General features: G+C 60.0%; 54 protein-coding genes and 1 tRNA gene (1 of these 55 cut by a window edge). 42 read left to right on the top strand and 13 right to left on the bottom strand.

Translation table 11 applies throughout. The features are described from left to right. Positions 1-378: 378 nt before the first annotated feature. From BGIM_RS0145880 to BGIM_RS0145890, 3 genes are all read right to left on the bottom strand, one after another. Positions 379-1,782, bottom strand: coding sequence for a DUF1501 domain-containing protein (locus BGIM_RS0145880; RefSeq protein WP_020476291.1), 1,404 nt, complete (start codon positions 1,780-1,782; stop codon positions 379-381). A gap of 516 nt (positions 1,783-2,298) precedes the next feature. Then, a complete protein-coding gene (locus BGIM_RS0145885; protein ID WP_020476293.1) occupies positions 2,299-2,568 on the bottom strand; it encodes a hypothetical protein in 270 nt (89 codons plus the stop codon). Positions 2,569-2,675: 107 nt separating this feature from the next. Beyond that, entirely contained in the window at positions 2,676-3,374 is a 699-nt protein-coding gene (locus BGIM_RS0145890) for a hypothetical protein (protein ID WP_157369968.1), read from the bottom strand. A 74-nt stretch (positions 3,375-3,448) separates the two neighbouring features. Between BGIM_RS0145890 and BGIM_RS0145900 the strand changes: the two genes are divergently transcribed. Beyond that, positions 3,449-4,024 carry a hypothetical protein gene (locus tag BGIM_RS0145900; RefSeq protein WP_020476296.1) on the top strand — a complete coding sequence of 192 codons (576 nt, stop codon included), beginning with the start codon at positions 3,449-3,451 and terminating at the stop codon, positions 4,022-4,024. Positions 4,025-4,039: 15 nt separating this feature from the next. On the opposite strand, the gene BGIM_RS0145905 is transcribed toward BGIM_RS0145900, so the two are convergent. Next, positions 4,040-5,317 carry a purple acid phosphatase family protein gene (locus BGIM_RS0145905; protein WP_020476297.1) on the bottom strand — a complete coding sequence of 426 codons (1,278 nt, stop codon included), beginning with the start codon at positions 5,315-5,317 and terminating at the stop codon, positions 4,040-4,042. A gap of 486 nt (positions 5,318-5,803) precedes the next feature. On the opposite strand from BGIM_RS0145905, the gene rpsJ reads away from it, so the two are divergent. The 21 genes from rpsJ to map all read left to right on the top strand — a co-directional run bounded on the left by rpsJ (position 5,804) and on the right by map (position 18,300). Continuing rightward, positions 5,804-6,130 (top strand): 30S ribosomal protein S10, encoded by a 327-nt coding sequence (rpsJ, locus tag BGIM_RS0145915; protein WP_020476299.1) that lies wholly within the window; start codon positions 5,804-5,806, stop codon positions 6,128-6,130. A 116-nt stretch (positions 6,131-6,246) separates the two neighbouring features. Further along, positions 6,247-6,987 (top strand): 50S ribosomal protein L4, encoded by a 741-nt coding sequence (rplD, locus tag BGIM_RS0145920; protein ID WP_020476300.1) that lies wholly within the window; start codon positions 6,247-6,249, stop codon positions 6,985-6,987. 63 nt (positions 6,988-7,050) lie between these two features. After that, positions 7,051-7,413 carry a 50S ribosomal protein L23 gene (gene rplW / locus BGIM_RS0145925; RefSeq protein WP_020476301.1) on the top strand — a complete coding sequence of 121 codons (363 nt, stop codon included), beginning with the start codon at positions 7,051-7,053 and terminating at the stop codon, positions 7,411-7,413. A 59-nt stretch (positions 7,414-7,472) separates the two neighbouring features. After that, positions 7,473-8,333 carry a 50S ribosomal protein L2 gene (rplB, locus tag BGIM_RS0145930; RefSeq protein WP_020476302.1) on the top strand — a complete coding sequence of 287 codons (861 nt, stop codon included), beginning with the start codon at positions 7,473-7,475 and terminating at the stop codon, positions 8,331-8,333. Positions 8,334-8,528: 195 nt separating this feature from the next. Beyond that, entirely contained in the window at positions 8,529-8,819 is a 291-nt protein-coding gene (rpsS, locus tag BGIM_RS0145935) for a 30S ribosomal protein S19 (RefSeq protein WP_020476303.1), read from the top strand. A 59-nt stretch (positions 8,820-8,878) separates the two neighbouring features. Beyond that, positions 8,879-9,301, top strand: a complete 423-nt coding sequence (rplV, locus tag BGIM_RS56260; protein WP_020476304.1) for a 50S ribosomal protein L22 — start codon at positions 8,879-8,881, stop codon at positions 9,299-9,301. A gap of 39 nt (positions 9,302-9,340) precedes the next feature. After that, entirely contained in the window at positions 9,341-10,078 is a 738-nt protein-coding gene (rpsC, locus tag BGIM_RS0145945) for a 30S ribosomal protein S3 (RefSeq protein WP_020476305.1), read from the top strand. Between the two features lie 42 nt (positions 10,079-10,120). Next, positions 10,121-10,537 (top strand): 50S ribosomal protein L16, encoded by a 417-nt coding sequence (rplP, locus tag BGIM_RS0145950; RefSeq protein WP_020476306.1) that lies wholly within the window; start codon positions 10,121-10,123, stop codon positions 10,535-10,537. Between the two features lie 81 nt (positions 10,538-10,618). Next, a complete protein-coding gene (gene rpmC, locus BGIM_RS0145955; RefSeq protein ID WP_020476307.1) occupies positions 10,619-10,849 on the top strand; it encodes a 50S ribosomal protein L29 in 231 nt (76 codons plus the stop codon). Positions 10,850-10,852: 3 nt separating this feature from the next. After that, a complete protein-coding gene (rpsQ, locus tag BGIM_RS0145960; protein ID WP_020476308.1) occupies positions 10,853-11,176 on the top strand; it encodes a 30S ribosomal protein S17 in 324 nt (107 codons plus the stop codon). A 52-nt stretch (positions 11,177-11,228) separates the two neighbouring features. Continuing rightward, positions 11,229-11,594 carry a 50S ribosomal protein L14 gene (gene rplN / locus BGIM_RS0145965; protein WP_020476309.1) on the top strand — a complete coding sequence of 122 codons (366 nt, stop codon included), beginning with the start codon at positions 11,229-11,231 and terminating at the stop codon, positions 11,592-11,594. Positions 11,595-11,689: 95 nt separating this feature from the next. Then, entirely contained in the window at positions 11,690-12,232 is a 543-nt protein-coding gene (gene rplE / locus BGIM_RS0145970; RefSeq protein WP_020476310.1) for a 50S ribosomal protein L5, read from the top strand. Between the two features lie 161 nt (positions 12,233-12,393). Further along, entirely contained in the window at positions 12,394-12,549 is a 156-nt protein-coding gene (locus BGIM_RS67700; RefSeq protein ID WP_072022335.1) for a type Z 30S ribosomal protein S14, read from the top strand. A gap of 86 nt (positions 12,550-12,635) precedes the next feature. Continuing rightward, positions 12,636-13,067 (top strand): 30S ribosomal protein S8, encoded by a 432-nt coding sequence (gene rpsH / locus BGIM_RS0145980; protein WP_020476312.1) that lies wholly within the window; start codon positions 12,636-12,638, stop codon positions 13,065-13,067. A 58-nt stretch (positions 13,068-13,125) separates the two neighbouring features. Then, positions 13,126-13,683, top strand: a complete 558-nt coding sequence (rplF, locus tag BGIM_RS0145985; protein ID WP_020476313.1) for a 50S ribosomal protein L6 — start codon at positions 13,126-13,128, stop codon at positions 13,681-13,683. Positions 13,684-13,737: 54 nt separating this feature from the next. Beyond that, positions 13,738-14,106 carry a 50S ribosomal protein L18 gene (gene rplR, locus BGIM_RS0145990; RefSeq protein WP_020476314.1) on the top strand — a complete coding sequence of 123 codons (369 nt, stop codon included), beginning with the start codon at positions 13,738-13,740 and terminating at the stop codon, positions 14,104-14,106. Positions 14,107-14,149: 43 nt separating this feature from the next. Then, positions 14,150-14,650 (top strand): 30S ribosomal protein S5, encoded by a 501-nt coding sequence (rpsE, locus tag BGIM_RS0145995; RefSeq protein WP_020476315.1) that lies wholly within the window; start codon positions 14,150-14,152, stop codon positions 14,648-14,650. Then, on the top strand, positions 14,650-15,156 hold the full coding sequence (gene rplO, locus BGIM_RS0146000; RefSeq protein WP_020476316.1) for a 50S ribosomal protein L15: 507 nt from the start codon (positions 14,650-14,652) through the stop codon (positions 15,154-15,156). The genes rpsE and rplO overlap by 1 nt, the downstream gene beginning before the upstream one ends. Before the next feature lie 110 nt (positions 15,157-15,266). Next, complete coding sequence (gene secY, locus BGIM_RS0146005; protein ID WP_020476317.1) at positions 15,267-16,643, top strand: preprotein translocase subunit SecY; 1,377 nt, start codon at positions 15,267-15,269, stop codon at positions 16,641-16,643. Positions 16,644-16,787: 144 nt separating this feature from the next. Next, positions 16,788-17,438, top strand: a complete 651-nt coding sequence (locus BGIM_RS0146010; protein ID WP_020476318.1) for an adenylate kinase family protein — start codon at positions 16,788-16,790, stop codon at positions 17,436-17,438. 4 nt (positions 17,439-17,442) lie between these two features. After that, positions 17,443-18,300: a type I methionyl aminopeptidase gene (map, locus tag BGIM_RS0146015; protein ID WP_020476319.1), complete on the top strand. Its 858-nt coding sequence runs from the start codon at positions 17,443-17,445 to the stop codon at positions 18,298-18,300. 125 nt (positions 18,301-18,425) lie between these two features. Here the strand turns inward: map and BGIM_RS56270 are convergent, their stop codons facing one another. Further along, positions 18,426-20,660: a CehA/McbA family metallohydrolase gene (locus tag BGIM_RS56270; protein ID WP_020476320.1), complete on the bottom strand. Its 2,235-nt coding sequence runs from the start codon at positions 20,658-20,660 to the stop codon at positions 18,426-18,428. A 77-nt stretch (positions 20,661-20,737) separates the two neighbouring features. Here BGIM_RS56270 and BGIM_RS0146025 point away from each other — a divergent pair, with 77 nt between their 5' ends. Together BGIM_RS0146025 and BGIM_RS0146030 are read left to right on the top strand one after the other, a co-directional pair. After that, the gene (locus tag BGIM_RS0146025; RefSeq protein ID WP_020476321.1) at positions 20,738-21,328 is read left to right on the top strand and encodes a hypothetical protein; all 591 of its coding nucleotides are present in this window, start codon (positions 20,738-20,740) and stop codon (positions 21,326-21,328) included. A 49-nt stretch (positions 21,329-21,377) separates the two neighbouring features. Next, positions 21,378-21,779, top strand: a complete 402-nt coding sequence (locus BGIM_RS0146030) for a hypothetical protein (protein ID WP_157369969.1) — start codon at positions 21,378-21,380, stop codon at positions 21,777-21,779. A gap of 9 nt (positions 21,780-21,788) precedes the next feature. Here the strand turns inward: BGIM_RS0146030 and BGIM_RS59585 are convergent, their stop codons facing one another. From BGIM_RS59585 to BGIM_RS0146050, 4 genes are all read right to left on the bottom strand, one after another. Beyond that, positions 21,789-23,483 carry a serine/threonine-protein kinase gene (locus tag BGIM_RS59585; protein WP_052640283.1) on the bottom strand — a complete coding sequence of 565 codons (1,695 nt, stop codon included), beginning with the start codon at positions 23,481-23,483 and terminating at the stop codon, positions 21,789-21,791. Positions 23,484-23,559: 76 nt separating this feature from the next. Then, entirely contained in the window at positions 23,560-26,292 is a 2,733-nt protein-coding gene (locus tag BGIM_RS59590) for an McrB family protein (RefSeq protein ID WP_020476323.1), read from the bottom strand. Positions 26,293-26,301: 9 nt separating this feature from the next. Further along, positions 26,302-27,801 (bottom strand): glycosyltransferase family 87 protein, encoded by a 1,500-nt coding sequence (locus BGIM_RS0146045; RefSeq protein ID WP_020476324.1) that lies wholly within the window; start codon positions 27,799-27,801, stop codon positions 26,302-26,304. A 79-nt stretch (positions 27,802-27,880) separates the two neighbouring features. After that, positions 27,881-28,906: a formylglycine-generating enzyme family protein gene (locus BGIM_RS0146050; RefSeq protein ID WP_029632109.1), complete on the bottom strand. Its 1,026-nt coding sequence runs from the start codon at positions 28,904-28,906 to the stop codon at positions 27,881-27,883. 135 nt (positions 28,907-29,041) lie between these two features. On the opposite strand from BGIM_RS0146050, the gene BGIM_RS59595 reads away from it, so the two are divergent. Next, the gene (locus BGIM_RS59595) at positions 29,042-30,964 is read left to right on the top strand and encodes an ATP-binding response regulator (protein WP_029632111.1); all 1,923 of its coding nucleotides are present in this window, start codon (positions 29,042-29,044) and stop codon (positions 30,962-30,964) included. Positions 30,965-31,010: 46 nt separating this feature from the next. Here the strand turns inward: BGIM_RS59595 and BGIM_RS56290 are convergent, their stop codons facing one another. Together BGIM_RS56290 and BGIM_RS0146070 are read right to left on the bottom strand one after the other, a co-directional pair. After that, positions 31,011-32,048 carry an extracellular solute-binding protein gene (locus tag BGIM_RS56290; protein ID WP_020476327.1) on the bottom strand — a complete coding sequence of 346 codons (1,038 nt, stop codon included), beginning with the start codon at positions 32,046-32,048 and terminating at the stop codon, positions 31,011-31,013. Continuing rightward, on the bottom strand, positions 32,029-35,727 hold the full coding sequence (locus tag BGIM_RS0146070) for a YhdP family protein (protein ID WP_040892356.1): 3,699 nt from the start codon (positions 35,725-35,727) through the stop codon (positions 32,029-32,031). The genes BGIM_RS56290 and BGIM_RS0146070 overlap by 20 nt, the downstream gene beginning before the upstream one ends. Positions 35,728-36,034: 307 nt before the next feature. Here BGIM_RS0146070 and BGIM_RS0146080 point away from each other — a divergent pair, with 307 nt between their 5' ends. Then, a complete protein-coding gene (locus tag BGIM_RS0146080) occupies positions 36,035-37,177 on the top strand; it encodes a PDZ domain-containing protein (protein WP_020476330.1) in 1,143 nt (380 codons plus the stop codon). 256 nt (positions 37,178-37,433) lie between these two features. Next, on the top strand, positions 37,434-38,615 hold the full coding sequence (locus BGIM_RS56295) for a serine/threonine-protein kinase (protein WP_157369971.1): 1,182 nt from the start codon (positions 37,434-37,436) through the stop codon (positions 38,613-38,615). A 58-nt stretch (positions 38,616-38,673) separates the two neighbouring features. Here the strand turns inward: BGIM_RS56295 and BGIM_RS0146090 are convergent, their stop codons facing one another. Then, positions 38,674-40,269 (bottom strand): M20/M25/M40 family metallo-hydrolase, encoded by a 1,596-nt coding sequence (locus BGIM_RS0146090; RefSeq protein WP_020476332.1) that lies wholly within the window; start codon positions 40,267-40,269, stop codon positions 38,674-38,676. 60 nt (positions 40,270-40,329) lie between these two features. After that, a complete protein-coding gene (locus BGIM_RS0146095) occupies positions 40,330-40,752 on the bottom strand; it encodes an NIPSNAP family protein (RefSeq protein ID WP_020476333.1) in 423 nt (140 codons plus the stop codon). 375 nt (positions 40,753-41,127) lie between these two features. On the opposite strand from BGIM_RS0146095, the gene hisD reads away from it, so the two are divergent. The 15 genes from hisD to BGIM_RS0146190 form a co-directional block, all read left to right on the top strand. Beyond that, complete coding sequence (gene hisD / locus BGIM_RS56300) at positions 41,128-42,555, top strand: histidinol dehydrogenase (protein WP_020476335.1); 1,428 nt, start codon at positions 41,128-41,130, stop codon at positions 42,553-42,555. A 1-nt stretch (position 42,556) separates the two neighbouring features. Beyond that, on the top strand, positions 42,557-43,591 hold the full coding sequence (hisC, locus tag BGIM_RS0146105) for a histidinol-phosphate transaminase (protein ID WP_020476336.1): 1,035 nt from the start codon (positions 42,557-42,559) through the stop codon (positions 43,589-43,591). A 14-nt stretch (positions 43,592-43,605) separates the two neighbouring features. After that, entirely contained in the window at positions 43,606-44,193 is a 588-nt protein-coding gene (gene hisB / locus BGIM_RS0146110) for an imidazoleglycerol-phosphate dehydratase HisB (protein ID WP_020476337.1), read from the top strand. A 44-nt stretch (positions 44,194-44,237) separates the two neighbouring features. Continuing rightward, positions 44,238-44,444, top strand: a complete 207-nt coding sequence (locus BGIM_RS0146115) for a hypothetical protein (RefSeq protein WP_020476338.1) — start codon at positions 44,238-44,240, stop codon at positions 44,442-44,444. Positions 44,445-44,869: 425 nt separating this feature from the next. After that, on the top strand, positions 44,870-45,550 hold the full coding sequence (locus tag BGIM_RS0146125) for a sugar phosphate isomerase/epimerase family protein (protein WP_020476340.1): 681 nt from the start codon (positions 44,870-44,872) through the stop codon (positions 45,548-45,550). A 75-nt stretch (positions 45,551-45,625) separates the two neighbouring features. Next, positions 45,626-47,503, top strand: coding sequence for a DUF1592 domain-containing protein (locus tag BGIM_RS56305; RefSeq protein ID WP_020476341.1), 1,878 nt, complete (start codon positions 45,626-45,628; stop codon positions 47,501-47,503). Continuing rightward, positions 47,503-48,384: a leucine-rich repeat domain-containing protein gene (locus tag BGIM_RS0146135; RefSeq protein WP_020476342.1), complete on the top strand. Its 882-nt coding sequence runs from the start codon at positions 47,503-47,505 to the stop codon at positions 48,382-48,384. Before BGIM_RS56305 ends, BGIM_RS0146135 begins: the two co-directional genes overlap by 1 nt. Positions 48,385-48,392: 8 nt before the next feature. Beyond that, on the top strand, positions 48,393-49,832 hold the full coding sequence (locus tag BGIM_RS0146140; RefSeq protein WP_020476343.1) for a DUF1552 domain-containing protein: 1,440 nt from the start codon (positions 48,393-48,395) through the stop codon (positions 49,830-49,832). Between the two features lie 163 nt (positions 49,833-49,995). Continuing rightward, on the top strand, positions 49,996-50,820 hold the full coding sequence (locus tag BGIM_RS59600) for an SMI1/KNR4 family protein (RefSeq protein ID WP_157369972.1): 825 nt from the start codon (positions 49,996-49,998) through the stop codon (positions 50,818-50,820). A 225-nt stretch (positions 50,821-51,045) separates the two neighbouring features. Continuing rightward, on the top strand, positions 51,046-51,393 hold the full coding sequence (locus BGIM_RS0146155; RefSeq protein WP_020476346.1) for a hypothetical protein: 348 nt from the start codon (positions 51,046-51,048) through the stop codon (positions 51,391-51,393). Positions 51,394-51,697: 304 nt separating this feature from the next. Then, a complete protein-coding gene (locus BGIM_RS59605; protein WP_020476347.1) occupies positions 51,698-52,258 on the top strand; it encodes a Uma2 family endonuclease in 561 nt (186 codons plus the stop codon). Between the two features lie 4 nt (positions 52,259-52,262). Continuing rightward, the gene (locus BGIM_RS0146165) at positions 52,263-53,105 is read left to right on the top strand and encodes a hypothetical protein (protein ID WP_020476348.1); all 843 of its coding nucleotides are present in this window, start codon (positions 52,263-52,265) and stop codon (positions 53,103-53,105) included. Between the two features lie 96 nt (positions 53,106-53,201). Next, positions 53,202-54,542: an ATP-dependent protease ATPase subunit HslU gene (gene hslU, locus BGIM_RS0146170; RefSeq protein ID WP_029632115.1), complete on the top strand. Its 1,341-nt coding sequence runs from the start codon at positions 53,202-53,204 to the stop codon at positions 54,540-54,542. Positions 54,543-54,705: 163 nt separating this feature from the next. Then, positions 54,706-55,680 (top strand): methionyl-tRNA formyltransferase, encoded by a 975-nt coding sequence (gene fmt, locus BGIM_RS0146175; RefSeq protein ID WP_029632117.1) that lies wholly within the window; start codon positions 54,706-54,708, stop codon positions 55,678-55,680. Positions 55,681-56,290: 610 nt separating this feature from the next. Further along, positions 56,291-56,308 (top strand) — tRNA-Pro (locus BGIM_RS0146190); it runs 56 nt beyond the window's last position.

A 56,308-nucleotide genomic window follows, 5' to 3' on the forward strand; every position in this document is an offset into this window, starting at 1 on the left:
CACGGCCGAATGGGTGAACGCCCGGGTTCGGAACCGGAACTTTTACCGGCTGACGGTGCGCGGCCGGGACAAGGCGCTGACGATGGCCCTGTGGCACGCGGTGGCCCACAATTTCGGGAGAATCATGACCTATCGCTCCGCCTTTTCAGGGGAGGGTGCGCGCCCGACGACGTAAAACAAGTTGAAATCGGGCGGCGAGGGCTTCCGGAGTCACCGGAAGCCCGGTCGGGCGTTCGCGAGAACGCCGGCAAGACCCGCTCGGGAAGATGCTTTGGCCACGAAGCAAACCGGTGCGACGATTTTTTCACAGGCTCGGAGCGTGCGGAGTACCTTGGCTGCTGACCGCTTATTGTTCCCGCTTGCTTTTGCTCTTCAATCTCACATCACTTCCGCAATCGGCTCTCCAGCGTGGCCGAAGAACACGGGGCGGTTGCTGGGCATGTAGATCGGCTTGGTGCGGTCGATGCCGAGTTTTTCGTAGATCGTGGAGGCGTAGTCTTCCGGCGTGTGGGGTTGATCGACCACGTAGCCCCCTTCCTTGTCCGTCTTGCCGACCACCTGGCCCCCCTTGGTTCCGGCCCCGGCGAAGACGGTGGTGTAGCCGTGGGTCCAGTGGTCGCGGCCCTTGGCGGCGTTGATCTTCGGCGTGCGGCCAAATTCGGAGACGAAGCAGACCAGCGTTTCCTCCAGCAAGCCGCGTTGGTGCAGGTCGGCGATCAGGGCGGCGAAGGCTTGGTCCGTGGAACCCATCATCACCCAGTGGGCGATGCCGTAACGCCCGGCCCCGGCTCCGGTGGCGCCGGGGAGTTCACAGGTCTGTTTCGCGTAAATGTGGTCGTGGTGGTCCCAGTTCAAATTGCCGGCGCCGTTCGGGGTGTCCTTCCCCTTGGGCCAGCGGCAATCGACGGTGACAAACTTCACCCCGGCCTCGATCAGCTTGCGGCCGACCAGATAACACGCCCCGCGATGGCCGGCGCCGTAGGCATCCCGGATAGCTTGCGGTTCTTGCCGCAGGTCGAAGGCTTTCGACACTTGCGGGCTGGTCAACATGTTCACGGCCTGGTCGTAAAAACCCGGCAATCCTTGGGCGTCCGACGAGGCGCTGGTCTTGGCCGTTTGCTGGTCGAGCAGGTTCCGCAAATCGTGGCGGTTGCCGAGACGATCCCCGATGTTTTCCGACCGGGGGAGCAGGGCGTCGATCTTCCATTTCGGATCCGAAACGTCGTATCCACCGGTCTTGAAGACCTTGCGACCGGCGGGAAGGAATCCGTGCCGGGTCTCGGCCGCCTGTTCATGATTCCCCGGCACCATGATGTATGGGGGCAGGAACTTGCAGCTCGAACCCTGCACATGGGCGACGATGGAGCCGATGTCCGGCATGTCGAATGGGTTAGCGGCCGGGTGCGATCCGGAGAGGGAGTATTGCGTCCCGTTCGGGTGGGCGTCGGCCCCGCCGCGCGTGTGGCACATTGACCGCACGATGGCGAGTTTATCCGCTACTTTGGCCGTCTTTGCCAATAATTCGGTGAAGCGAATCCCCGGCACGTTCGTGTCAATCGGCTTATAAGGGCTTCGATGGTCGGAAGGCGCCTCCGGCTTGGGGTCCCACGTGTCCATGTGGGACAGGCCCCCTTGCTCGTAAATCACCAACACCCGCTTGGCTTTGCCTGTGGAACCGGTGGCCGCGAAGGAAGAGGAAACCCCGGCGAGCGTCGAGAGGCCAAAGAACGCGGAACCCAAGAATGCCCGGCGATTGAGATGGAACGGGAGCGGATCAACCATGACGGCGTTCCAGCTTTCGGAATGTTAAGGATGGCCAACGGTGAATCATGGCCGGCGGGTGTCTTGCTTATGACGATAGTTTGGCGGAAAGGTTCCGCCAAGGGAAGCAAGGAGGCAAAACTTTCGCCATCTGATTTCGTCTCAAAACGCCCGCGAGCGTTCGTCGGCTGGCGCCATCAGGTGAACGTCCGATTAATGCTTCTCCGTGGCCCAAATGCCCCGGATTACTCCAAAATCATCAGGCGAAGTGTCGATTTACCGGGGGTTTTGAAAAATACTGTTCAGTTGGCCCACTGGTTTTGACCAGCCGGGTGGGTGTCCAACTGTCCAAAAATGGTCGCCGGAAGGCTGTTTTTCACCTTTTCCGGTCACTTTTTGGACGCATTTTGACCGGTTTAAAAATCCGGAAGACGAAAGGGGTGTAACGTCATTGCTCGTGGGGAAGAGGCCAAAACTTGCGATGTTCGGTCTGCCAAAACCGCCGATCCGCTTGAGCCGAAGAACGGGCGGACCCGATCAATCACCGGTCAGCCAACGGCAGGCGAGGAAGGGAATGCCGATCATGATGCCCCACAAAGCCGACCAATACACGCCCATCCAAACAGCTTCCATCATGACGCCAGCCAGATAACCCGGCCAGCGTTCGCGCCATCTCGGAGCAACCAGACGCCAGACCCGGTCGCTGCCGAGTTCCTGCCCCACCATGACGACGTAAAACGGGGCGCCAACTCCCCAGACGAGGCACTCCCAGCCAATCTGTCGCAGCAGACGTCCGAGAGACCGCATCCGATCTTCCTCTGCTTGTCGGACCCCTTGCAATATTTTGCTGCCGCGAGAAACGAACATGGCGGCCCCGGTCAGACGCGATGTCGGGTTTGGTGGCGCTGTCCCGCTTAACTTCCAAAGCTTGATTCTGAGTCGTAAATGATCGGCTTTCCCTTGATGGCGATTGGTGTGTCTTTGTCGTTGCATTCGGTCGGAATGCGGCCGAGCAAGAAGAGCTCAAGAGAATTTGAAAACTCTCTATCAATGCGAACGATATCTATTTGGCCATATCGGAACCATTCCTGCCAGCATCCATCCCATTTATCCCACGCGAACCGTGTTCCTGGGTCGCCAGAAACCGTATGGCCGTAGTCGCTAATTCGGTCGGCAAACGCGTAATCAGCCTTCCCAATTCTGCGAATGACGCTGAATCGTTCTCCTGTTGATTCATTGTGAAAGTCATTCTCCGCGCAAAAATCAATGAAGAGGTAGACGCCGGTGGCCTTTTTCCAGCCGGATTTGCGATTGAAAGCCCGCGACTCCGATGCAGTCCATGTCCGATGCCAAACAGTTTCGGTTGTTAATGGCAGCGTTGTTGGGAAGGAGACTCGAAACTCGGCCAAAACCCGTTGAACATGGTCTGTCCGTGTCATGATAAATCCTCCGTTTCGCAAATCTGCCGAACGTATGGCATATGGAACAATTTCTGTCTGATTCCATTGGCAAGCGATCATTGATCCATGCCAGCCGCGCAGGCTGTCTGGCCCGCTTCCGGCTGTCAAAACGATTCCCGGCGGATTCGCGTTCGCATGGATGAGGTCCGCCATCCGTCGCAACCCCGGATTTGCCGGATGATGCCCGCGAGGCGGTACAATTGATCCAACATCGAAGGAGATGAATCGTGCGTGTTTTCCCGCTCATCCTTATCGTGTTGGCCGGCTGTCAGGCCAAGCCGACGGAGAATCCGGCTGTTCCCTCGCCCGAGACCGCCCCGGCGCCGACGGTCCCCGCCCGTCTGGCGTTTGACGAGACGAAGGGACATCTGGACCGGCCTTCCGGGGTTGGCTTTGTCTATCCCCGAGGGTGGGACAATCTCGGGGTGACCGATCAAAGTGGGGTCGTTTCTCTGTCGATGCGACGGCGCGAGCCGCCGGTTGAAGTATCCATCCAGTGGTCGAAACTGGAAGAGAATTTGGACGACAAATCGGTTGGCGACGGGGAATTCAACAGCCTGCAATCGCTGTATGGAGACAAGGCCGGCAAGCCCGAGCCATGCAAAAGCGGCGATCAATCCGGCTTTCGGCTGTCGTTCGCGGGAGGCCCGCGCGGGGCGACCGGCGTGGAGTTGAAAGGGCTGGTTTACGTCTTCGCCGTTCGCCACGAACAGCAATGGTGGAAGGTCCGATTGCGGGCGACATCACGCGATGACAGTTTGACGCGGGCGGCCGAGGGATTGCTGAAGAATTTCCGCTGGTGATTGGCCAAACCGGTCTCAACTCGCCGTCGGAACCAACCCGGCTTTGCGTTGGCCGCTGCGGCACACATCCATCACCCGGCCGCGTTCGTCGAGGGCCATGTGGAAGCGTTCTTCTCCCTGAATCCGGTGCAGCGAGAGGTGATACTCGCCGCTGGTTTTGGCCATCACGCTCAACTTCTCGGGTTTCTGCGGCGCCCGCACCTGGCCCCATGATCCGTCGCCCAAATAAAGCACGCCGTTGTTGTTCCCCATGCCGTCCAGCAGCGGCTTGGTTCGCTTGAAGGTGTGGTCGTGGTGTTCGAGAACGACCGGGACGCGATGCCGCTCGAACAGTGGCACCCAATGCTCGCGGTTGCCGACTCCGGTGCCCCCTTTTCCTTCGGGACTCCGGAACGAGGGATAAGCGGGAACGTGGTTCACCGCGAAGACGTTCGGGTGATCGGCCCGGTCGCGGAGGATTCGTTCCAGCCAGGCCGTTTGTTCCCCCTCAATGGGGGTGGTGTGGCCGGTGTCCAACAGCACCAAACTGAGGTAATCGCCGAAATCGAGGGTGGCGAAACCGCGTTCGGGAAACAGTCCGTCAAAGAGGGAGTAAAAGAATTTGGCCTTGGAGCGGGGCTGGCCGTATCCTCCGTCCACTTCGTGGTTGCCCAGACAGGCGATCATGGGGATGAGTCGGCCGTCCTTGCCGACCATGTGCTGGCTGTAGTTGCGCAGGAAAGCCAGATGAGTATCGGCCGAAGTGCCGTTTTCGTAGGCGAGGTCGCCGCCGATGACCGCGAACATCGGGTCTTGGCGGGCGGCTTGAATGTTGTTGGCAATCGTGTGCGGGTTGGCCCCGCAATCGCCGCCGGAGATGAAGCTGATCGTGTCGTTGGCCCGCAACGGCATGGTGCGGAAACGGTAAATCTTCTTACCCTGTCGACCGACGGTGAAGCAATATTCGGTGTCCGGGGTGAGGCCGGTCAGTTCCGCCCGGAAGACTTGGTGGTTCGCCTTCGGGTATGGTTTGCCTCGCGTCGGTTGCGGCTGGCGAAAGGTGAACAACGGATCGATGTTGGCAGGCCAGTAATAAACTGTGGTGTCCGCCGGTTGGCTGAGGTTGCCGACCCACTGGATGGTCATCGTGGTGGTCGGATCGCTTTGCCAAGTGAGGAAAAGCGTCGAAAGAGAGGCCGAATCAACGGGGGCGGGCGAGATGGCGTTGGCCGGCGATTCCGGACCGACAAATTGTCCGGAGGCAACCCCGGCGAGGGAGGCTCCGATGAACCCCCGGCGCGAAAGGTGAAACATATGGCTCTGATCCAGTCTTTTGAGACCGAGTATTGGCGGGTGGGATGGCAGGATGTCGGCAGGTACAAATTATTGTCGGGCGGTTTGACTGCGAATCAAATAAAATTTTAATAAAACTGCGAAAGGTCAGAGTTTATGCGTGTTGAATGAACCTGTTGCGGTTGGTTTTCCACCTTGACAAGCCAAAACGGCATGAACCGGCGGCGACGATGGCAGGTCGTCAGGGATGGCGATTCCTCAACCTGTCAAACCCCATCAGTTGAAGAAATGGCCCGCCTTAATTCCACGTTCACCAATTTCAAGAAAGAAAAAATCAAGTTGATCGGAGCGGCTTGGCCGCGCACAAATCGTGCCAATTTAAGACGACTTTCAAAGATTTTCGCATGTGAATGTTGTCGGGTGATTGACGGCGCAATACTGTAGTTCTTTCCCGAATAGAACGTCACGAGGCGACGAGCCCGCAGGCAGGGACGTCGAGAGTCAGGCATGCAAAGCGAACGTATCCGCATCCGGATGGAAGGTTATGACCACGAGAGCCTGGACCGCACGGCCCTGGAAATCGTGGACACCGCCAAGCGAACCGGCGCCGAAGTCCACGGGCCGATTCCGCTTCCGACGCGGATCGAACGATACACCGTTCTGCGCAGCCCGCACATCGACCGGAAGTCCCGCGAGCAATTCGAGATCCGTACCCACAAACGGCTCATCGACATTCTCCAGCCGACCGTGAAGACGATCGAAGCCCTCAACAAAGGCCTCAGTCTTCCGCCGGGCGTGGACATCAAAATCAAGGTGATGGCCCCGGGTGCTTGAACAGCCGGACCGGGCGCAATAATAAAAGTTTCTTCCACGGAATCTCACAGGGGCTGGGGCGTCTCCCGACACTGGCGGACGCGTCGGCCCTTCTTGATGGTTAAGGATCGCAAGCGATGGTTTCCGAACATCCCAAATCCCCGCGTACTGAAACCGTCACCGGTTCGTTCGTCGTGCCCGTGTTCAACCGACAGGGCGTGGAAGTTGGCTCGGTCACGGTGAACGCCGAGGATCTCGGCGGCAAGATCAGCCCGGTTCTTCTTCACGAAGCCGTCCTGATGTATGAAGCCAACCAACGGGCGGGCACCCACCACACGCTTCGCCGGGGCGAAGTGGCCGGCAGCACGAAGAAGCTGTTCCGCCAAAAGGGAACCGGCAACGCCCGGGCCGGCACCAAGCGGACCAACAAGCGGCGCGGTGGTGGTACCGCCAAAGGCCCGAAGCCGCGTGATTACTCCTACGCCCTGCCGAAGCAGGCCCTGCGGGCGGCCACCAAGATGGCCATCCTCGCCAAGATCCGCGACAAGCAAGCCGTGATCGTGGACGATTTCGGTCTCGCCGCCGTGAAGACCAAGGAAATGGCCGGCATCCTCGCCGCCCTGAAACTTCGCGGAGTCGAAAAAGTTTCGACGAAGCCGGTGCCCGAAGGGCAGACCGCCCCGAAGCCGAAGAAAATTAATCTCACCTGCCTCATCGGCACGGACAAGATTGACAGCGTGGTCTACAAGTCGGCCCGCAACATGCCGGGCGTGACCGTGATGCCCGCCAGCGACCTGAACGCCTACGAAGTGCTGCGGCCCAAGCGGCTCGTGCTGACCAAGGCGGCCCTTGAACAATTGACCAAGGCAAAGAGCTAACTTCCGAACACCGCCGCGGGTCCGCATCGTGGGACTCGCTGGTTTTTTTGTGGGTAGAGTGTCATGCAATCACGACCGCGTCCCGTCAAATACCGCCGCAAGAACAAGCTGCGGTTTATCGACACCCCCGGTGAACCGGGATTTGTCCTGCGTCCGCACCAAGTGGTGCTGCGGCCGCTGGTGACGGAAAAGGGTACGCACCAAAGCAACCGGTACAACGCCTACGCGTTCCAGGTTCATGCGGATGCCACCAAGCCGATGATCAAGGCGGCCATCCAAGAGATGTTCAGCGTCCGCGTTGAACACGTGACCACCCAGATCCGGCACGGCAAGACCCGCCGCTTCCGCTTCAAGATGGGTCGCACGCCGGACTGGAAAAAGGCCATCGTGACGTTGAACGAGAACGACAAGATCGACTTCTTCTAACGGACGGCCCCGGATTGGCGCGGATCTGACCAGCACACCGTTTTTCGGATGAGATTGAAATGGGAATTCGTAAATACAAGCCGACATCGGCGGGCCGTCGAAGCGGTTCGGTGAGTGACTTCGCCGAATGCACGACGCCGCGAGTGAACAAGCCGGAAAAGTCCCTGCTTGTTCGCCGCAAGAAAAAAGGCGGCCGCAACAACCAAGGGATCGTCACTGTTCGATTCCGGGGTGGCGGACACAAGCAGATGCTCCGCCTGGTTGACTTCAAGCGGAACAAGAAGGACGGCGTCCTGGCCAACGTGCTCAGCATTGAGTACGATCCGAGCCGTTCGGCACGTGTCGCCTTGATCGAGTATGCCGACAAGGAAAAGGCATACATCCTGGCCCCCGAGGGTCTTCAGGCTGGCGATGTCGTGGCTTCCGGTCCGGATGCCGAACCGCGGGTGGGCAACTGCCTTCCGCTCGGTCGGATTCCGCTGGGCTTGTTCATTCACAACATCGAATTGCAACCGGGTCGCGGCGGCCAGATCTGCCGCAGCGCCGGGTGTAGCGCGACGCTCACCAACCGCGAAGGCGATTGGGTGCAGATCACGCTGCCGAGCGGTGAAATCCGCCGGGTGCCGGTTTCGTGCCGGGCCAGCATTGGCTCGATCTCGAATCCGGACCACATGAACATCTCGATAGGCAAGGCCGGTCGGAAACGCTGGATGGGTCGCAAGCCCCACCAACGGGGAACGTCGCAGAACCCGGTCGATCACCCGATGGGTGGTGGCGAAGGCCGGTCGAAGGGCGGACGCCATCCCTGTTCGCCGAGCGGCGTGCCCGCCAAGGGGGGCAAGACCCGCCAGAAGCGGAAGCCGTCCAGCAGCGCGATCATGCGGCGCCGGAAGCCCGGCAAGCATCAGAACACGGCCTGAGTCTGGTCGACCGCGATGCGGTTGGCGCGACGCCGAGACGAACCGGGGCCTCAAGGCTCGACGCTTTGATGCCCTCTGTTCGTCTCGTTTTGTCTTGAATCATGAAATGTGGGTTTCGCGCTCTAGCCGCGCGATTATGCAAAATATAAGAAGTTCGTTCTGCGAAATTGCGGAACCTTAGCGGATACAGCCGACATGAGTCGTTCGTCGAAAAAAGGTCCCTATGTGGACGCGAAGGTTCAGAAGAAGGTCGAGAAGACCCTCTCCACAGCCAGCCGCGAACCGATCAAGACTTGGGCTCGTGATTGCACGATCACCCCGGAATTCGTCGGCCTGACCTTCTTGGTGCACAACGGCAAGGCACACATCAAGGTCTACGTGACAGAAGACATGGTGGGCCACAAGCTCGGTGAATTCTCCCCCACCCGGACCTTTCGGGGCCACGGCGGCGGGAAGAAACCGGCTCCGGCGGCGGGCGGCAAGTAAGCAGTTTGGTTCCGGCTTTTCGGCGGTGAATCATTGGTCAACAGGCAGGCGAAACGGTCATGGCATCAACGGAATACAAGGCGACTCATCGATACGGCGACATGTCGGCCCGCAAGGTCCGGCCGTTTGCCGCCCTGATTCGCGGCAAGAGCGCTGACGAAGCCCTTGAGTTGCTGAAGTTTGTTCCCAACCGCGGGGCGCGGCTGGTCGAGCAAGTCCTCAAGAGCGCCATCGGCAATGCCGGTGACCGGGGCGAACGCGAACCCGAAGAACTGCTGGTCTCCGAGTCCCGCGTGGACGACGGCCCAATGTTCAAGCGGATCATGCCGCGAGCTCGCGGAACGGCCTACTCGATTCTTCGCCGCCTGTGCCATGTGCACGTGTCGCTGAAGTCAGCCGAGGAAGAATTGACGTTCACGCCGAACACGACGCTGGTCCAGCCGACCACGCCGACGGCTCCGGCCCCCGTGGCCGCCCAGTAACTTCGAAACAATTGACGGTATTGCCTGGAGAGTGGCACGATGGGCCAGAAAATTCGACCGACGGGCTTTCGCACCGGCATTATGATCGGCTGGCAGAGCAGTTGGTACGCCAACAAGAACGACTTCTCCGAACTGTTGGTGGAAGATTTTAACATCCGCAAGTTCGTGTTGAAGCTGTTGAAGAAGAAGCGTCCCCAGATCGCCAAGATCCAGATCGAGCGGACCCGTGAAAAGGTGATCGTCACCATTCACTCCGCGAAGATCGGTGTGATCATCGGCAAAAAGGGCGCGGACATCGACAAGCTGACGCAATTGCTTCAGAACCTCACCCGCCGGGTGATCGAAGTCAAGACGATCGAAGTGGGTCGGCCCGAAACGGACCCGCAGATTATCGCCAGCGAAATCGCGGAGCAACTGGAAAAGCGCTCCAGCTTCCGCCGGACGATGAAGCAGGCCACCGAAAAGGCGATGGGTGCCGGGGCCAAGGGGATCAAGCTGCAACTGTCCGGCCGGCTGGGCGGGGCGGAAATGGCCCGATGCGAAAAGTCGATGTCCGGAAGCGTGCCGCTTTCGACGTTGCGGGCCAAGGTGGACTACGGCTTTTTTGAAGCCACTACGCCGCAGGGCAACATCGGCATCAAGGTTTGGATCAACAACGGGGATTACCTGACGGAAGAGGCTCCCGACGCCAACCAAGGGGCTCCGGCCCGGCGTCGTCGGCGTGCCCCCCGGCGGGATGGTGATGGCCAGGGTGGTGGCGGCGGGCGTCCCAACTAAGACAGGCCGGAACAACAGAAGACAGACTGAGGAGACGGTCCCATGCCGCAAATGCCGAAAAGAGTGAAGTTCCGCAAGGTGCAACGCGGCCGCGTCCGCGGAGTTGCCTCTCGCGGGAACACGGTGGCCTTCGGTGAGTATGGCCTGCAGGTGCTCGAAGGGGGCTGGTTGTCGGCGGAGGCTCTCGAAGCCGGCCGCGTGACGGTCGCCCAGTTCATGCGTGGCGAAGGCCGGTTGTACATCCGGGTCTTCCCGCACAAGTCGATCACCTCCATCCCGGCCGAAACCCGGATGGGCAAGGGCAAGGGCGAACCGGAATACTGGGCCGCCGTCATCAAGCCCGGCATGATTTTGTTTGAAGTCGGCGGGTTGCCCGAGCAATCGGCCCGCGACTGTCTCGCCCGCGTGGCGTACAAGATGCCGTTTCGCTGCCGCTTCGTGAAGCGACAGGCGAGCTGACCGAGATCAGACAGATAACAGACGAGTAAGAACCGCATCGCGGGCGTTTCGCCCGCGGCGACGTTGAACGGGAACCGAACGATGGCCAAACAACCCAAAGCCGCCGATTACCGGAACATGAGCGAGGAGCAACTGGCTCTCACGCTCAAGGACATTGAACGTGATTTGTTCAAGCTCCGTTTCCAATCGGCCACGGATCGCCTGGAAACCCCGAGCGAAATGTTGAAGGCCCGGCGCTCCATCGCCCGGATCAAGACCGTCCAGCGTCAACGTGAACTGGCCAACGAGAAGCTTGCAGAGAAGAAGGCGTAAGACATGGCTGACGCGACTCCGAACACTCCGGCCAAGGAAGCCAACACCCCCCGTCAGCGGACGCTTACCGGTGTGGTGACCCGTGACTCGAACGCCAAGACCCGGCGCGTCGATGTCCAGCGGCTGGTCAAGCACCCCCGCTACGGCAAGTACCTCCGCGAACGGACGATTTGTTACGTCCACGACGAAGCCAATGTCTCCGGCATGGGTGACATTGTTGAAATCGTCGAATCCCGCCCGCTGTCGAAGACCAAGCGCTGGACGCTGAAGTCGGTGGTTCGGAAGGCTCCCGCCAAGGTCGCCGTTGCCGAAGTCCCCAAGGTCTAAAGAGTGTCGGATCGGACCTCGAAGACACAAGTAGAAGAAGGCACGGTGACTCATGATTCAGATGTATACCTATGTGGACGTGGCCGACAACACCGGCGCCAAAGAGTGCATGTGCATCAAGGTGCTGGGCGGCTCGCGGCGTCGCACGGCCGGAATTGGCGACGTGATCGTGGCCTCCGTCAAGAAGGCCCTTCCCGGTGGCGATGTCAAGCCGGGTGAAGTGGTCAAGGGCGTGGTCGTCCGCACGACGAAGGCCCTCCGTCGCGACGATGGCACCTATGTGAAGTTCGATCACAACGCGATCGTGCTGATCGACAACGAAATGAACCCGCGCGGCACCCGTATTTTCGGCGCCGTCGCCCGCGAACTCCGCGAAAAGTTCAGTAAGATTCTCAGTCTCGCCGCCGAAGTGGTCTGACTGTTGTGTTTTTGTCATGTTCGGACAGGCTTTAACGACTCTGAATCTCCGGTCGGTCATCGGAGATTCCCCAAGGGGTCAGGGATCAGGACCAGATGGCACGCTTGGCGGAACGCTACACCAAGGAAATCGTCCCAGCATTGGGCACGAAATTCAGCCGGAAGAACGTCCACAGTCTTCCGAAGATCACGAAGATTGTCCTCAACATGGGCGTCGGCAAGGCCCTCCAGGACAAGAACCGGATGACACAGGCGGCCGAGCAGCTCACGAGCATCGCCGGCCAGAAGTGTCAGATCACCAAGTCCCGCATGGCCGTCTCCGGTTTCCGTCTCCGTGAAAACTCGGAAATCGGCTGCCGGGTCACCCTCCGCGGCAAGCGGATGTATGAATTCCTTGACCGTCTCATCAATGTGGCCCTGCCCCGGATTCGTGACTTTCGCGGCATCAACCCGAAGTCCTTCGACGGCAACGGCAACTATTCGATGGGCGTCTCCGAACAATTGATCTTCCCCGAAATCGACCCGGACAAGGTCAACTTCACCCAGGGGATGGACATCACGATCGTGACGACCACCCGCAACGACGAAGAAGCCCGCGAACTGCTGAAGCTGTTCGGAATGCCTTTCCGCGAAGCCTGAGCAAACCGTCCCGAGTCGTAACCGCCGAGAACACTGACTGACGAGAAGAACAAGCGATGTCGACGAACGCCAAGGAAGCCCGGTTCAAACGGGAACTGAAAAGCATCGACCTCCACAAGGCGGAGATCCGCAAGCCGGAAGGCCAGCGGGACCCCAAGAAGATGCTCACGCCCCGCGAGCAGATTCACATCAAGATGCGCTGCAAGATTTGCGGTCGCGGCCGGGCCGTGTATCGCAAGTTCGGCATCTGCCGGATTTGTTTCCGTGACTTGGCGTCGAGCGGGTTGATCCCCGGCGTCCGCAAAGCCAGCTGGTAAGCCGTTGTGATGCCCCGGCGGTCTTCTTGAGAAGCCGCCAAAACGAACCACGAAGCATTCACCCGATTTGAAGCGTTGAACCTGCCATGATGACCGACCCTGTCGCCGACATGCTGACCCGCATCCGCAACGCGAATTCCATCGAGCGCGGGGCGGCCGACATGAAGGCGACCAACCTGAAGGCGAACATCGCCCGCGTGTTGAAGGAAGAGGGCTTCATCGCCGACTTCCAGATCGGCAAGCTCGATCACGGTAACTTCACCGAGGGGGCCACGACCGGCGAACCCGGCGCGGTGTTGCGTGTGTTCTTGAAGTACGGTCCGGAAGGCGAGAAGGTCATCCGGCACATCAGCCGGTCGAGCCGTCCCGGCCGCCGTTACTACCAAGGCGCCAAGGAACTCAAGAAGATTCTCGACGGCTTGGGGATCGCGATTCTCAGCACCTCCAAGGGGGTGATGAGCAATCGTCAGGCCAAGCAGGTCGGCGTCGGCGGCGAAGTGTTGTGCCTCGTGTGGTGAGCGGTGATCGCGGTTTTTCGCAAATGGAACGCTGAGCCTCTCCGGAGGAGTTGGAAATATGTCTCGTATCGGCAAACAATCGATCCCCGTTCCCGGTGATGTCAAAATCAACATCGCCGGCTCCAAGATCGTCGTCGAAGGCAAGAAGGACAAGCTGGAATTGTCTTTCAACCCGACCATGATCGTGAAGCACGACGCGGCCGCCAAGGCGATCACCGTCGCCCGGCCCAACGATGAACGCACGAGTCGCGCCCTGCACGGCCTGACCCGCACGCTCATCAACAACATGGTGGTCGGCGTGACGACCGGCTTCACCAAGAAGCTGAAGATTGAAGGCCTCGGTTATCAGGCCCGGATGGACAAGAAGTCCGTCGTCCTGTCGGTCGGCTTTGCCAACCAGATCACCCACACGCCGCCCGAAGGGGTGACGGTCGAGGTGCTCGACAAAGAAGGCACGCAGATCCAGGTGAAGGGGGCCGACAAGCAAAAGGTCGGTCAGTTCGCCGCCGAGATCCGGGCCTCCCGCAAGCCGGAACCCTACAAGGGGAAGGGTATTCGTTACGAAAACGAAGTCATCCGTCGCAAGGAAGGCAAGTCCTTCGCCAGTGGTGGTTGATCCTTTTCCTCATGAAATACACGGGCGGGCGAACCGCCCCACGGAACTGATTCAATGGACGCACAGAAACTCAAACATCGTCGTCAGGTTCGACGTTCCAGCCGGGTCCGGGCCAAGATCACCGGCACCGCCGAACGTCCCCGCCTGACCGTCTTCCGGTCCTCCAAGCACATTTATGTGCAGTTGATCGACGACATGAAGGGCGTGACGCTCGCCGCCGCCGACACGAAGGCCAAGGACTTCAAGACCGGGCACAAGTCCGGCTCGAACATTCAGGCCGCCACCGACCTTGGCAAGATCCTCGCGGAGACGGCCAAGTCGAAGGGCATCACAAAAGTGGCGTTCGACCGGGGCCACTTCAAGTATCACGGACGGTTGAAGGCCCTCGCCGACGCGGCCCGGGCGAACGGGTTGGAATTCTAATTCTCCACATACACGCACGCTTCCGCGATTAGGGCGAAGACTCATGGCAAAAGATCGAGACGGCGGGTCGCAGTCGAATTACAAGGACTTCGTGGTGAAGATCCGCCGAAGCGCGTGCGTGGTCAAGGGTGGCCGCCGCTTCAGCTTCAACGCCTTGGTCGTCGTCGGCGACGAAAAGGGACGTGTTTCCTACGGTTACGGCAAGGCCAATGAAGTGCCGCCGGCCGTGGAAAAGGCCCTGAAAGACGCCGAAGCCAACGTCAAGCGCAGCAAGCGAGTGGCGATGCGCGGCGAAACGATCCCCCACCGGGTGGTCGGCCGATACGGCGCCAGCAAGGTCATCCTTGTCCCGGCCGGTCCGGGCACGGGGGTGAAGGCCGGCCCCGGCGTTCGCGAAGTGTTGCAGGCTTGCGGTATCCGCAACATCCTGACCAAGACGCACGGCAGCACGAATCCGATTAACCTCGTCAAGGCCGCCCTCGACGGACTGGCCCAATTGCGCACGCGGGAAGATGTTGCCGCGCTGCGGGGAGTCAAGCTCTAATGGATCTCACGACAGTTCACGAAGGCGCCCAGAAACGCAAGCTCAAGCGTCGCGTCGGCCGCGGTGTCGGCTCCGGACAAGGCAAGACGGCCGGTCGCGGTCACAAGGGCCAGTACTCCAGTGCTGGCGCCCGGTTGCCGGGGATCACGTTCATCGGCGGTCAGACGCCGTTGTTCCGTCGCATCCCGAAGCGTGGTTTCACAAACGGCCAGTTCCTGACGAAGTTCAACGTCGTCAACATTGGCGACATCGACGCCCTCTTCAATGAAGGCGAAGTGGTGGACGCCGACAGCCTTCGCAAAAAAGGTCTGGCGAAAAAGTCCCTCGCTGGTGTCCGTATTCTCGGTCAGGGCGAAGTGACCAAGAAACTGGTCATCTCCGCCAACTTCTTCTCGGCCTCGGCCAAGCAGAAGATCGAGGAAAAGGGGGGCACGATCACCCTGATCGCCCCGCCGAAGAAGCCGGTCAAAAACAAGATGAAGCCGCGCCCGGCCAAGGTCAAATGACCGGTCGAAGGATTCAGGCCGCAAATGACCAATATCCGATGCTCGGTGCAACCGTCATCCGGTATTGGTCATTTGCCGTTTCATGAGACGGATTGGAAAGGGAAATCCCGATGCGGAAGCTCGTCACGATCTTCATGATTCCGGAACTCCGGAAGAAGATTTACATCACGCTGCTGTTCCTGATCGTTTACCGCATCGGGTATTGCATCCCCCTGCCTGTCATCGACCAGAACAAACTGGCCGAGAAGATGGCCGCCGAGTCGGCCGGCTCCTTCGGCCAGGTGCTCGGCCTCGTGTCGACGTTCTCCGGCGGGAACCTCACGAACGCCTGCATCTTCGCCCTCGGCATCATGCCGTACATCTCGGCCTCCATCATCCTGCAACTGCTTTCGGCCTCCGGGCTGTCGCCATATCTGGAGAAGCTCCGCAAGGAGCCCAACGGCCAGAAAAAGATTAACGAATACACACGCTATCTCACGATTCCGATCACTGTCATCCAAGCCACGTTCTGGATTCGGGGGCTGATCTCCGTTGGCGGCAAGGATCTGATGGCGCCGGGGTACAACATCGATTTCAATTATTACTGGTTTGGTTTTTCGTCCGTGCTCACCGTCACGACCGGAACGCTCTTCCTGATGTGGCTTGGCGAGCAGATCGACGAGTACGGCATCGGCAACGGCATCTCCCTCATCATCATGGCCGGGATCGTCGGCCGGATTCCGGACGCCACCCGCAGCTTGCTGTTCGACTCCGTGAACGGCGGGTTGAAGGACTCCCTGTTCACGCTCGGCTCCGGCACCGGGGATATCAGTTTTGAGAAGTTGATGATGCTTTTGGCCCTGTTCGTCGGCGTGGTGATGGCCGTCGTCGCCATCACCAAGGCTCAGCGTCGCATCCCGACCCAGTCGGCCAAGCACGTTCGCGGCCGCCGCGTCTACGGGGGCACCCGGCAGTTCCTTCCGTTGAAGGTGAATCAGGCCGGGGTGATGCCGGTGATCTTCGCCAGCAGTCTGCTGATTATCCCCAGCTTCCTCTTCATGACCATCGGCTCGACAACGGGCACCGCCTGGGCCGAGGAGCTTGGCTCCAACTTCCAGCGCTCCGGCGGATGGGTGTACAATGTCCTGTACATCGCCCTGATTTACTTCTTCTGCTACTTCTGGACGGCCATCACCTTCAACCCGAAGGACATGGCAAACAACCTCAAAGATTACGGCAGTTTCATCCCCGGCTACCGGCCCGGCAAAAGCACATCCGACTATCTGGAAAAGGTGCTGACCCGCATCACGTATGTCGGGGCGGCGTTCCTGGCGGTGATTGCGATCATCCCGACGCTGGTGCAATCCGAATTGGAAGTTGATCCCAAGATCGCCAGCTTCTTCGGGGGCACGGGCTTGCTGATCGTCGTCAGCGTTTGCCTCGACTTGGTCACCAAGATCAACAGCCATCTGGTGATGCGTGGTTACGCCAGCCTCACCGAAGATTGATTTAAACCGGTCGGTTCGGTCGGCAAAAGGCAGCCTACCCCGCTTGTCTTGTCCTCTTGAATGAGCACGGGGCAAGCGGGGTTTGATCCAAGCCAACAGCAATCTCATCCCGGTTTGTTTTCGTTCCCGTGCGTCAGGCGAGAAATGCGACTGGTTTTGGTCGGCCCTCCGGGAAGCGGCAAAGGCACCCAGGCCAAAATGCTGGTGCGGCGGTTCGGCCTTCGCCATATCGGGACCGGGGACATCCTCCGGGATGCCTTTCGCCGGGGGAATTCCACCGACAAGAGGCTGGAACCGGTGATTCGCGATGGCGTCATGGCCTCGGATGATCTGGTGAACGAACTGGTGGGCGAACTCTTCGCCAGCATCGACCGGCCCGATGCTTATGTTTTGGATGGCTACCCGCGAACGCTGGCCCAAGCCGTCTGGTTTGATCGCCGAATGTCCGAACTCGGCCGGGAACCACAGGCCGTCGTTCAGTTGTGCGTGGAAGACGAGGAAGTGGTGCGGCGGCTGTCCGGCCGTCATGTCTGTCCGGCGTGCGGCCATGTTTACCATGCCGACGATTGCCCTCCAAAGGTCACCGGTTTTTGCGATCATGACGGTGAAATGCTCATCCAGCGACCAGATGACCGCGAGGAAGTGATTCGTTCCCGCCTCCGGTTGTACCACACAAACACGGAAAGCCTCGTGGCTCGCTACCGGGCGAACGGCCTGTTGAAAGTAATTCCCTCGGTCGGCGAGATTGAGGGAATTCATGCCATGATCGTGACCCACCTGACGGGACGGAGTTGACACCGTGCTGCGGCGAGAAATCCAGAAACCGCCGGAATTGAAAACCCTCCGCGACATGCTTCTGATGCGCGAGGCCGGCAAGGTCGTGGCCAAAGCCCTGCGGCTTTGCCGCGAGATGGCGAAGCCCGGCGTCAAAACCGCGGACATCAATCAGGCCGTTGAAAACCTGTATCTTGCTCACGGTGCCATCTCCCTCTTCAAGGGTTACGATCCCGGAGCCAACGGCACGCCGTTTCCGTCGGTCACTTGTATTTCCCTCAATGAACAAGTCGTTCACGGCATCCCCGGGAACCGCCTCCTGCGGGATGGCGATTTGCTGAAAGTCGACACCGCCTGCAAACTCAATGGCTGGTGCGCGGATGCCGCCGTCTCCATTCCCATTGGCACGGTCCGCCCGGAACGGTTGCGGCTGGTGCGGGTGGCAGAGAGCGTGTTGCAAACGGCCATCGAGGAGATCGGCCGCCGGCGTTGGTGGTCCGAGGTCGCCCAGAAGATGCAGCGGAAGGCCGTCGAGGCGGGCTTCAGCGTCGTCGAGCAATACGTCGGCCACGGCATCGGCCGGGAGATGCACGAAGCCCCGCAGGTTCCCAACTTTGTGAACAAGGAACTCCGCAAGAGCGGCGACTTCCGGCTCGAACCGGGCATCGTTTTGGCCGTCGAGCCGATGGTGAACATGGGGCAGTGCGAGGTGGAACTCCTCAACGACCAATGGACTGTCATCACCCGCGACGGGATGCCGAGCGTCCATGTGGAACACACGCTGGCCCTCACGCCGCAAGGCGTCGTCGTTCTGACGGCCGACGAAGGCGACCCGCGAGGCGAAATTCGCTGGCCGGAGACGGCTGGTGTTGTGAAGGGTTGACGGCGAGCGGCTGCGAAGAGAAGCAGGCAAACGGCCTCTTCGCCCAAATCTATTTCTAGCAACCAATAATCTTGGACATCTGCCTTGGCCCGCCCAAGGCAGAAACCTTCGCCTTCAACCAACTATCATTTGACACATTCCCCGATGATCGTTTTGAACACCTTCCGGGCGTGGTCGTAATCGGCCTCGGCCTGTTTCAGTTCATCTTTGTGATACGTTCCCTTTTTTGACTTCCAGCATTGTTCCACCCCCGCGAAACACCACTCCGCGCTGTGCTTGCTGGCCCGGACGGGCTTGTCGTCTACCACCACGAAAAACGGGTTGGTGTGGGCAGACGGCGTCACGCGCAGAGCCACCCAACTGCTTTCGGAGATGTTCGCCTTGAAGGTCAGGTCGTGGACTTTGCCGTCCGTGGGCAGGGCCTGTTTGGAGAGTGGCCGGCCGTTGACCACCAGTTCCACATCCGCGGTTTTGGCGAGTGGTTTCCAAGAGGCGGCCTTCACCGTGAAGGTGATTTCGCCCGGCTTTTCGAGCTTCACTTCGCTCCCTTTGGTCCCGACTTCCAGTTTGATTTCATTGGACGTTGCCGTGAAGTCCATCAAGTGAGTCGTGCCGTCGCTGATGTAGCTTCGGCCGTCGGCGATTGATTGCACCCAGCGGTCGAAGTCCAGTTTGCCGTCCACCTTTGCGTACACACGGCCCAAACCGACCCGCTCGCCGGTGATACACGGAAAATCCGTCTCGCCGCTGGCCCGCGTGCGGAAGCCGCAATTCAGGACGTGATACCACATGTTCCACTCGGCCGTGCGGTCCGTGTCCATCGTGCTGATGAAGTCAATCGCGGGCACGAGTGTGCCGTCCGCGTTGGGAACATTGTGTGTAACGTCCACGATGAACTCGTTCGCTCCGATGCCGTCGTAGGCCGGAATGTTGAAGTTCGGCAGCTTGCCCTCTCCGTCCTTGGCTCCCTCAATGCGGCCGACGAACCGGGTGAGGCCGTTGGCCGAATGGGCCGGCCCGGTGACGGCGCCCTGTTTTTTGGCCCAGCGCAGCGTGTTCATCCCCAGCGTTGGCCAGTGAGTTTTGGAAGTGCCGCCCGGAAAAATCTGTTCCTTGAGCCGCAGCAGGTCCAGGTGGCCGGAGGCGTGCGAGCCGAAGCCGCTCACCTCCACGTCGTAGCGGAGAAGATAGGGGTATTTGGAAACGTCATCCGGTTTGCCGGTGAAGAATCGCTTTTGATAATCGAAGCACGGCCCCCATGTGAGGCAGCAACCCACCTTCAAATCTTCGCCCAGCACATGCCGCATCATGTCGGCGGGTTCAACCCCCTCGGTCGGGTTGTCGTAGTGCAGGCAACCGGCTGCGTGGATGTGATGATCCCCGCTGAACCAGTTCGTCTTTGAGGGGTCGATCCATCGGTTTACCGTATACCGGAAGGTTCCCGGCTTGTCCCCCACGACGAGTTCCTTTGTCTCGGGAACAGACTCCGGCCCGCGTGAGCAAATCACCGTGTATTTCCCGGCGGGCAGGCGAACCGTCTCCCCGGTGGAGCGGTAAATCTGTTGCTGGAAGAAGAAGTCCGGGGCCAGCCGTTTTGCTTGGGCGGGATAAACCCGACCCGCAATATCGCGGATCAAGAAAGCGGCCATCGTCGGCGTGCCGTCGAACTCGCTCACCTGAAACGTGACCGGGATGGATTGTTTGGCGTCGAAAGTGAATTTCGCCGACGCGGTGGCGGTTTTCGGGTCTGGCTTGGAGTTTTTCGGCACGATGGCCTTTTCCACGCGGAAGGAAATCTCGGCGGTCTTCTCGCCCGCATCCCGGCTGTAAATCTGCAAGATGGTGTATTCCAGCCCCAGTCCGCTCAGGTTTGGCAACAGCGGTTGCCCTCCATACGGCAGCAAGATGAGCGAGCGGTTGGCCACCTCGTCCTTCGGCCCGCCGGGCACCGGCCGGGCGGCGGGGCTGTCCGGCTTGAAGGCGAGCATCGAACCCGATTTGTTCACCACCTTCACCAACGAGATTCGCCAGCCCTGTTCGAGCAATTCCTGTTTGCCGGCGGCGGCCGTCACTTTTTCAACGCCTTTGTCGCCGATTTCGACGGCCGCGAGACATTGAGGGTCGAGTAATTTCTGGATGGTCGCCGGCAAGGCCGGATCGGTTGCCTGCAACCCGGCAATCGCCTTTCGAGTGGCTTCCGGCAATGGCTGGCCAAGCGTGGCGAGTGCCTGATCGAGGCGTATCGCCTGGGCCAGCAATGGCTGTGCCTCCACGTTATTGACGGTCGGCCAGGCGGGTTCTTCCGCGAACATCGTCGCGGTCGTGAACAACACGGCCCAGAGGGAGAGAGATCGAATCATCGCCGTTTCCTTCGCGTTCGTGATTGTTTCGCGGGGGGCGTCGGGTATGCTGGGACGGGCCGCCCCGGAGAATCCGAATGAACTTCCAAACATCGGCCGTGCTGTTGACGGCCTTCGCTTTTGCCGCCATCTCGCGGGCCGATGACCAACCGCCGAATCGGCTCGCCGAGCATGTCATCCAAGCGGAAGCCGCCCTCGCGGCCCTCGGCCAGCCGCTGTCCAAAGAATCTTCCAAGGCATTGCGGTCGGGTGATACCGAGGCGATCCACGACGCCCTCGGCGACCTGACCCTCTTTGTGGTGAGCATCAACCCGGAAGGCCGGGTGAAACTCGCCCGAGGTCCGGCCGTGGCGACGTTCGTTCGCGGGGAGGCCCGGCACATGCTGGTGAAGGTTGTCAACCAGAGCGGCGCCCAACAACGCCTGACCGTTCGCGGCGCCTACGCCGGTTCCCCGGAAAACCCCTTCACGCTTGCCTTTGCCTCGCACGGGAAGATCACGCCTGACCTGACCGGCCAGCCCGTCGAATACCGTATCATGGCGATCACCGCCTCGGCAACCGGAAAGCACGAACTATCCGTGACCATCGAGGCGGGGCAGGGAACCCAGGAATTGGGCTTTCGAGGTGAAAGCCCGGTGTTGTTCACCGTGCGGGAACGGATGAAATAGCGGGCCGTCTGTTGCGTGTGATTTGATGATGTTTGGCGGAGGCGACAACATGAACTTGAGACACAATCTCCCATTTGCGATCACAGCCGATGCGTTGGCCGGAATCCGAAGTGACTTAGCGGAGGGTGTGCGGCGACCCGCCAATAAACATTTGCTTCCCGGATTGGCGGTGCATCACGAGCACATGGGTGTTGATCGCGATGGATCACTGGTTGACATTCCGCCGATTGTATCGTTGATCGTGATTTTTTATGGCAGGCATGTGCCGGAGGAGGGTGAATATGCCGACTTCCTTCTGGATGGGATTCGATTGATTATTTACCGGCATGCCCTCGAAACATCGCTTGTTGGTTCTGAGGTTGTCTTGGAGCCATGCTCGCAAGAGTTCCCTCAGCCAGTCGAGCAAAAATCTCATCGGTATCGAATCATCCAGGCTGAACACCATCCCTGACAGGGGAAATCACCCCTTCGGCATCAGTCCTTTGGCGGGAATGAAACGCAGGCGGTTGAGGGTTTCCGGCATTTTGCCGCCGGAGTTTTTCAGGTTGCGGTCGAGGGCTTCGTTCACGGCTTTTCGCCAGGCCGGGCCGGAGGTGTTTCGCACGAAAAAGGCTTCCAATTGCCCGCGATTGATGTTTGGTTTCAGCTTCGGGTCCGGCTTCTCGAACTTGAGGACCGGGGGATATTCCCGCACCAGTTTCAGAAACTCTTCGTTGGAGGCGTCCGGCTGATCCTGCCATGCCAGCACGATCGCCTTGCCGGCGATGCTCATGATGTGGAACTGATCCTTGTACCGGGCCGGTTCGCGGACGCCGATCTCGAAGGCTCCGTGCTTGCGGAGGGCGTCCGGCTCGAAGAGTTTCGTCGCCTCGTCGTATCGGTGTTCCCGGAGGAAGATCATCGCCATTTCAATCAGGGCATCGGTGGCGACTTCTACTTTCACCGTGCGGTCGTTGATGAGCTTGCGAAGCTCCCGTTCCCGCAGCAAGACCGGCGGCGGGTCAGTGTCCGCGAGAGCGGCCGTCGGATCAACCTTGGGGGCGGCCGGGGATTTGGCCCAATGGACCGTCGCCCCGAGGCCCACCGAAGCCACGGCCAACCCGGCCAGCGCCAGCCAGCGGCCCCATCGCGGGGGGGCGGGGATCGCCTGCGTGATCATTGTCGGGCCGTACACCGTCGGTTGCGACGAGACCGGGCCGTTCGCCGTCGTCGACGCGAGCAGTCCGGGGATGATGCCACTGCCCAGCAGATTCAGACTTTGGCCGCCTTGAAACTTCGCCAGATCGGACAATACTTCGCGGGCCGACTGATGCCGGTCTTCGGGGCGTTTCGCCATCATCTTGTGGACGAGGCCGACCAGATCGGCCGGAAGATCGGGCCGCAACGCGGATAGGGGCCGGGGGTCGTTTTGGACGTGCTGCAAGGCCACGTCGAAGGCCGTCGCCCCCTTGAACGGCGGCTCCCCGGTGAGCATGTGATAGCAGCTTACGCCGAAAGAATAAATGTCCGACCGGGGATCGACCGCTTGGCCGCGCACCTGTTCCGGAGACATATATAACGGCGTTCCCATCGTGACGCCGGAAGCGGTCAGGTTCACCGCCGCATCGCCGGCGAAGCAGCGAGACAGGCCGAAGTCCGTGACCTTGATCTCCCCTTTTTTCGAGAGCAGGATGTTTTCCGGTTTGATGTCCCGGTGAACAAAGCCCAACTCTCCGGCCCGATCCAGTGCGGCCGCCACCTGCCGCATGATCTCCAGCGCCACCGGCAGTTCGGGGATGCCTTTTTTCTCGAAGAAGTCCCGCAGATTCCGGCCTTCAACGTATTCGAGAGCCATGTAGTGCAGGCCGTCTTTTTCGCCGATGGCATACACTTGCACGATGTTCGCATGGGTGATGCTGGCGATCGCCTCGGCCTCGGCCTGAAACCGCCGCAGGGCGGTGACGTTGGCCGCGAGTTCGGCCCGCAAAATCTTGATGGCCACCTGCCGCTTGAGGCTCTTCTGCCGGGCCAGATACACCGACCCCATGCCACCGACGCCGATTCGCCGGATCAGTTCAAAATCCCCGAGCGCGCGGCCGGAGACATCCTCCGGGATCAGATCCTCCCCGGCGGGTGTTCGAGGGTTCGGAAGCGTGGGGTCCGACTTCTCAGCCATATGATGCTCGGCGGTCTTGTCCTCAGACAGTATAAGGGAACGGGTTAACGGGTGATGAAGAGGATTGCCTCCAAACTCATTCCTTCCCCGCCTTCAAAAACCGCTCCAACTCATACCTCGCCAATCGTTGCGGCTGATGCCCCAGATACTCCGCGAGCAGGGGGCGCACATGATGTTCCCACACCATTCTCAGTTGCGGCGCGTCGAGGTCGGAGATCATGAAGTAGCTGTGGCCGACCTGTTGGCCGGGGCCGGCGTCTTCCCTCAATTGCCGGTTCAGGTTCTCGAACAGGTTGACCGTGGCGGTGGCGATCTTGGAATCGCGGGCCGGGTGGTCGGCCAGCCAGTGTTCCAGAATCTCCCGGCTGGGGGGCATTTCCACGAAGCTGAACCGGCGGCGGAGCGCCTGATCGACGGCCACCACGGAGCGGTCGGCGAGGTTCATGGTGCCGATCAGATACAGATTCGGCGGCAACCGGAACGGCCGGCGCGAGTACGGCAGGACGATTTCATGTTCCCGGTATTCGAGCAGATACAGCAGTTCGCCGAAGATGCGGGGCAGGTTCCCCCGGTTGATTTCGTCCACAAGCAGCACAAAGTTATCGCCCGGTTGGGCGGCGGCCAGGCGGGCGAACTGACACAACACCCCTTCCTCGACCGGATAAGTCACTTCGCTGCGGCCGTTCATTTCGACGGTCTTCGGTTTCAACCCCTCGACAAATTCCTCGTAGCTATACGCCGGATGAAACTGCACCAGACGAACGCGGGTCTCGTCGCCGTTGGTGAGCAAACGGGCCAGATGCCGGGCGATGTGGGTTTTCCCGGTGCCGGGCACGCCTTGCAAAATCAGTTGCCGCTTCATTCCCAAGAGGGAGGCGGCCGTTTCCAGCCATTGGGCGTCGAGAAACGTCTCTGTGAGGAAGTTCTTCGCCGAATACAGCGGCGTTGGCCGGGCGAGCCACTCTTGCGGGGAATCGTCCACGCCGCAGCGATAGGCGGGAAGCAGTTTGTGAAACGTCAGCATGATCTCGCCGACGAGATCATCCCCGCGAAGCAATTGGGAATCACGCGGGAAACGCCGCTCGGCCATCAGGTTCTTGCCGGTGGCCCAGCGCCGCAGATCGGCCGGGGTATCCATGCGGACGGGCTGGCCGGCATCATCGAGAAACGCGCACGATGAGAACGCATGGGCCGCATGCAGCCGGTGAAACAGCAATTCGGCATGCTGTTGGATGTTGGAACGGAACCGCTTGCCCGCATCCCGCGCGCGGCGGCCGAGTCTTAATCCGCAGGCGAGGCCGGTGGCATCCAGCCGGACGAACAGTTGAACATCATCGCGTTTGGTCTGCTGGCTGCGACGATAGAACGTGATCCACTGGGCCGTTTCGTAAGGCTGGCTCTGGCCGTGATCGTTTCGCGTGATGCTGGAGAGGGCTTTGCCTGTGCGGGCGTCCGTCTCCAAGTCCCAGCCATGCGGGATGTTCAACAGGGGAAGAACGTAGCGTTCCACAAGGCCGGAACAGAGTTCGACCAGCGGTTCCCGCACCGCGAAGTGATAGCGGTCCCGGTGATCGGCCATCCACTCGCGGCGGTTATTGTCCTTGAGTTCTTCCAGAAAGCGGAACGTGTCCGCGCAGAACCCGTTAAAATTCGGGCCGGGTCGGCGAACCGGGTCCGGCGGTTGGGCGGCCATGCGAAACAGGTCGGGCACTTCCAGCGGGTGCAACCGGAAGCGTCGGCGAAGTTCGTCGCACGCCTCCCGGTAAAGGCGGTAACCCTCGGCCGGGGGGCCAATCGGGTTATAGCCATCATCCAGCGTGGCGAGACCGTGCCGGGTCACGTCGTCCCACGGCGGGAATTCGTCCGCGTTTCGCAGATGCAGAATGGCCACCGGGAAGGACAAGCCGACGCCCAATAGTTGGCCGGAACCCCAGATGTCCGTCAGCAAGTCTTCCGGGAAATCGGTGTTCCACAGAGCGGTGGTCACGTCCATTAATGAATCGTCATGGATGGATGCGTTCGGCACATCGGCCATGTCCAGCGCCGCACGGACACCGGCCGCGTCGGTGGCGGCGATGGCCCGCGTCAGTTCGTCGCGGATGGTCGCCTCGGATTGGCGTTTAGCCTTCAGGCGTTCCCGCAGCGGATACTTGGTGCGGACGGAGCGGGCGAGGTCTTCCAATCCCTTGGTTGCCGACTTGGAGGCCGGTGTCAGTTCGCGGCCGTGCATCGTGGCGATGGCTTCCAGAAACGCATCCAACTGGAAGCCGGTGAGCGTCGGCTCGGCCGCCCGGAGTTCATCGGTCAACACCAAGAGGCGTGTGTATTGCTGGCCGGGGGTTTCGCGGGCAGATCGCTTGCCGAGCTTGAAGCGGTTCAACGCGGCAGCCGTCCGGGAAGTCCAACCGGGGAAGCGGGCCGGGGCGGTGGCCTGTAAGATCGCCGTCCAGAATTGCATTCCGAACCCGGCTTGAAAATACGGCCCCTTGGGAAGCACGCACCGGTCGAGTTTGGTTCCGACCGGGTCCGTGCCGCCGAGGAGATAGTTCAATCCGAATCGCAGAAAGCGCACGCGGCGGGCGACCGTTTCGCAGTGGAGCGGGGGATCGACGACACATTCGTAGAAGGGGAGAAATTGCCCGCGAAGGGTGGCTTCGTCGGCCTGGCCGAGCCATTCGGTGTTCAGCCAGTCACGGGCGGCGTTTTGGATCGCCAGTTGCCGGGGCGCGGGAATTCCCGGCGGTTCGCTCAGGAAGGTCCGCAACAGGGGAAGCACCGGCAACACCAGTTCCGTCATGGAAGCCGCCATCAACCATCATCAACCACGATCCGGTTCCCCAGATTGTAACGGCTGGGCGGGCGGGAACCAACGCGAATGCCGCATCAACAGCCCCAATCCGAGCAGCAAGGCCAGAAACGCCCACACGTAAACGCCATACACTTGGGCTATTTTGCCGGGCGAATCCGGGACAAGGCCGAGTTGGGCGGTCATGTCCGATTCTCCCGCCCCCACCACGGCGAGCGGTCCCACGGCCAGCGACAGCCCGGAGTAGCGTTCGGCCACTTTCGGCGTGTCGTCCGCGATCAGGCCGGAACTGGTGGAGTAAATCAGGATCGTCGCCGCCGCCAACACAACCGCGAGCCAGATCCGCAAACGGCGGCTCACCGTCGGTGTCATCACCACGGCGGCTAGAACCACAAACGGTAATAGCAACGTCACGCAGTGATGTTTCCAAGTCCGCTCGCTGAACATCAACATGCCGATCATGATGAACGAAAACTCGGCCGCCAGCGCCGGGCCGCGACGTTCCGGCGCCGGGTTCTCCGTGGTTGGCCGCAAGGGAACGCGACAAAGCCAGACTATTGCGATCATGAACAGCAATTGGCAGCCCTGCACCACCTTTTTGATGATCCCCGCGTCAAGGTCGGCGATGTTGTGGAATGACAGCGGCACATAAATGTTGTCGATCCATGCGGAGAACGACGGACTGTGCGAGAGCAACCGCGTCAGCACTCCCGGCAGGGATTGGTTTTCCCGCTCCGGGGTCACGATGCCGTGAACCAGATACGGCACAATCATCCCGTTGAACCACGCGCTCAGGGCCTCCCAGTTGCGGTCCCATCCCTTGACGAGAGAACCTTCCTGCAAGCCGTAAAAGATCGAGGGGACCACAAAGAAGAACAACACTAACCCGATGCCCGTGCCGATCAGCACGCGGAATGATCGTTTCCACAGGAAGTACACGACGAACAACGCTGGCGTCACCTTGCAGGCGATCGCCAGCGCCAGCAGCAACCCGGCCAGCAGGTCTTTGCCACGGGAGAACGAGTAGAGGCACCCCATCACCAGAAACAGGATGAAGATGTTGATGTTCCCGTGTGCGAGGTCGCCCAGAATGGGCCGGATGGCGAGGGCGACGCCGAGAATCTTCCCCCACACCGGAATGCGAAACGTCGGCGTTTCAACCAGCCGAAATGCCCAGGTGAAGCAAAAAAGGGCCATCCCGACTTTGAGGTAGAACCACGCCAGCGCCCCGGCGAGTGGATTGACCGTCGCCAGTTCCGAGATCGGCCAGAGCATTTGGGCCATCACCGGCGGGTTGGGGTAGTTGTACTTGGCGTGGATGTTCGCCCCTTCCTCCATGTCTTGAAGTTGCTTGCCCCAGCGATTGATGGCCCCGCGCGTATACCCGTCCTGCTTGGGGGTGAGAACCTTCATGCTGTACTGAATGCTGACGGCGACGAAGAGAAGCATCAACGCGATGAAGAACCAGCGTTGGGCTTTGGTGTTTTCGGGCGGTGTCGCCGGGTCGGCCATGAAACAACTTCCTTGTCGGGCGGACTGAAGGGGAGAGTGTACCAATCCCGGCAAAGAACTGGCAAGGCGGCTTGCTTGCTTACTTGCTTTCCTTCGTCACCTTGGATCGCAGGCCAATCAAAGCCGGATATTCTTCGACGGCCCGCACCACCCGGAAGCCGACCCACACTTTGCCGCCGCCGGAGGCGAGCCACCAAACGCTTGGCGGTTCATCCGGGTCAAGGCGGTTCCACTTGGGCAGGGAAGCCCGCCGGACCGCGCTGCGGCATTCGGTGGCCGCCGATTCAAAATTTCCGCCCCTGGCCACATGAGAATATCGTTTGTCGGTGGGGAGTTTGACCGGGTTCAACGGAGGCCTTTCCCACGGCAAAGCGTCGTATCGGGTCGCCTCGTAATGATCGAGACACCATTCGTCCACGTTGCCGTGCATGTCGTACAGGCCCCAGGTGTTCGGTTTCTTCCGGCCCACCGGATGGGCTTGTCCGCGAGGGTTTTCCTCCGTGCGGGAATTGGCCGAGTGCCAGAAGTATTGATCCCCGGCCTCGCCCGCCTCATTGCCGAAGGAATAGGCGGTTGATGTCCCGGCCCGGCAGGCATACTCCCATTCGGCCTCCGTGGGCAGCCGGTATTGCTTGCCGGTTTTCTTGGAAAGCCATTCGCAATACTTCATGGCCGCATGATGGCTCATGTTGAAGGCGGGATAGCCGGCGTCCCCGAAACCATAGGTTTCGTCGATGTACGATGCCGTCGGTTTGCTGACGGCATCCGCCTCCTTGTCTCGGGCGGTGCGGTCCTTGTTCTCCACGCCGAGGGGTTTGTCACGGTAGAATTGCCGGTATTCATCCCAAGTCACTTCGTGCCGGCCCATCCAAAACGGCTGGATGCGGACGCGGCGTTGCGGTCCCTCATCGAGTTGGCGACACGCCTCCTCTTTGGGGCTTCCCATCAGAAACGTGCCCCCTTTGATGGCCACCATCGTGAAACGGACGTCAGTGGCGCCGATCCGCTCGACGTAGGTTTCATGGCCGGTGGAGACGCCTTTGACCGGATCCGCCGCGACGCAGACGGCCGGAATCAGGCCGAGCAACAGGGAGAGAGGTTTCATGGTGGCTCCGCTGATTTTGTCAAACAACACCAATGCTGTCAGACCTTGATAAGATAACGCCAGTTCGTGAACCGAACAATCAACTTCCCGAAAGCATCACCGGTGTCAGCCGGTCGAATGTTTGCGAGCCTCCCCATGTCAAACCCCATCCGCATCTTGGTCGTCGAAGATGAAGCGGTCATCCGCGTGGATCTTCAGGACCGGCTGGAAAGCCTCGGGCATCAGGTCGTGGGCATGACCGACACGGCTGCCGACGGCATCCGGCTGGCGAAAAACTTCAAGCCGGATCTGGTCTTCATGGACATCCGGTTGAAAGGGAAAATGGACGGCATCGCCGCCGCCGAGCAGATTCATGACCAGCTGCGCATTCCCGTGATTTACCTCACCGCCTTCGCGGACGACGACACCCTGTTGCGGGCCAAGATGACCGAACCATTCGGCTATCTGCACAAGCCGTGTCAGGACCGGGATTTGAAAACCGCCATCGAGATCGGCCTGCACAAGCACGAGGTCGAACGGAAACTCCGCGAAAGCGAACTGCGCTACAAGACGACGGTCAACAGCATCAGCGAGGGCATCATCGCCGTCGATTCACAGGGGATTGTCACCCTGCTGAACCCCGTCGCCGAGCAGATGACCGGATGGAACTCGGCCGACGCCCGGGGACAACCGCTGCGGAAAATCTTCGACATCCACGAGGAGGACGGCGAAGCAATGCCCGATCCGGTCCGGGAGACGCTGCGCACGGGCCGGCCGGCGCCAGTGGCCGACGGGACCATCTTGCGCCGCAAGGACGGCTTGGAATTCCCGATCGACGATTTGGTCGCCCCCATCCTCGACGACGGGAAGCAGAAATCCTCCGGGGCCGTGGTCGCCTTCCGGGACATTAGCGAACGCTTGCGGAGCGAGGCCCAGTTGCGGCATGTCCAGAAACTCGAAAGCCTGGGCGTGATGTCCAGCGGGATCGCCCATGACTTCAACAATCTGCTCACACCCGTGATGGGCTTTGCCGGGTTGCTGCGGATGGAACTCGTCAACAACCCCCGCGCCCTTCAGATGGTCGAACAAATCGAGAACGCGGCCAAACGGGCGTCCGATCTCACGAAGCAATTGCTCTCCTACACCGGCCGGGCGACCATGACCATCAGGTCAGTCAATCTCACCCGTCTGGTGACAGAGATGATGGTTCTGCTGAACGTAAGCATCTCCCGCAAGTCGGTCATGAAACTGGAGCTGGAAGACCCGCTGCCGCTCACGGAGGGGGACGAGGCCCAGTTGCAACAAGTGGCGATGAACCTCATCATGAATGCCTCCGAGGCTTTGCCCGGCGGAACGGGGACGATCCGGGTGAAAACGGGCCTGAAATACCTGTTGTCGCCGGACATCGCCCATGCCTTTGGCAAATCAAAGATGCCAGCCGGGGAATATGTGTTTCTGGAAGTGGCCGACGACGGGGTCGGCATGAACGCCGAGACGCTGGCCAAGATCTTCGATCCGTTCTTCACCACCAAGTTCACCGGGCGGGGGCTGGGCCTCTCGGCCGTTCTGGGAATCGTCCAGGGGCACCGGGGTGTCTTGTTTGTTGACAGCGAACCGGGCAAGGGAACGACGTTCCGGGTTTGCTTCCCCCGGTCGCACCGGCAGCCAGTCGCCGCCGCGCCCCTGAGCGTCAACCTGCCGCCATCGGCCGCCCACGGGCAGATTCTCATCGTGGACGACGAGAGGTCCATCCAGCACGTGCTCAAGAACATCCTTGAGCGGGCTGGCTACCAGACCCTGACGGCGGACGACGGTCGTCAGGCATTGGAACGCTTCGGCGACCGCCTTGGCGGCATCGACGCCGTGATGGTCGATCTGCTCATGCCGCTGCTGGATGGAATGGAAACCTCCCGCGAACTGCGGAAACGCCGGCCGGATTTGAAGATCATCCTGATGAGCGGATTCGCCCCGGAGGAACTATCCGCAAGGCTCGGGGATCTGATTGTCTCCGCGATCCTGCAAAAACCTTTCCGGGGTGAAAACGTTCTCTCTTTGCTATCGGCGATCCTGAAGCGTTGAAGACAAACACATGGCCGGGGTTGGCCGCATGCTTGGCGGCTTCCGGTCAGCGGGCGAATTCGTCGCGGAGAAAGGTTTGGACATCCTCCCAAAGATCGGTGGCGTGTTCCCAGTTGGTGTCCATCAATTTGAAGTCGGAGGGCGGGGCCAGACTCGGGTGCAGTTTGGCGGCCGCCTTGGGATTCAGCGGGATCTGAAAACCCCCGCCTTCGGCAAGCCGCCGCTCGGTGGCCGGGGATAGTAGTTCGCGCACCAGCGTTTGCGCCCCGGCCGGATTGGGGCACCCATGAATCACGGCGAGGGTGTTGGGAATCAACAGGGTTCCCATCTTCGGATGTTTGGCGTGGCCGTCCCGGTCGGGCAACACAAGCGCCACCGGACGGCCAGAGTCGATTTCGCCAATCGCGTCGTCCGCGTCCGTGAGGCCGACGGCAAACCGTCCGTCCGCGACGGCTTGGGCCACCGGCTTGTTGCCAGCCAGGACGGCGATCCCGTTCGCCTTCAGGCCGCGATAAAACGCCTTGGCGGTTTCATCTCCCAACACATCGAACAGGCAGGCGGCCTGCGTGGCGGTCGTGCCAAAAGCGGGCTTCGCCATCGCCAGCCGACCGTTCCATCTCGGGTCGGTGAGTTCCAACAGACTTTTCGGCCAGTCGGCCTTGGCCGCCAGTTTGGTGTTGACGATCAACACACGGGGCCGGGCGGCAAAGGCCCGCCAGAGGCCGTGCGCGGGGCGGGTCCATTCGGGGAATTCCCCCGGCTCGGTGGTGATCGGTTCGAGCAGGCCGGCCCGTTGGAGACGGATCGTGTTCAGGATCTCGTTGTTCCAAAACACATCGCAGCGGGGGCGTTCCTTTTCCCGGATGATTTCCTCGAACAGGCTGACCGATTTTTGGGCCTCGGTGTCGAACTTGGGAGAGACCTCCAAGCCGGTCGAAGCGTGAAAGTCGGCGAGGATTCCCTCGGCAAATTCGCGGTCTTGGGCGCAATAAAGCGTCACCCGGTTTTGGTTCCGGGAACAACCGGCGACGGCGAGAAAACCGGCGGCGAGAAAGCCGCGGCGGTCAATGGGGAATTGGAACATAGCGGAGCACAAAAAAGCGGACAGCGGCATCACTTAGAGTACGGATTGTTTGAACGCGATACTGCGGGGTGTCTGTGGTTCCAGTCACTTCCAGGTAGATGACGAAATTCCCGATGATGCCGAGAATCTGCTGAATCCCGGCCGGGTTCAACGGCTGGGACACGATTTGAGAGGCGAGCGTGGAAAGACGGGTGAGAATCCCCGCGCTGAGATCCAACCGGCCGGGGGTGCCGGCCACGTTGAGCCGCAACCGGCCGGAAGTGGTGATGGTTCCGTCCGCGTACACATCGAGCGACGGCCCGGTGAGTGTCAGCCGCTCGATGTTCCAGACGCCGTTGGCGAGCGTGGTTTTCAATTCGCCCGCGCTGATGGGGGGATTGTTGCCGATTCCCAAAAGCGGCGTGGCCTGCGCCAGCACCGGCAGCCCAAAAGGGGTCGCCTCGCCGCTTTTGGCCAGCAAGAGAGCCTTGATGTCGTCCGTGCTTCGCAGCCGGTCGGAGGAGAAGGTGAAGGACCCGCTCACCGGCGTGCTGCCGATAATCCCGCCGGCGGTCTGGAAGATCGTTGACACATTGACGTTGCCGAACTTCAATTCGCCGGACATGTGCGTGTCTGTGTCGGGAAAGAAATCGATTTCCGCCCGGCCGGTCACCCGGCCGCGGGCCGCCGAGCCGACCAAATCGCGGATGTGGATTTCCCCCCGGCCGGTGGCGGGGAAGGCCGCCCAGTCCAGCGGAAAACGGGCTTCCTGCACCGGGATTTTGTAGATGGTCCCCTGCGAGGCGATTAACGCGCCGGAACCCCGCCATTCCCGGCCCAGCGTCGTGGTCAGGCTGCCGTCCACCTTGCATTTGATCCACTTCGCCACGTGCGGGAAGGGAAAGAACAGCGTGTCGGACGGGAAGTTGGAAAACGTCACCGTGCCCCGGCTGCGGTCGATCTTCATTCGATCAAAGGTGGCCGACACGCGGGCCAGTCCGTCCGCCACCGGAATGTTGAAATCCTCCAGCCGGATTTCAGCGGGAGTCACGCGGAGGGTGCCTTCGCCGAGGAGCGCGACCGAATTGCCCCCGAATCGAATCCGGGTGGCCCGGACGCTTCCCGTGCCCACCAGCCGGTCTTGGGCATCCGTCGTCAGCGGGAACAAGCCCTCAATGTCGGCATCCAGCGGCCCGAGCGTGTTTTGCAGCCCGCTCCCCTCCAGAATCTTGGAGAGTTGCACCCCCTTGAGCCGGATCGTGCCAAGAGGAACGTCGTTTTCTTTCTTCGGCGCCGGGGCGATCTTCTTCGGTTCCGGGGCGGCCTTTTTGGCCGGGGGTGGGGGATATTGCCCCTCGACTTCAAACTGGCCGCCGAGGGCATCGCCGGACAGTTTGTACCGCACCACGCCCGCATTGTAACGGGCGTCCACCTTGATCTTCTCGGCCGGAAAGTTTTGCAATTTCAACTTGGGCGCTCGCAGTTCAATCTTGGCGACGGCCGGCCTCGATCCCCCCTCGGCGGCGGGCGGAACCTTCACGCTGATTTCCCCGTCGGCCGTTCCCTCCATGCTCACGGCTCCTCCGAGCGGCAGGCTCTTGGTCAGTTCGCCCAAGTCGATCTTCGAGATTTTCAGGTTGCCTTCGCTGGCCGCGTCCGGGCGAAACGGGATGCCAAGGTTACCGGTCACCTCCCCCTTGAACAACTTCGCGGTGAACTCCGAGAATCGCATGGCCTTGTCGTCCGCATCCCATTTCGCGTTGACCTCGCCCACGGGAATTGGCCCGACTTTTAACCCGGTGATCTTGGCCGTGCCGGAACCTTTGACGGAGAGCGGCTTGAGCGTCCCCTCGGCCTTCGCATCCGCGGCGGCCACCCCGGAGAGTTGAATTCCAACCGGGACCAGATCGCGAAGATCGTCCAAGCGTTCCAAGGCCACTTTGTCGAGTTTGAACTGGACGGAGAACCGGTAATCTTTGTCCAACGAAAGCTCGCCCTTGCCGGTGATTTGCCCTGCCGGGGAGTCCGCATCCGGGCCGGGGAGATGGGTGTCGAGTTCATCAATCGTCAATCGGCCGTCACGGAGGCGAAGTTTCATCTTCACGTTTTCAATCGGCAAATCCTCGACCGTTAGCTTGGGGGAGGTCAGCGTGCCGGAGAGGCGGTAGGTGGTGAAATCGTTGGGGGTCTCCGTTGGGATTTCCACCTGGAGCTTGACCGACGCCTTCCCCCCCAATCGGATTGGCAGCGCAAACTTGAGGCTTTTCAGCACGTCATCCACGCTGACATCGGTCAGCGAGATGTTAACCTTCAGATAAGCCTTCTCTTCCTTCGGGGCGTTCGCCGGTTTGACGACATTGGCGATTCCCTTGAGGATCTTGGACAGCAGGCCGGGTTGCTGGCCGGCGGGGGGATCTTTCTTCGGCGGGGCGACGGGCTGCAACACCTCATGATTGGCCAGGACGATGTCCTCTCCTCCGGGAGCGGGCGCCCGGCGCATCAACTTGAAGCCTCCTTTGACTGATGGCTTCAGCGACAGATGAATCGGGTCGGCGGGGACGCCGCGAAACTTCACTTGCTCGACCACCCCCTCGCCTCGTCCGTCCGTCTCCACCCCGCCGCTGTCCGGAATCGTCAGCGAGAAATTGAGTTTGGCCCGAAGCCGCCCCTCGATTTCATCCGGGATCTTCCAACGGTCGGGAAGTTTCTTGACATCCACATTCGCCATGTCCGCTTTGAAATTCAGCACATCCTTTTGGGAATGGCCGAACTCCATTTCGGAATCCACTTGGACAGTTCCGTCGGCGAACTGGCTCCGCACATTGTTGAGTTTCAGGGTGGTTCCCTCGGCCACCAGTTCGCCGTGAGCCTGCTTGAACTCCAACCCGACGTTCGGGATGCTGATGTCCGTTTCGGTGGGGGACATCGTCAGCTTGTAAGTGAGTTTTTCGGTGGCGAGATCGACCCGCAGGTCCAGGTTGAGACCGGAGTTGCCGCTCAGCCGAACCGCCTTCCAGGCGTTGGGGTTCACGAACGGGGTGCGTTCCAGCAGTTCCGGGGTGATATGCCGGGGTTCCGGGGACTTCAGGCTCAGCGTGGCGACTTGAGCGGTCGAATCAAGCAATCCCTCAATCTGGCATTGTCCCCAATCCTTGTCATTGAGGGTGCCGTGAACGGTGGGGTTGCCATTGTCCAAGCCAATCGTCAGGTCGATGCCGTGAAACACCGAATCCGGGTGGCCCTCTTGAAGGATCGTCAGTTCGCCGGACACAATGCGGACGTTCGGAAGCGTCGTCCCGCCGCCAGACTCGGGGGCGGGGAGTTTGGTGATGAGATCGCCCGCCCGGTTGAATCGCAGCCTCACTTGGGCATCGGCCAGTGTGATCGTCTTCGGGGAGCGTCCGGCGATGGCCGAGACGGGGGAAATATCCAAGTCGGCTTCGCGGACGGTCACCCAAGGCTCGGCCGTCTCCGGGCTGGCCTCCCGTTCGTAAATCCGCAACTCGTTGACGCCCGTGCTGGCAAATCCCAATGACAGGTGACTGATGCGAACGGGCGCGCCGAGGCGAGCTTCAATCTTGTCGGCGGCCAGCTTCGAGGCACGAGCCGAGCGGGCAAAGGCCCATCCCCCCACGACAATTGTGAGAACGAGCAGGGCGAATGCCCCGGCCACATATCGTCGTTGGAACATTCGCCTCATGGCGCCTTCTCCGGGTGCGACGGGGTGAGCGTCAAGTCAATGGAATCGGCCGTTTGGGCCGTGTTTCCACGCAGATTGAGTCTGATGTGAAGACACGCGAGCGCGAGGATGTCTCCCAACGGGTGAAATCCATGCAACCGCGATTCTATGCGATTCGCGTGCCAAACTGTTTGGAATCAAACAGCCGTTTCCGGCTGCGGCGAAATCCCCCGGTTGAAAGTGTTGACCGTGTCCGTCATTCCGGGAATAATGGGAAAACGCCACCACCACACGGTCATTCGATCATTCTCTTGAGGGAGGATCCATCATGTCATTTCGTCAATTGTCAGTCCGTTCCTGGTTGAAAGGTCTGTTGCCGGGAATCGGACTGCTTGGGATTGTCACGGCTGCCCCGTTGTTCGCGGACCCGCCTGCGGAACGAGGGGAACGCCCGGCGGTCCGGCCGACCGGAGATCCGACTGTCAAATTGATGCAAACCATGTTGGAGAAACTCCGGAAAGATCTCGGCCCAAATGATCCGGCGGTTATCCAACTGGAACAATCACTGAAGTTGATGACGGAAAAAAAGCCCGTTGACAGACCCGCCGTCCCGGTCGAGCCGCCGCCGGTGGTGAATCCCGCCCCGCTTCGGGGGGACGGAGACGACTTTTTCGATCTGGCCGAAGAACTCCAGCAACAAATGGATGTGCTTCGCAACGCCATTCAAGGCAAGGGCGGCATTCAGATTCAAGGCGGGTTGGGGGGCGGGCCGCTGATTATCGGGCCGGGGGGCTTGCAGGGACTTCAGATGGGCGGGTTCGGCGGTCCGCTGGCTCTCGGCGGGGACATGAACGTCGCCCGCAAGGGGCGGTTCGGCATTCGCATTGAATCGCCGAGTCCGGTTTTGTCCGCCCAATTGGATTTGCCGAACGGGCAGGGAATCGTTTGCACGGATGTGCCCGCCGATTCCGTGGCCGGAAAGGCTGGCATCAAGCCCCATGACATCCTGCTGGAGGTGGCCGGGAAACCGGTTCCCAGCAACGGGGCCGAGTTCATCAACCAGCTCCGGGAGATCAAAGCCGATCAGGCCGTGGACATCGTCTTGCTTCGCAAGGGCCGCAAGGAAACGCTTCGGGGTGTGAAACTTCCGGAAGCCGTTGAACCGCCCGTGTTGCAGCGTCCACAATTGAATGTGTTTCCCCAACCAGTCCAACCGGCGATCCAGCCTCCGTTCCCGGTCGCCGGTCCCGGTGAACAGGTTCAGGTCCAGCAACAAAACAACGCCTTCACGGTGCAGATGAGCAAAGACGGTGTGAAGATGGTCCTGACCGGTGAGAAAGAAGACGGCAAGCCGGTCGTCGGCTCCATCGAAATTGAGGCGGCCGGAAAAGTAATCCGGGCCGAGAGCATCGATAAGCTGCCGAAGGAATATCAGGGGATGGCCGAAAAGGCGTTGAAGAATGTTCGATAAAACAGGGGGGCCACGGGTTGCGCTTCGCGCCATCCGTGAAACTTCCCTTGCAAGCCGGGAACATTACTGATTCTTCCCGGCTGAAATTTTGATTCCTTGAGAGAACTTACCCCAAGTTCATGCTAGATTAGCGTGTGGCGACGCCCGCAGCGCCATGCGACCTATTAACCCCGGGGCGTGTGCGCGACCGCCGACATCGCCGGGAGAATGATTCGGGGCAATGTTCCCCGTCGACAGCCAACGAGGGGCTTTCCCCGTGCCGATCCCGAAAACCGTCGCCGAATTCGCGGATCTGTGGACCCGCAGCGAGCTCATCGGCAAAGCCGATCTGGATAAGTATTTCGACAAGTTGGGGGCTCGGGGCGATGCTCCGGCCGATGCCACCGCTCTTGGCGAACTCGCCGTCAAAGACGGCTTGCTGACCAAGTTTCAATTCCGGTTGTTAATACAGGGCCGGCACAAGAATTTCTTCCTCGGCGGCAAATACAAGGTTTTGGAGCACCTCGGCACCGGCGGGATGGGGGCCGTTTACCTCTGCGAACACCGGCACATGCGCCGCCGGGTGGCCGTCAAACTCCTGCCGCCGGACAAAAACGACCCGGACCGGATTCCCCGTTTCCAGCGCGAGGCGCAAGCCATCGCCATGATGAACCACCCGAACATCGTCCGGGCGTTCGACGTGGACCGCGAAGGGGCAGTTCATTTTTTGGTGATGGAATTCATCGACGGAATCAGTCTTCAGCAGCTTGTTGATCGTCGCGGCCCCCTGGGTATCGCCCGAACTGTCAATTACGTCTCGCAAGTCGCCTGCGGGCTTCAACATGCCGGGGAGATGGGCTTGGTCCACCGGGATATCAAACCGAGCAATTTGATGATCGACACGCTCGGTGCGATCAAAATCCTCGACCTCGGCCTGGCTCGTTTCGCCACCCTGTCCCTCGACACACCCTCCCAAAAAGACTCCCAAATCGTGCTGGGAACGGCCGATTATCTCGCCCCGGAGCAAGCCCGGACTTCCACGGTGGACATCCGGGCCGACATCTACGGCCTCGGGGCGGTGGCCTATTTTATGCTCACCGGCCACCCGCCGTTTGACGGCGGGAATGTGGCCCAAAAATTGATGCGCCATCAGTCCGAAGTGCCCCGGTTGCTGAGCGAGGAAGACCCGAAAATCCCGGTTGAACTCGCCACGGTAATCGCCCGGATGCTCGCCAAGTCCCCGGCCGACCGGCCGCTGACCCCGGCGCGTGTGGTGGATGAACTGCAACCGTGGCTCATGGACGTGGACCCGCCGACCATCGAAGAAATGCCGCCGGAACGGTTCTGGAGCCACCGGGACATCGACACCAAGGCCAAACTCTCGACTTCCGCGATGATTTCCAAGTCCAGCCGGGCGCTGATCTTGAAGACGATGCTGGCCACGCCGGCCCAGCAGTAAGTCAAAGCCCGTCCATTCTTGACAGGCTCCAACTCACAATCCATTCGCCATTTTCACATTACTTCTTCTCGGTCGTCGTCTCGCGCGGGGCCGGGCCGGATTCCTTCTTCGGATTGCCCGGTTTTTGGCGAGGCAAAAGATCCGGCAGGTTGGCCACGCGGACGAGGGAGACAGCCAGCACTTGCGCCCCTTGGATGAGGTTCGGCTCTTTGGCCTTGTCGAAGGTGTCCGAGGGGGTGTGGTGAGTGAGTCGGTATTCATCCATGTCTTGGTTGCAAGCGAAACCGGGCACGCCGACGTCCTCGAAGGAGAGGTGATCGGTCCCGCCGCTGCCCCGCAGGGTGACGCCGGTGAAGCCGAGGGACTTTAGGGAAATCAACTCGCGGTCCATGATCGGTTTGATCGCTTCGCGGCCTTGCAACCCGAAGCCGAGAACTTTGCCGGTGCCGGTGTCGTGGACGAGGGCCACGGAGGTTTTCGGCATCTCGTCCGCATGGCGTTTCACATAGGCCTTTGAGCCGAACAACCCTTGTTCTTCGCCGGTGAACAGGACAAACCGGATGGTTCGTTTGGGTTTGACGCCGGACTTCGCAATCACACGGGCCGTCTCCAGCACCACGCAGGAACCGGTGCCGTTGTCGGTGGTTCCCTGGGCCAAATCCCATGAATCAAGGTGGGCGCCGATGGTGACGAACTCGTCCGCCTTTTCGCCGGGGATTTCGCCGACGGTGTTGTAAACCGTCACCGGGCCGGGGATGAATTTGTTGGTGATCTCGACTTCGACCTTGGTGACTGCCGGGGCGGGCCGGGTGGCGAGCCGGTGGAGCAAGGCGAAGTGTTCGTGGGCGACAAATAACGCCGGCAGGGGCTCGGAGGCGTTGGCCCGGTCTGTTCCGCGCCAAGTTCCGGTGGTCACGAGCAGATTGTGCGGTTTTGCGGAGTCGGTGAGCAGGACGGCCGCTCCCTCGGCCCGCAGGAAGTCGGACAATTCCCGGCGAAAAGCCTGCAATTCTTGAATGCTTTGTTTCTTCTCAACCGGCTTGGGTTCTTTGGGTTGTTCCTTGTCGTCAGCCTTCTTTTCTTTGTCGTCAGTCTTCTTTTCCGGCTGTTTGGCTTTGGGATCGGCCGGGGGGCCGTAGGTGAGATCGGTGATCGGGGCCACTTTCGCGGGTTCGCCGCGAAGGACAATGGCGTCCTTCAGTTTTCCCTTGTATTTGGCGAAATCTTCCCTGGTTTTGGCGTTCAGGATCACGACGGGACCGGTGATTTTTCCCTTGGTTCCGGGGGTCCAGCCGGCGGCCGCGACGGTCAGGCTTCGGCCGTTGTCCGGGTCAACCAGTTTCATGCTGGCGGTTCCGCGTTCCCAGCCGAGGGGGATTTCCCACGGTTCGAGCCGCACATTGGAAAGGCCGTAACTTTTCATCACGCTGGCGGTCCAGTCGTTCGCCTGGCGAAGATTGGCCGACCCGGTGAGCCGGGGTCCGACGATGTCGCTGAGATACTGGAGATTTTTCATGATCTCCGAGTGATCCTTGGCCTCCGCGATCAATTTGGCGTCGAGCGCCAATGCCTCGGGGTTGGCCGGGGCGTCCTGCGAGAAACCGGCCGATGCGACAATCAACACCAGTCCGACGATGAGCCGACAGCGATCCATTCGATCCCTTTCAACATGAAAAATAAAGGACACGGATATCACCGTGTCCTTGTCCGAGTTTTACTTCAACGGCGAATAGGGCGTTCCCTTGAGCCACAGGCTCTCGGCTTTTTTGACCAAGCCGCCGTCCTTTTCGGAGGCTTCCTTGGCCTTGATCCATTCCGGGTCTTCGCGGAAGGCCTTCCAAGACTTGTCGGCGGCTTCCTTGCTCGGGTAACTGAGGATGTAAATCATCACGTCCTCGGCTTGTTTCTCGTCAGTCGGGCTCCAGAAACCGACGAGGGTGATGCCGTGTTTCTCGAACAGCCGGCAGGTGTGGTCCTTGAACCGGGCGTGCAGGGCCGTCATTTTGCCGGGGTTGGCGTAATAGGTTCGCATCTCGTAAACGCGACCGGCGGCGGCTTCGGCTTTCGGCGGGGTGTCGGCCCCGGCATTCGACAGACTCATGAGGCACACGCTCAGGCAAAGGATTAAACGCTTCATGGGGAGAGACTCCGTTTGGGCAGCGATCAGTTTGCCCGATGGACGCCTGCCGTTCAACTGGAATTCAAGAACTTCGTCGAAGTGACCGGCAAAAACGACATTTCCGGAACCGGATGTCCCTATGGCAGGGAAGCCCTTGTCGGCGCCCAAAATGTTAACGAATTTGAAAGCCTCGAACATGTCAAACTCGGCCTCTCCCGCCCATCTCCCGAAATCACCTCCTTGCAATCTTTCGTCAGGGTTCGTATATTGTGATCTTTCATGAGGAAAAGCGGCGATTGCACTAAAGATGACATGTCCCAAGGACTTAGGGTAATTGCCTGTGACTCGCGCGCCCGTCTGACTGCTCTGATGTACACCCGTTGAGGGCTCGAAATGCCGACGACGTTGAAGGTCCGGCGGATTGACACTTCCACCCCGCAGGCCGCCAAGCAACTGGCCGCGCTGAAAAACCCATTTGCGGAGCAGGCGAATGTCGTTTCCCCCGCCAGCAAAAAGCTGACGCAGGCCGTCTTCGGCGAACCACTTTCGCCCGTGAAGGTTGTGGAACGAGTTTGCAATGATGTCCGGCAAAAAGGCATGTCGGCCCTCCTGCACTACACCGAACAATTTGACAAAGTAAAGCTCACCGCCCGCGGGTTAAAAGTCACCGCAGACGAGATGGCTGCCTCCTATGCCGCCGCCGATCCGGAATTTTTGGATTCGATTCGCCGGGTGCGGGACAATATTAATCAATTCCAAGTCGGATTGATTGCCAAGGATGCCTTGCTGCCAGTTTCCGAGCATTACGAACTTCAATTGCGTTATCGGCCCCTCAAGCGGGTCGGCATTTGCGTTCCCGGCGGGGCCGCCGCTTATCCGTCCAGCCTGTTGATGACCGTTTGCCCGGCCCAAGCCGCCGAAGTGGCCGAAATCGTGGTGGTGATGCCTCCAACGGAAAACGGGGCCAACAACGCGGACATGCAGGCCATCTGCCACATGCTCGGCGTCAAGGAAGTCTACCGCATGGGCGGGGCGCAAGCCGTCGCCGCCCTCGCCTACGGCGTGGAAGGAATTCCCCCCGTTGACATGATTGTCGGGCCGGGGAACATTTTCGTCACACTGGCCAAGAAGCATGTTTTCGGCCAAGTAGCCATCGACTGTCTCGCCGGGCCGAGCGAAATCGTGATTGCCGCCGACGAATCGGCCCAGCCGGACTTCGTGGCCCTCGACATGATCGCCCAGGCGGAACACTCCCCCGGCGTGGCGCTTCTCGTCACCTGGCACGCGGATTTGCCGAACGAAGTCGAACGCTCGATGAACAAGGCGCTGGCCTTGTTGGAACGCGGCGAACAAGCCCGCGTTTGCCTGGAAGAATACGGAGCATTCGTGATCGTCAGGGACCGCGAAGAAGCCTTGAAGGTCGTCAACGACTTGGCCCCTGAACACCTGCACATCCAGACCCGCGACCCGGAAGCCTTCGGGGAACATTGCGACAACGCCGGGGCCATTTTCCTCGGGCCGTTCACCCCCGTGGCTATCGGCGATTACGCCGCCGGCCCGTCACACGTCCTGCCGACCGGCGGGACGGCCCGCTTCGCCAGCGGGCTGACGGTGAATGATTTCCGTCGTCGCACGAGCGTGATGAACTTCACCCGCACCGGCCTGCGGAGCATTGCGGAAGATGTCATCACCATTGCCACCAAAGAAGGGCTGACCGCCCACGCCGCCAGCGTGTCGGCCCGGCTCACGGACCGGCCGTTGCAATTGCGTCCCTCCAAGAAGGCCGCCGCTGCGGCCGCCGCCGCGAAGATGAAGAAGTAACATGCCGGGGATTCGAGACACCATCCGGGGCATGGCGGGGTATGTCCCCGGCGAACAGCCCCGCGATGGCGAATATCTAAAGCTCAACACCAACGAAAGCCCGTACCCGCCGAGTCCGCGGGTGTTCGAGGCCATTCGCGAACATCTCACCGGGGATCGTCTTCGCAAATACCCCGAACCGATGGGGAACACCTTTCGGCAAGCCGCCGGCCGGGTGTTGGGGGTCGATCCCGACTCCATTCTGATCGGCAACGGCTCGGACGACATCCTGACCATCCTCACCCGGACCTATGTTCCCGAGGGGGGCCTGATCGTCTCGCCGACGCCAAGTTACATCCTCTACGAAAGTCTGGCCAAGATTCAGGGAGCCAGATTCCGCACCGTCCCGTTCACTTCGGACTGGCAATTGCCCGACCCGTGGCCGGTGAAAGATGCCGACCTGACGTTTCTTCCCAATCCCAATTCCCCGTCCGGAACGTGCATCCCTCTTGATCGCGTGAAACGACTCGCTGAGGAAGTCGGCACGCTGGTGCTGGACGAGGCGTATGCCGATTTCGCCGAAGAGAACGGACTCCGTCTCGCCTCGAAGAACGTCATCGTTACCCGAACGTTCAGCAAGTCCTACGCTCTCGCGGGGATTCGCTTCGGCATCGCCATCGCCGACCCGGCCGTCATTCATGAACTGTTAAAGGTCAAAGACTCTTACAACTGCGACGTGCTAAGTCTCGCCGCCGCGACCGGCGCAATTCAGGATCAGGCCTACCTCGCCGAATGCCGGACCAAGATTCTCGCCACCCGGACCCGCATGGCGACTGCCCTCGCCGGGTTGGGTTTCGCGGTTACCCCGAGCCAAGCGAACTTCCTGTGGGCGCGCCGAAGTGACCGCCCGGCGAAGCCGATCTATGAAGCCCTCAAGGAACGCAAGATCCTCATCCGGTACATGAACTACGCCGGATACGGCGACGGACTGCGGATCTCCGTGGGAACGGATGCCGAAGCTGATCGATTGCTGGAGACGCTTCGGGCCATTCTTTGATATCCGAGGACGACATGCCACGCCAAGCGACCATTCGCCGGGAAACCAAGGAAACCAACATCGAGTTGGCCCTAAACCTCGACGGCACCGGCAAGCACGAACTCGCCACCGGCGTCGGCTTCTTCGATCACATGCTGACGCATCTGGCCAAGCATGGCCTCTTTGACCTGACCGTCAAATGTCAGGGAGATTTGCACGTGGACGCCCACCACACGGTGGAAGATGTCGGCATCTGCATCGGCAAATGTCTCGGCCAAGCCTTGGGGGATAAGGCGGGCATCCGGCGCTATGGCAGCGCCACGGTGCCGATGGATGAGACGCTGGTGACGGCGGCCGTCGATCTCAGCGGGCGGCCGTTTCTGGTGTGGGTCGGCGATATCCCCAACGAAACGCTTGGCATCTTTCACTCCAGTCTGGCCGAGGAATTCTGGCGGGCGGTGTCGTCGGCCGGGGTGTTCAACCTGCACGTGATTATCCATCATGGCAAGAACACCCACCACATCATCGAAGCCAGTTTCAAGGCCATCGCCCGAGCCTTGCGGGCGGCGACGGAGCATGATCCGCGGGGTTCTGGTGTTCCCTCGACAAAGGGCGTGTTATAATCGGCGGTGTTTCCAACCCATCGTTGTTTCCGGGGAGACCGATCATGGCCACTGATGCCGAACTCCAGCAGATGAAGATGAAGGATTTCATGTCCGTCTTGCCTCTTACCATTGAACTGGCCGGGCTGCCCAAGACCGAACTGGGCAAGTTTCTGTCCGATGGACAAATAGAAGTGCGTGCGACGTTGCTCAAGACCGCCTACAAACATGCCCGTCAGCTCCTGAAGGACATCTCCAAGCCGACCGAGTGAACTTGGCAGCATCAGAGAAGACTTCTCGCAAAGTTCGCAAAGATAGCAAAGCTCGCAAAGAGTCAACGAAATGAATTGATGATCCTTCCGGCCGCGAAGTCATCCATTTTTTTCATCGACTCTTTGCGAGCTTTGCTATCTTTGCGAACTTTGCGAGAAGTCTTTTCCGGCGCCGTCTTCGCCACATCTCCGCTCCACTCATTGTGACATCGCTTCGTTCAAAAATCGGCTCCTTGGCTATTGCGTTTTTTTCGCCATCCGGTTATCAACCCCGTCCGGTCGCGGGGGGATATCGCGGTCGGGAATTGTTCGTCACCAGTCCGGGTCGGATGCTTTGCGTAGGGGGATTACCCGTGTACGTTGCCTGCTCTTCCTTGTGTTTCAGTCGTTTTCCGCTCCCGCAGGCTCTTCATGCCATCGGGGAAATGCGTTTTCAAAAAGTGGATTTGGCCCTGCATGAGGCGGGCAACCATCTGAAGCCTTCGGATGTGAAAGCGGACGTGACCCGAGTGGCCGCGATCCTGAAAAAAGCCAACCTGTCCTACGCGGCTTTCCACGTTGAGACGGACGCCACCGACGAGGCGTTCCACGAAACCCTCAAGGCCGTCTGTCGGTTGGGCCGACTTGTCGCCTGCCCGCTGGTCAACATCCCGGCGGCCGCCATCGGCAGCGATCTCGCGGCCGAGGCCAAACGACTGGCCCAGTTTACCCGCATCGCCAAGGGCGAAGGCGTGATGCTGACGGTCGAAACGCATTGCCAGGCCGTGACCGCCGATCCGAAGGCGGCGGCCGAACTGTGCCGTCAGGTGCCGGATCTCGGTTTGACGCTGGACCCGAGCCATTATCTCGTGGGCCAGCCGTCCGAACTGGATTATGACTTGCTGTTCCCGTTTGTCCGGCACGTCCGGTTGCGGGATTCCGCGCCGAGCCAGATGCAAGTGAAGATCGGGCAGGGCCAGTTGGAATACGCCAAGATCATCACCGGGCTGGAACGGCAGAACTACCACCGTGCCCTGTGCGTGGACATGCGAGACGGCCCCGGCGTGGATTACCCGGTGGATGCCGAGGTGCGGAAACTGAAGTATTTGCTGGAAAGCATGGTCTGATGTCGATTCGGAAAGGGAGGGCAAACCGCCTTCTCTTTCGATTTACGCGGGCGGGCTTTCGTGTATCATGGGGTCATGCTCTCTCGCTTCTTCTACTCGACCTCGTTGGTGTTCATCACCTCTTCGTTCGCCCTCGCCGATTTCGCGGCGTTACAGGCGGTTGTCGCCGATCATTGCGTCAAATGCCACGGGCCGACCGCCTCCAAAGGGGGCGTCAGGCTTGGCCCGCTGGAGAGTTCCTCCGTCGTCTTGAAGAATCGCAAACTCTGGCGAAATGCGATTGCCCAAATCGAGAAGGGCGAGATGCCTCCCGAAGGGGAAAAGCCTGTCCCCAAGGAGACGCTGGCGAAGGCGGCTGCGTGGGTGAAAAGCACGCTTGATGCCGCCGACAAGGCCGACCGGGAACGCCCCGATCCGGGCCGGCCGGTGATTCGCCGGCTCAATCGCGGGGAATACAACCGCACCATCCGTGACCTGACCGGCGTCGATCTCGACGTGGCCGGGGCCGTCGGCATGCCGGACGAAACCGTCGGCGAAGCCTTTGACAATCTGGCCGAGGCATTGAACATCCCGGCGAGCCTGATGGAGAAATACTTCGCCGCCGCCGAGATGGTGTTGGACAAGCTATACCTCCCGCCCAAAAAGAAGAACGGCAAATTCGAGCCGGACATGTTGCGGGACAAGATTCTGGCGCCCAAAGACCCCCGCGAAGCCATCCAACGATTCGGCGAGCGGGTCTATCGTCGCCCGATGACCGCGAAAGAAACCGACCGCTACATGGCCCTCTTCCAAGAAACGAAAGCGGGGGGGGCCACCGTTGAAGCAGCCATGAGGCCGGTGTTGAAAGCCATGCTGGTGTCGCCGAACTTCCTGCTTCGCATCGAACGGGAAAAACCAGCCGGGGCGGGCGCCGTTTATCGAATCAGCGATCCCGAACTGGCCGTGCGGCTGTCGTATTTCCTCTGGTCGAGCATGCCGGATGATGAACTGGCGAAACTAGCCGCCGCCGGGGAATTGTCCAAGCCGGCCGTCTTGGAGGCACAAGTTCGCCGGATGCTGGCCGATCCGAAGGCGAAAGCCCTGACGGAAGAGTTTGCCTCCCAATGGCTGCGGCTCCGCAAGTTGCCGGAAGCCCGGCCATCGACGGAGTTCTTCCCCACGTTCAATGGAAAACTCCGGCAGGCAATGGCCGGGGAGGCGACCGCCTTCTTCGATCATCTCCGCACCGGCGACCGCAGTGTGTTGGAGTTGATTGACGCCGACTATGTCTTCGTGAACGCCGACCTCGCCAAGCATTACGACATCAGCGGCGTGACCACCCAAGAATTCACCAAAGTGGCGCTGACCGATCCCAACCGGGGCGGCCTGCTCGGCATGGGTTCCATCCTCGCCATGACTTCGCACACCTCCCGCACCAGCCCGACGCTTCGCGGTAAATACATCCTCGACGTGCTGTTGGGCACGCCGCCGCCACCCCCGCCGCCGGATGCGGGGACGATTGACGAATCGAAGAACAAGGGAAAGAATCCCAAGAACTTCCGCGAACAATTGGCCCAACATGCCTCGCGGGCGGTGTGCGCGAATTGCCATGCGAAGATTGATCCGCTGGGGTTTGGCCTGGAAAACTTCGATGCCATCGGCCGCTGGCGCCCCGCCTCCCCAGATGTGGATTCTTCCGGCAAATTGCCGAGCGGGGAACAGTTCAAAGGCCCGGCCGAGTTAAAGAAAATATTGATGAGTCGCAAGGGGATGTTTGTCGAAAACATGACCGGCAAAATGCTGGCTTACGCCCTCGGCCGGGAGTTGATCCCCTCCGATGAGCCTCTCATCAAGTCGATCTCGGCCGACATGGAGAAGAACGGTTACAAGTTCTCCCGGCTGGTGATCGACATCGCCCAAAGTTACCCCATGCTGCACCGCCGGAATCTCGGCTCGAATGATGAGGCTAAGTGATGAATCTTCGATGGCCGGCCGCCTTGCTCTGTCTCTCCGCGTTCATCGCTCCCGCCTGTGCGGATGAAACCGCCGACGCGGAAGCGTTGAAGAAAGCGGGCAACAATGTCCGCGTGGACAAGGGAACAATCACCGAGATCACGTTCAAAGATTCCGAACCGTTGACGGATGCGGACTTCCAAAAAGTCGGCTCTTATGCCGGGTTGAAGTCGCTGACGTTCTATGGCAAATGCCTGATGACCGATGCCCAGGCCGGCGAGTTGTCGAAACTCTCGAAACTCGAAAAACTCGCTGCCAACGGATCGAAACTGACGGAAGACGGCTTCAAGGAACTCGGCAAACTGAAGGCGTTAAAATCCCTCACGTTCTGGCATCTCGGCTGGCACGGCGTCAAACTCACCGGAACCGGCTTTGCCCATCTGGCCGGATGCGAGAGCCTGCGGGAGTTCAACTTCTCCGGTTCCACCATCGGCCGGGAAGGACTGGAAGCCCTCACGAAAGTTCCGCAACTGGAGAAGATCACCTTCTACCACACACGGGTTTCCGACGCGGACATGGAACTGTTGAAGAAGTTCCCGCATCTCAAAAGCGTGCATGTCGGCCCGCAATTTTCGATGCGGCTCGGCGACGCCGGATTGAAAACCATCGCCGGTTTGTCCACCGTCGAGGAACTGATTTACAACGAAACCATCCTGACATGGGACGGCAGTTTGCAGGCTGTCGCCGCGATGCCGAAACTGTCCAAGTTGACGCTGGAAGAAGTGGAAGTGTCCGAAAGCGACCTGAAACAGTTGCGGGCCGCCCTCCCGAAGACGACAATCACCGTAAAGCCCCCGAAACCCGAGCAACTGGCCCAAATGAAACGGGCCGTCAAGAAGTGAGTTTTCACATGCACGACACCGCACGTCATCCGCTCACCCGCCGGGCGTTCCTTCGAGGGGTCGGAGCCGTTGCCGCCTTGCCGTTCTTGGAGCAACTGGCCGTCCCCGCCCCGGCGGGGAAAGCCCCCATGCGGTTGGGGGTTGTCACGGTCACGGGCGGGACGGTGCTGGAATCGTGGAAGCCGAAGGAAGTCGGCACGCTCGGGAAATTGCCGTCGATCCTGCGGCCGCTCGAATCCATGCGGGAAGACCTGTTGGTGGTTTCGGGCCTGTCGCACAACGGTCGATCCGAAAACCTGAACGGCCACGAAAACTGCGCGTTGATGCACCTCACCGGCTGCGACTTCGTCCGCAAGGTGAACGGCAAACTGGTTTCCAGCGTCTCCATCGATCAGGCGGCCGCCCAGATTGTCGGCGAACAAACCCTGATTCCCTCGCTCGAAATCGGGCTGGCGGGGCACGAAAACAAATACTCCTTCCGCTCGGCCGATTCGCCGATGCCGTTCGAGGCCAACCCGCGCCTCGTCTTCGACCGCATGTTTCGCGGCCGCGCCCCGGTGGTCCCGAACTGGAAGACGCGAAGCGAAACCCCGGCGACGGTCGGCGGGCCGAAGAAGCCGAACATCGAACGAAGCGTGGCCGACTTGGTCCGCGATGAGGCCAACGACCTGCGCCGCGATCTCGGCCAAGGGGATCGGCATCGGCTGGATGAATATCTTGAATCCGTCCGGGCCATCGAAAAGCGGATCGACTTCGTCGAGCACCGGCAACGACAGGAGGCGATGGACGCCCTGAACCCCGGCCCGTCGAAGATCAGCCTCCCCGCCGGTTTGCCGGCCGCGAACGTGCCGATCTGGCAAATCACCAATCCGGTCTACCGCGACCCGGAGGCCCACGAGCAATACATCCGGCTGATGTTCGATCTGATGGTCCTCGCCTATCAAACGGACACCACCCGCGTCGCCACCTTCGCCTGCGGCAGCGACGAGGCCATGTTCCCCGGCGTTATCACCGTCGGCTACGAACGCCATTGCCACACGTTGGAGCATCAGGGCAATTCCTACCGCCCCGAGGACGCGGACCCGATCGCCCGCGAAGCCTGCCGCCAAATTCACACATGGTACACGAAACTCTTCGCCGAGTTCGCGGCCAAACTTAAGGCCATCGACGAAGGGGGCACCAACCTCCTCGACAACACGCTCCTCCTTTATACCTCCTACATGGCCGACGGCGGCCACGGCACCAACGACTACCCCGCCCTCCTCGTCGGCAAAGCCGGCGGCACCCTGAAGACCGGCCGCCACCTGGCCTACAAAGCCCAAACCCCGGTGTCGAACCTCTACTTGGAAATGCTCAACCGCATGGGCTCCAAGGCAACGACATTCGGAGAAAGCCACACCTCGGCGAAGCGGGGCTACGACGGGCGGTTACCGGGGTTGAGTTCGTGAAGTTGGCGATTGATACGGGCAAGTGTTGCCAGAATATCGAATGTCATTTTCCAGAATCTGGCCTTTGAGGCCGGATTCTCCTCGTCTTTGACAAACAGGATAACATCTCGCGGGCGGTTGACGGCTCGGGTGTGTTGCCGCAAGTCTTAGAAGGAGTTTGCTCTTGGGAGCCAATGCAAATACGATTTGGCGAGTCCCTGCCTATTTGCCATATCTTCAAGAACCTTTGACTACCAAAGCCATCGCTTCCGCAGAGAAACAGATCGGGCGCAAACTGCCCGTCGAATACTTGAACTTGCTGAAGAAACAAAATGGTGGCTACATTCGCTTTTCACTTCCCGAATCACCACATAACTCCATAGCAGGCATTGGCAACCACTTTCCCTCATTGACAGGTTTCGATTGGGATGATTGCCAAGAACATGTCAGTTTTCCGCTCCAAGGACTTGTTCCGTTTGACGGAGACGGACATTGGCATCTTTGTCTTGATTACCGACAAAATTCGGATACTCCGTCGATTACGTTCGCGGACATCGAACTTGATCGACAAACCGAGATTGCCCGTTCGTTTGCTGAATACCTTGTCATGCTCCGAATTACCGTTGATAGCGAATATGTTTTGGAGGCCGTCTCTGATATCGAAACGGTGATTTTCAATTTATCTTCAATTCTCGTGATCGACTTTGAACCGCCCGAATCTGTGTGGAATGGCTATCCAACGTACCGGGCACGCTTGGGAACTGGAACTCAGCCGGAATGGATCTGGATTAGCCCGAACACCGTGCCACGGGGATTTGTTCGCCCGAGTGATGCCAATTACACCAAACTGAAAGATCTTTTGCCGGGAAACGCCCCTCGTTTTCCGGAACTTCCAGAACGCAGTTACATTCTCAGTGCCACTGACGGAGTTCGGGCGAGGGTGATCGATGCTTTGGCTCAATCACAAGTCATTGTTCGCCCGTTGCGCGACTATCTGACGGATTCATGACAGAGGATGCAGACCAGCATTGAAGGAAAGGTAAATCCAATGACAGATGCCGTATCACGTGCCCTTTCCGAAGTCGGCCAATTGTCCGTGGAAGAGCGGGCCGAACTTGCTTATGCCGTCCTTTCAAATGCTCATTTCCCGAATTAACGATTAATCGAAACTCCCGGCGATCTCGGGGTTTAATTGTTGTCTCGCCCATTTCTTCCTCGCTTGCGGGGTAATCTCATGTTTCGATTCATTGTGTCGGCCGTGTTTGGTCTTGTGCTTGTCGCCGGCACGGGGGTGGCCGCTGACAAGACCCAGAAGAATCAGATGGTCAAGGGGACAATCAAATCGGTCGATCCTGAAAAGGGCGTGTTGATTATCAACCAGAAACTGGCCAATGGCGTGGTTGACCGGGAACTCAGCATCACCCCGACCGTGGAATTCGTCGTCACGACCAAGGACGGCACCAAGGAGGTCACCGGCAAGGAAGGCATGTATCTCATCGAAAAGGCGAAGGATGCCTCCGTTCAGGTGAAGTGCGACAAAGATGTGAATGTCCTCAAGGTGACGGTCAAGATGAACAAGTGACCTTGTGTGTGATCGCGGCGACCGCATGTCCGCAAAGAATCGCCGCGTGGAACCAGCGTCCGTGCGGAACACCGAAGGCCGCTCGTTCACGGGTGCGGCGAATCTTCCAAGCCCGCTTTTCCCCTTCTGTTTGCCTCAAACCGCATTGATGGATGCCATCAGCCACCGCCGACAAACGCGGGATATGGCGCCGTCAAAAACATTTGCCAGACGGCGAGGCTTCTCAAGGCTCGTTCCGTTGTGCCTTAACCGTTTGTTTGGTACATTCAAGTTGATCGGCCAACCCGACCCGAGGATTCCCCGAATGGTGGCGACCACCCGAGAGCGAATGACCGTCGAGGAGTTTCTGAAACTCCCCGAGGACGGCGTTCGACGGTCATTGATTCACGGGTTTATCCGGGAGGAAGGCATGACGATCCGCAACCGCTTCCATTCGGAAGTCACGGCCAAAATCACCTTCCGGCTTGGCTTGTGGCTAGATTCCCAACCGCGACCTCGTGGAGTCGTCCTGACGGGAGAAGCCGGCATTCGCCTGTCGTCAGATGTGTTGGTTGGCGTCGATGTTGTTTACGTTCCGCATGACCTGCTTGCCGCCCAGCCGGAAACTTCGACGATCATTCATGGCGTGCCGCCGCTGATCGTCGAGATTCTCTCCCCAAGCGACACCCAAGAAAACATCCATGACAAATTGGCCGAATATCTGGCGGCCGGAGTTTCCATCGTTTGGCTGATCGATCCAACCGATGAAACCGTGCGAATTTATCGGCCCGATCAGCGGCCGACGTTTGTGAATGCTGATCAAGAATTGACCGCCGAACCTGTCCTGCCCGGCTTCCGCGTGGCCGTTGCCGATCTGTTCCGATAATTCCATGTCGTTTCTCAAGCCCGTCATCGACCATCTGACCACTTTCCCGCATGCCTCCACCAAGGCGATGGGATATGTGCGGGAGATTTCCGGCATTCGTCGGCGCTATCTCCGGGTGCGGCTGCAATGGGCGAGCCATGTGGAACACTGTCAGGAAATCATCCGGCAGGGGATGGACCGGGCGACGCAGCACCGCAAGGCCGTCATCCTCGGGGCGGGGCTGATGCACGATATCCCGCTGGACGATCTTTGCCGGCAGTTCCGCGAGGTCATTCTGGCGGACATCTATCACCCGTTCGCCAGCCGTTGGGAAACCCGGCGCTATCCGAATCTTCGCCGGGTGACGTTTGACATCACCAACACCGTGGCCAACGCTTATCGCGTGGCTTGGGATCGCGACGAGCCGTTGCCCGTCGCATTGCCGACGCTTTTTCTGGACGATCCGGAGGTGGATTTCACCGCCTCCGTGAATCTTCTCTCGCAGTTGCCCTGCATGCCGATGACGTATCTCCAGCATCAACATGTCCATTCGCAGGAAAAGATTCTGGCCTACGTGCGGCATTTGCTGACCGCCCACATGGAATACCTGCGGCAACTTCCCGGCGTCGTCACCCTCATCACGGATGTCCGGCGTTTGAAGTACACCCTGATGAACAAACTGGTGGAATCACGAGACTTGTTTTTCGACGTTCCCCCGCCCAGCGGCGGCCAGGAATGGGAATGGCGCCTCGCCCCCTGCCCGGAGGCCGATGACCGGCATCACTACTTTCGACATGTCGTCGGCATCGCGGATTGGAAGACACATTCGGCCGGGGTGCGAGAAAGCACGAAGGACACGTCTGGTTAAGAGGGAATTAACTCCCCTCAGACAAAGGCTCCCCCGTTGAATCCCAAGCCCCTGAAGTCCTACATTTCCTCTCTGGAACCTTCAACACGTGAACGCATCATGGATCTGACACCACGCGAGACCGTCGCGGAACTGGACAAATATATCGTCGGGCAGGCGGCCGCCAAACGGGCCGTGGCCGTGGCGATTCGCAATCGCTGGCGGCGGCAGCAACTCCCGGCCGATCTTCGCAAGGATGTCACTCCGAAGAACATCATCATGATCGGGCCGACCGGCGTCGGCAAAACCGAAATCGCCCGGCGTTTGGCCCAACTCGTCGGCGCCCCGTTCATCAAGGTCGAGGCAACCAAATACACCGAGGTTGGCTACGTCGGCCGGGATGTGGAAAGCATGATCCGCGACCTGACGGAAGCGGCCGTGGGGTTGGTCAAGGTTCGCCAGCGCAAAGAGGTGGAGGAAAAAGCCCGCGAACGAGTGAACGAGCGGCTGTTGGATTTGCTGCTGCCGTCGAAGGGATGGATGCCCCCGGACGAAGGGGAGGCCGAAGAAGCAGAACGCCGGAAAAAGACCCGCGAGAAGTTTCGGACGATGCTGCTGGCCGGGGAACTGGAAGACAAGCAGGTGGAACTCACCGTCGAGCAAAAACATGTTCCGGTGCAGGTGTTTTCCAACATGGGCATGGAGGCAATGGATGTCGATCTCCAGAACATGTTCGACAAGTTCATGCCGAAGAACAATGCCCCCCGGCAAATCACGGTGGCCGAGGCCCGAAAGATGCTCTTGGAGCAGGAAACGGAGGCCCTGATCGACCGGGCGGCCGTCAACGAGCAGGCGATTGAATTGGTCGAGAATCAGGGCATGATCTTCATCGACGAGATCGACAAAGTGTGCGGCCCGCAATCGGCCAACGGCCCGGACATCTCCCGTTCCGGCGTCCAGCGGGATTTACTCCCCGTGGTGGAGGGGACAAATGTGAACACCAAATACGGGGCCGTGAAGACCGACCACATCCTGTTCATCGCCGCCGGGGCGTTTCACACCTCCAAGCCCAGCGACCTGATGCCTGAGCTTCAGGGGCGTTTCCCCATTCGCGTAGAACTGACCGATCTCACCAAGGAGGATTTCTTGCGCATCCTCACGGAGCCGAAACACTCCCTGACGAAGCAATACACCGAACTGCTCGCCACCGAGGGGCTGACGGTGGATTTCAGTTCATCGGGTATCGATGCCCTGGCCGACATCGCCTTCGAGGTGAACCGCACCACCCAAAACATCGGCGCCCGCCGGTTGCACACGATCCTTGAACGAGTCATTGAAGAAGTGAGCTTTGAAGGCCCGGATCTCCCGAAAAAGCAGGTGACGATTGACAGCGAATATGTCCGGTCGAAGCTAGATGGGATTTTGAAGAAGGAAGACTTGAGCCGTTATATTCTTTGAAACAAGAGAAGAGTTTCACGCAAAGTTCGCCAAGAAGCCAAGTTCGCCAAGAGCCAATGAACCAAAAAGGCAGATTAAGCCTCATTTCAATGACTCTTGGCGAACTTGGCTTCTTGGCGAACTTTGCGTGAAACTCTTCTCTTCAATCTGCAAAGCCGGAGGCATGATGCGTTTAGTGATGATGGGGACCGGGACATTCGCCGAACCGACGCTGGACGCCCTGCTGGCCGGGCCGGATGAGGTGGTCGGCGTGTTCACCCAGCCCGACCGGGACACCGGGACCAAGCGGGGCAGTACCCGGCAGGTTGGTCGCGGCATGAAGGAGATCGCCGGGGAGCGAAACATTCCGGTGTTCCAGCCGGAGAGCGTCAACACGCCCGAGGGGGTGGCGATGTTGCGGGGATTGTCCCCCGATTTGCTGGTGGTGGCCGCTTATGGGCAAATCCTTTCCACGGAAGTGTTGGGCGTGCCGACGGCGGGGGCCATCAACGTCCACGGGTCGCTGTTGCCGAGATATCGCGGCGCCGCCCCGGTGGCCGCCGCGATTCTCAACGGGGAAACCGAGGCGGGAGTGACCATCATCCGCATCTCGGCCGGCTTGGACGCCGGGGACATGCTGGCGAAGGGAAGCCTGCCAGTCAACGAGGACACCGCCGGGGAACTGGAAGCCAGACTCGCCCCGCTCGGCGCGCAACTGGCCGTCGAAACCATCGCCCGGATGAAACAAGGCCCGGTCACCGGCGAGAAGCAGGACAAAGCGCTGGTGACCAAGGCCCCGAAGTTAAAGAAAGAAGATGGCTTGATCGACTGGTCGAAACCGGCCGGGCGCGTCGTCCGGCAAATCCGGGCCATGCAACCCTGGCCCACGGCCTACACTTTCTTGCACCGCGTCGGCAAACCCGCAATTCGATTGATGATTACCCGCGCCAGCGAAATCACCCCAACTTCTTCGGGGATGACCGGATCAATGTTCGTTGACGAAGCAGGGATGCTGGTCATCCGTGCCGGAGAAAACACGGCCGTTCAGATCGTCCAATTGCAACCGGCGGGCAAAAAACGGATGCCGAGCAAGGAGTTTCTGCGGGGCCATCCCTGCGGAGAAGACGACCGCGTCGGCCCCGAGGAATCACACGCCTGAGCGGTCGGCCGGGGTTGGTTGTCAATTTCACTGAGGGCCTCTGTCATTCGGCGAAGAGAGGCATTTCGTCGACCGCAATCACTCGCGGGATTTTTCCTCGGGCGGCCAGTCCATCCCAAATCGTTCGCTTGCCAGCCGCCGAAATTCATCGCTACTCGTCGGCCGCCAACGGAGCAAAATCTTCCCGTAAGCCATGAGGTTACAGCCCTTCGGTTTTGCCGATTTTCAAGCCGGTCAAAATCCGACCCAAAAGTGGCCCGAAAAAGTGAAAAACACCCCTCCGGCGAGCATTTTTGAACAGTTGCACACCCCAAAAGTGGTCAAAATCAGTGGGCCAACTGAACACTATTTTTCAAAAACCCCCGGAAAAACGCATGTCTCCCTCATGATTTTGGGCAAATCCTGGCCTTTTGGGGTCGCTTCCAAGGGCGCCAGAAACCCCGCGCCTGTTGAAACGACCGGCCGGGCCGAATGAAAATTCCCCCGTCATGACTGATGACAAGCCTTCGGAAAGCGAACCTTTTCTCCCCGATCTTGTCCGAATGGAACAAGCACGGAAAGGTGCCGTTGACTTTCGGGGCGATCCCATTAAGATACCCCCACGATTGAGCGAGCTGTAGCTCAGCTT

It is taken from the genome of Zavarzinella formosa DSM 19928 (genome assembly GCF_000255705.1).
GTDB classification, from domain to species: Bacteria; Planctomycetota; Planctomycetia; order Gemmatales; family Gemmataceae; genus Zavarzinella; species Zavarzinella formosa.

What these genes read in the sequence shown, in the direction of transcription:
- BGIM_RS0145880 (WP_020476291.1), bottom strand. Translation starts at nt 1,782, where the DNA reads ATGGTTGATCCGCTCCCGTTCCATCTCAATCGCCGGGCATTCTTGGGT.
- BGIM_RS0145885 (WP_020476293.1), bottom strand. Translation starts at nt 2,568, where the DNA reads ATGCGGTCTCTCGGACGTCTGCTGCGACAGATTGGCTGGGAGTGCCTC.
- BGIM_RS0145890 (WP_157369968.1), bottom strand. Translation starts at nt 3,374, where the DNA reads ATGGCGGACCTCATCCATGCGAACGCGAATCCGCCGGGAATCGTTTTG.
- BGIM_RS0145905 (WP_020476297.1), bottom strand. Translation starts at nt 5,317, where the DNA reads ATGTTTCACCTTTCGCGCCGGGGGTTCATCGGAGCCTCCCTCGCCGGG.
- rpsJ (WP_020476299.1), top strand. Translation starts at nt 5,804, where the DNA reads ATGCAAAGCGAACGTATCCGCATCCGGATGGAAGGTTATGACCACGAG.
- rplD (WP_020476300.1), top strand. Translation starts at nt 6,247, where the DNA reads ATGGTTTCCGAACATCCCAAATCCCCGCGTACTGAAACCGTCACCGGT.
- rplW (WP_020476301.1), top strand. Translation starts at nt 7,051, where the DNA reads ATGCAATCACGACCGCGTCCCGTCAAATACCGCCGCAAGAACAAGCTG.
- rplB (WP_020476302.1), top strand. Translation starts at nt 7,473, where the DNA reads ATGGGAATTCGTAAATACAAGCCGACATCGGCGGGCCGTCGAAGCGGT.
- rpsS (WP_020476303.1), top strand. Translation starts at nt 8,529, where the DNA reads ATGAGTCGTTCGTCGAAAAAAGGTCCCTATGTGGACGCGAAGGTTCAG.
- rplV (WP_020476304.1), top strand. Translation starts at nt 8,879, where the DNA reads ATGGCATCAACGGAATACAAGGCGACTCATCGATACGGCGACATGTCG.
- rpsC (WP_020476305.1), top strand. Translation starts at nt 9,341, where the DNA reads ATGGGCCAGAAAATTCGACCGACGGGCTTTCGCACCGGCATTATGATC.
- rplP (WP_020476306.1), top strand. Translation starts at nt 10,121, where the DNA reads ATGCCGCAAATGCCGAAAAGAGTGAAGTTCCGCAAGGTGCAACGCGGC.
- rpmC (WP_020476307.1), top strand. Translation starts at nt 10,619, where the DNA reads ATGGCCAAACAACCCAAAGCCGCCGATTACCGGAACATGAGCGAGGAG.
- rpsQ (WP_020476308.1), top strand. Translation starts at nt 10,853, where the DNA reads ATGGCTGACGCGACTCCGAACACTCCGGCCAAGGAAGCCAACACCCCC.
- rplN (WP_020476309.1), top strand. Translation starts at nt 11,229, where the DNA reads ATGATTCAGATGTATACCTATGTGGACGTGGCCGACAACACCGGCGCC.
- rplE (WP_020476310.1), top strand. Translation starts at nt 11,690, where the DNA reads ATGGCACGCTTGGCGGAACGCTACACCAAGGAAATCGTCCCAGCATTG.
- BGIM_RS67700 (WP_072022335.1), top strand. Translation starts at nt 12,394, where the DNA reads ATGCTCACGCCCCGCGAGCAGATTCACATCAAGATGCGCTGCAAGATT.
- rpsH (WP_020476312.1), top strand. Translation starts at nt 12,636, where the DNA reads ATGATGACCGACCCTGTCGCCGACATGCTGACCCGCATCCGCAACGCG.
- rplF (WP_020476313.1), top strand. Translation starts at nt 13,126, where the DNA reads ATGTCTCGTATCGGCAAACAATCGATCCCCGTTCCCGGTGATGTCAAA.
- rplR (WP_020476314.1), top strand. Translation starts at nt 13,738, where the DNA reads ATGGACGCACAGAAACTCAAACATCGTCGTCAGGTTCGACGTTCCAGC.
- rpsE (WP_020476315.1), top strand. Translation starts at nt 14,150, where the DNA reads ATGGCAAAAGATCGAGACGGCGGGTCGCAGTCGAATTACAAGGACTTC.
- rplO (WP_020476316.1), top strand. Translation starts at nt 14,650, where the DNA reads ATGGATCTCACGACAGTTCACGAAGGCGCCCAGAAACGCAAGCTCAAG.
- secY (WP_020476317.1), top strand. Translation starts at nt 15,267, where the DNA reads ATGCGGAAGCTCGTCACGATCTTCATGATTCCGGAACTCCGGAAGAAG.
- BGIM_RS0146010 (WP_020476318.1), top strand. Translation starts at nt 16,788, where the DNA reads ATGCGACTGGTTTTGGTCGGCCCTCCGGGAAGCGGCAAAGGCACCCAG.
- BGIM_RS56270 (WP_020476320.1), bottom strand. Translation starts at nt 20,660, where the DNA reads ATGATTCGATCTCTCTCCCTCTGGGCCGTGTTGTTCACGACCGCGACG.
- BGIM_RS0146025 (WP_020476321.1), top strand. Translation starts at nt 20,738, where the DNA reads ATGAACTTCCAAACATCGGCCGTGCTGTTGACGGCCTTCGCTTTTGCC.
- BGIM_RS0146030 (WP_157369969.1), top strand. Translation starts at nt 21,378, where the DNA reads ATGAACTTGAGACACAATCTCCCATTTGCGATCACAGCCGATGCGTTG.
- BGIM_RS59585 (WP_052640283.1), bottom strand. Translation starts at nt 23,483, where the DNA reads ATGGCTGAGAAGTCGGACCCCACGCTTCCGAACCCTCGAACACCCGCC.
- BGIM_RS59590 (WP_020476323.1), bottom strand. Translation starts at nt 26,292, where the DNA reads ATGGCGGCTTCCATGACGGAACTGGTGTTGCCGGTGCTTCCCCTGTTG.
- BGIM_RS0146045 (WP_020476324.1), bottom strand. Translation starts at nt 27,801, where the DNA reads ATGGCCGACCCGGCGACACCGCCCGAAAACACCAAAGCCCAACGCTGG.
- BGIM_RS0146050 (WP_029632109.1), bottom strand. Translation starts at nt 28,906, where the DNA reads ATGAAACCTCTCTCCCTGTTGCTCGGCCTGATTCCGGCCGTCTGCGTC.
- BGIM_RS59595 (WP_029632111.1), top strand. Translation starts at nt 29,042, where the DNA reads ATGTCAAACCCCATCCGCATCTTGGTCGTCGAAGATGAAGCGGTCATC.
- BGIM_RS56290 (WP_020476327.1), bottom strand. Translation starts at nt 32,048, where the DNA reads ATGTTCCAATTCCCCATTGACCGCCGCGGCTTTCTCGCCGCCGGTTTT.
- BGIM_RS0146070 (WP_040892356.1), bottom strand. Translation starts at nt 35,727, where the DNA reads ATGAGGCGAATGTTCCAACGACGATATGTGGCCGGGGCATTCGCCCTG.
- BGIM_RS0146080 (WP_020476330.1), top strand. Translation starts at nt 36,035, where the DNA reads ATGTCATTTCGTCAATTGTCAGTCCGTTCCTGGTTGAAAGGTCTGTTG.
- BGIM_RS0146090 (WP_020476332.1), bottom strand. Translation starts at nt 40,269, where the DNA reads ATGGATCGCTGTCGGCTCATCGTCGGACTGGTGTTGATTGTCGCATCG.
- BGIM_RS0146095 (WP_020476333.1), bottom strand. Translation starts at nt 40,752, where the DNA reads ATGAAGCGTTTAATCCTTTGCCTGAGCGTGTGCCTCATGAGTCTGTCG.
- hisD (WP_020476335.1), top strand. Translation starts at nt 41,128, where the DNA reads ATGCCGACGACGTTGAAGGTCCGGCGGATTGACACTTCCACCCCGCAG.
- hisC (WP_020476336.1), top strand. Translation starts at nt 42,557, where the DNA reads ATGCCGGGGATTCGAGACACCATCCGGGGCATGGCGGGGTATGTCCCC.
- hisB (WP_020476337.1), top strand. Translation starts at nt 43,606, where the DNA reads ATGCCACGCCAAGCGACCATTCGCCGGGAAACCAAGGAAACCAACATC.
- BGIM_RS0146115 (WP_020476338.1), top strand. Translation starts at nt 44,238, where the DNA reads ATGGCCACTGATGCCGAACTCCAGCAGATGAAGATGAAGGATTTCATG.
- BGIM_RS0146125 (WP_020476340.1), top strand. Translation starts at nt 44,870, where the DNA reads ATGCGTTTTCAAAAAGTGGATTTGGCCCTGCATGAGGCGGGCAACCAT.
- BGIM_RS56305 (WP_020476341.1), top strand. Translation starts at nt 45,626, where the DNA reads ATGCTCTCTCGCTTCTTCTACTCGACCTCGTTGGTGTTCATCACCTCT.
- BGIM_RS0146135 (WP_020476342.1), top strand. Translation starts at nt 47,503, where the DNA reads ATGAATCTTCGATGGCCGGCCGCCTTGCTCTGTCTCTCCGCGTTCATC.
- BGIM_RS0146140 (WP_020476343.1), top strand. Translation starts at nt 48,393, where the DNA reads ATGCACGACACCGCACGTCATCCGCTCACCCGCCGGGCGTTCCTTCGA.
- BGIM_RS0146155 (WP_020476346.1), top strand. Translation starts at nt 51,046, where the DNA reads ATGTTTCGATTCATTGTGTCGGCCGTGTTTGGTCTTGTGCTTGTCGCC.
- BGIM_RS59605 (WP_020476347.1), top strand. Translation starts at nt 51,698, where the DNA reads ATGGTGGCGACCACCCGAGAGCGAATGACCGTCGAGGAGTTTCTGAAA.
- BGIM_RS0146165 (WP_020476348.1), top strand. Translation starts at nt 52,263, where the DNA reads ATGTCGTTTCTCAAGCCCGTCATCGACCATCTGACCACTTTCCCGCAT.
- fmt (WP_029632117.1), top strand. Translation starts at nt 54,706, where the DNA reads ATGATGCGTTTAGTGATGATGGGGACCGGGACATTCGCCGAACCGACG.